The organism is Bacteroides sp. AM16-13 (assembly GCF_003602705.1).
Lineage (GTDB): Bacteria > Bacteroidota > Bacteroidia > Bacteroidales > Bacteroidaceae > Bacteroides > Bacteroides xylanisolvens.
Genome location: NZ_QTLK01000025.1, coordinates 1 through 57,671, shown reverse-complemented (window position 1 = coordinate 57,671; position 57,671 = coordinate 1). Strand labels below are relative to the sequence as shown.

Annotated in this window: 31 protein-coding genes (1 of these 31 running past the window's edge); 15 read left to right on the top strand and 16 right to left on the bottom strand. The window is 39.8% G+C overall.

The features are described 5' to 3' along the window. The 3 genes in view from DW173_RS18440 to DW173_RS18430 are tightly spaced (at most 20 nt apart) and all read right to left on the bottom strand, a layout consistent with a single transcriptional unit that may run on beyond the window. Positions 1-79: the 5' end (the start) of an endonuclease/exonuclease/phosphatase family protein gene (locus DW173_RS18440; RefSeq protein ID WP_083444130.1), read on the bottom strand. Its footprint begins 713 nt before the window's first position; the window shows 79 of its 792 coding nt (coding positions 1-79); the start codon lies at positions 77-79; its stop codon lies off the left edge, out of view. 19 nt (positions 80-98) lie between these two features. Then, the gene (locus tag DW173_RS18435; RefSeq protein ID WP_120144960.1) at positions 99-1,832 is read right to left on the bottom strand and encodes a RagB/SusD family nutrient uptake outer membrane protein; all 1,734 of its coding nucleotides are present in this window, start codon (positions 1,830-1,832) and stop codon (positions 99-101) included. A gap of 20 nt (positions 1,833-1,852) precedes the next feature. After that, positions 1,853-5,272 carry a TonB-dependent receptor gene (locus tag DW173_RS18430; RefSeq protein WP_120144959.1) on the bottom strand — a complete coding sequence of 1,140 codons (3,420 nt, stop codon included), beginning with the start codon at positions 5,270-5,272 and terminating at the stop codon, positions 1,853-1,855. 353 nt (positions 5,273-5,625) lie between these two features. On the opposite strand from DW173_RS18430, the gene DW173_RS18425 reads away from it, so the two are divergent. Continuing rightward, complete coding sequence (locus DW173_RS18425; protein WP_120144958.1) at positions 5,626-6,225, top strand: DsbA family protein; 600 nt, start codon at positions 5,626-5,628, stop codon at positions 6,223-6,225. Between the two features lie 311 nt (positions 6,226-6,536). On the opposite strand, the gene DW173_RS18420 is transcribed toward DW173_RS18425, so the two are convergent. From DW173_RS18420 to DW173_RS18400, 5 genes are read right to left on the bottom strand one after another with little or no spacing between them, the layout of a single operon-like run. Further along, on the bottom strand, positions 6,537-8,972 hold the full coding sequence (locus DW173_RS18420; protein ID WP_120144957.1) for a beta-L-arabinofuranosidase domain-containing protein: 2,436 nt from the start codon (positions 8,970-8,972) through the stop codon (positions 6,537-6,539). Between the two features lie 2 nt (positions 8,973-8,974). After that, positions 8,975-11,722: a DUF5695 domain-containing protein gene (locus DW173_RS18415; protein WP_120144956.1), complete on the bottom strand. Its 2,748-nt coding sequence runs from the start codon at positions 11,720-11,722 to the stop codon at positions 8,975-8,977. Positions 11,723-11,726: 4 nt separating this feature from the next. Then, complete coding sequence (locus DW173_RS18410; protein WP_120144955.1) at positions 11,727-13,031, bottom strand: hypothetical protein; 1,305 nt, start codon at positions 13,029-13,031, stop codon at positions 11,727-11,729. 18 nt (positions 13,032-13,049) lie between these two features. Next, on the bottom strand, positions 13,050-15,026 hold the full coding sequence (locus DW173_RS18405) for a RagB/SusD family nutrient uptake outer membrane protein (protein ID WP_120144954.1): 1,977 nt from the start codon (positions 15,024-15,026) through the stop codon (positions 13,050-13,052). Positions 15,027-15,038: 12 nt separating this feature from the next. Beyond that, positions 15,039-18,170, bottom strand: a complete 3,132-nt coding sequence (locus DW173_RS18400) for a SusC/RagA family TonB-linked outer membrane protein (protein ID WP_369904737.1) — start codon at positions 18,168-18,170, stop codon at positions 15,039-15,041. 347 nt (positions 18,171-18,517) lie between these two features. Between DW173_RS18400 and DW173_RS18395 the strand changes: the two genes are divergently transcribed. Further along, positions 18,518-22,552 carry a two-component regulator propeller domain-containing protein gene (locus DW173_RS18395; protein ID WP_120144952.1) on the top strand — a complete coding sequence of 1,345 codons (4,035 nt, stop codon included), beginning with the start codon at positions 18,518-18,520 and terminating at the stop codon, positions 22,550-22,552. 299 nt (positions 22,553-22,851) lie between these two features. Next, positions 22,852-23,331, top strand: a complete 480-nt coding sequence (locus DW173_RS18390) for a DsbA family protein (RefSeq protein WP_120144951.1) — start codon at positions 22,852-22,854, stop codon at positions 23,329-23,331. A 69-nt stretch (positions 23,332-23,400) separates the two neighbouring features. Here the strand turns inward: DW173_RS18390 and DW173_RS18385 are convergent, their stop codons facing one another. Beyond that, positions 23,401-24,417: a LacI family DNA-binding transcriptional regulator gene (locus DW173_RS18385; protein ID WP_009000993.1), complete on the bottom strand. Its 1,017-nt coding sequence runs from the start codon at positions 24,415-24,417 to the stop codon at positions 23,401-23,403. 143 nt (positions 24,418-24,560) lie between these two features. Here DW173_RS18385 and rbsK point away from each other — a divergent pair, with 143 nt between their 5' ends. Genes rbsK through DW173_RS18335 form a run of 10 tightly spaced genes read left to right on the top strand, consistent with a single transcriptional unit; the run spans position 24,561 to position 40,331 of the window. Further along, positions 24,561-25,475, top strand: coding sequence for a ribokinase (gene rbsK / locus DW173_RS18380; RefSeq protein WP_120144950.1), 915 nt, complete (start codon positions 24,561-24,563; stop codon positions 25,473-25,475). Positions 25,476-25,495: 20 nt separating this feature from the next. After that, positions 25,496-28,429 (top strand): SusC/RagA family TonB-linked outer membrane protein, encoded by a 2,934-nt coding sequence (locus DW173_RS18375; protein WP_120144949.1) that lies wholly within the window; start codon positions 25,496-25,498, stop codon positions 28,427-28,429. A 14-nt stretch (positions 28,430-28,443) separates the two neighbouring features. Continuing rightward, entirely contained in the window at positions 28,444-29,973 is a 1,530-nt protein-coding gene (locus tag DW173_RS18370; protein WP_008642593.1) for a RagB/SusD family nutrient uptake outer membrane protein, read from the top strand. 59 nt (positions 29,974-30,032) lie between these two features. Continuing rightward, positions 30,033-31,997 (top strand): ADP-ribosylglycohydrolase family protein, encoded by a 1,965-nt coding sequence (locus tag DW173_RS18365; RefSeq protein ID WP_120144948.1) that lies wholly within the window; start codon positions 30,033-30,035, stop codon positions 31,995-31,997. Between the two features lie 12 nt (positions 31,998-32,009). After that, complete coding sequence (locus DW173_RS18360) at positions 32,010-33,617, top strand: ADP-ribosylglycohydrolase family protein (protein ID WP_049701294.1); 1,608 nt, start codon at positions 32,010-32,012, stop codon at positions 33,615-33,617. A 6-nt stretch (positions 33,618-33,623) separates the two neighbouring features. Next, a complete protein-coding gene (locus DW173_RS18355; RefSeq protein WP_120144947.1) occupies positions 33,624-35,171 on the top strand; it encodes an ADP-ribosylglycohydrolase family protein in 1,548 nt (515 codons plus the stop codon). Positions 35,172-35,183: 12 nt separating this feature from the next. Continuing rightward, positions 35,184-36,782 carry an alpha/beta hydrolase gene (locus DW173_RS18350; RefSeq protein ID WP_120144946.1) on the top strand — a complete coding sequence of 533 codons (1,599 nt, stop codon included), beginning with the start codon at positions 35,184-35,186 and terminating at the stop codon, positions 36,780-36,782. 1 nt (position 36,783) lies between these two features. Further along, positions 36,784-38,304, top strand: coding sequence for an alpha/beta hydrolase (locus DW173_RS18345; RefSeq protein WP_120144945.1), 1,521 nt, complete (start codon positions 36,784-36,786; stop codon positions 38,302-38,304). 18 nt (positions 38,305-38,322) lie between these two features. Continuing rightward, on the top strand, positions 38,323-39,330 hold the full coding sequence (locus DW173_RS18340) for a GRP family sugar transporter (RefSeq protein ID WP_008642584.1): 1,008 nt from the start codon (positions 38,323-38,325) through the stop codon (positions 39,328-39,330). A 23-nt stretch (positions 39,331-39,353) separates the two neighbouring features. Then, positions 39,354-40,331 (top strand): fibronectin type III domain-containing protein, encoded by a 978-nt coding sequence (locus tag DW173_RS18335; RefSeq protein ID WP_120144944.1) that lies wholly within the window; start codon positions 39,354-39,356, stop codon positions 40,329-40,331. Positions 40,332-40,411: 80 nt separating this feature from the next. On the opposite strand, the gene DW173_RS18330 is transcribed toward DW173_RS18335, so the two are convergent. The 5 genes from DW173_RS18330 to DW173_RS18310 all read right to left on the bottom strand — a co-directional run bounded on the left by DW173_RS18330 (position 40,412) and on the right by DW173_RS18310 (position 49,768). Next, positions 40,412-42,238 (bottom strand): endonuclease/exonuclease/phosphatase family protein, encoded by a 1,827-nt coding sequence (locus DW173_RS18330; protein WP_199722850.1) that lies wholly within the window; start codon positions 42,236-42,238, stop codon positions 40,412-40,414. A 173-nt stretch (positions 42,239-42,411) separates the two neighbouring features. Then, positions 42,412-43,395, bottom strand: coding sequence for a glycosyl hydrolase family 18 protein (locus DW173_RS18325; protein WP_032841992.1), 984 nt, complete (start codon positions 43,393-43,395; stop codon positions 42,412-42,414). A 60-nt stretch (positions 43,396-43,455) separates the two neighbouring features. Next, entirely contained in the window at positions 43,456-45,129 is a 1,674-nt protein-coding gene (locus tag DW173_RS18320) for a BACON domain-containing protein (protein ID WP_008642576.1), read from the bottom strand. A gap of 23 nt (positions 45,130-45,152) precedes the next feature. Further along, positions 45,153-46,787 carry a RagB/SusD family nutrient uptake outer membrane protein gene (locus tag DW173_RS18315; RefSeq protein ID WP_008642575.1) on the bottom strand — a complete coding sequence of 545 codons (1,635 nt, stop codon included), beginning with the start codon at positions 46,785-46,787 and terminating at the stop codon, positions 45,153-45,155. A gap of 20 nt (positions 46,788-46,807) precedes the next feature. Further along, positions 46,808-49,768 (bottom strand): SusC/RagA family TonB-linked outer membrane protein, encoded by a 2,961-nt coding sequence (locus tag DW173_RS18310; protein WP_004302470.1) that lies wholly within the window; start codon positions 49,766-49,768, stop codon positions 46,808-46,810. 371 nt (positions 49,769-50,139) lie between these two features. Here DW173_RS18310 and DW173_RS18305 point away from each other — a divergent pair, with 371 nt between their 5' ends. Next, on the top strand, positions 50,140-54,087 hold the full coding sequence (locus DW173_RS18305) for a two-component regulator propeller domain-containing protein (protein WP_120144942.1): 3,948 nt from the start codon (positions 50,140-50,142) through the stop codon (positions 54,085-54,087). 187 nt (positions 54,088-54,274) lie between these two features. Further along, on the top strand, positions 54,275-54,982 hold the full coding sequence (locus DW173_RS18300) for a hypothetical protein (RefSeq protein WP_120144941.1): 708 nt from the start codon (positions 54,275-54,277) through the stop codon (positions 54,980-54,982). A 250-nt stretch (positions 54,983-55,232) separates the two neighbouring features. On the opposite strand, the gene ahpF is transcribed toward DW173_RS18300, so the two are convergent. Together ahpF and ahpC are read right to left on the bottom strand one after the other, a co-directional pair. Beyond that, a complete protein-coding gene (ahpF, locus tag DW173_RS18295) occupies positions 55,233-56,783 on the bottom strand; it encodes an alkyl hydroperoxide reductase subunit F (protein ID WP_120144940.1) in 1,551 nt (516 codons plus the stop codon). An 85-nt stretch (positions 56,784-56,868) separates the two neighbouring features. Next, positions 56,869-57,435, bottom strand: a complete 567-nt coding sequence (gene ahpC, locus DW173_RS18290) for an alkyl hydroperoxide reductase subunit C (protein ID WP_004307892.1) — start codon at positions 57,433-57,435, stop codon at positions 56,869-56,871. Between the last annotated feature and the right edge of the window lie 236 nt (positions 57,436-57,671).

The window sequence follows — 57,671 nt, the reverse complement described above, 5'->3', positions numbered from 1 at the left end:
CCCGTAGAGTATCTTGCGCATAGGCAACACCCAAAGTCAGGCATAAAAACAATAATAAATATTTCTTCATTGAATACATGGTTTCTATTTTTTAATGATTACTTTTCCCAGCCCGGATTTTGTCCTAACAGAGGATTCTTCTGACGCTCGGGATTAGGCACGGGCCACAAATAATGTTTCGTTGCGTCGAAGTAACGTGCTCCGCCTTCCGCAGTAGACTTTTCGTAGATAACATCACCAAACTCATCTACTCCGGTATCGGGATATGGGTTGGCGCCCAAATCATTCATACAAACTTTCAGGCTGGGACCGGTGATGGCACGTCCAAAGCGAAGTTCGCCTTCACGCCAGCGCATCACATCGGCGTATCTTGTACCTTCACCTGCCAACTCAATGCGACGTTCTCTTCTCAATTCGGTTTCGAGATCCATCCCCCATGCGCTAAGTTCGTCAAGGTTCATACGATGCATATTCACACGATCTCTAAGTCTGTTGATGGAGTAATCAATCTGTGTTTGTGTCAGTTTCTTGCCTTGTAGTTCGAAGGTGGCTTCGGCATAAATCAGCAAGATTTCGGCAAAACGGATGACATTGAGATTTCCATGTCCACCCACACTTGAGCCGGCCAAATCAATATCGTTATACTTTTTCAGATAGAAACCTGTACGGCTATTTGCCCCCACACGGTTATTATCTTGCAATGAAGCAAAACGAGGCAGATTAAATATCTCGTTGGCCTTATCCGTATCAGGGTCACCGTCATCTCCTCCCGGCCATTTGTCACCCGGAGCATATAAAGTCATCTTCATTCTAGGATCTCTGTTCTGGAAATAATCCACATAATGCTCTTCAGGCGACTTGTATAACGATGAGGTCTGCACACCGGTCTTTTTATAATATTCCAATCCGGTTTTTGCCGGTTTACCGTCTGTACACAGATAAGCATCCACTAACGACTTCGTTGGATTGAGGCGTATATAATCTGTCGGACTGCAAGTTTCATTGGGCAGACTTTGTGTACGGATTTCAGGTACAAAAAGGCTATATACGATGGCTTCGATATTTTTCGGATCATTCTCGACATCCCCTTCGTGATGAAATAGTTTTTCATATTCATACAGACCATAGGGACTGTTTTCGATGATATATTCACTCGTTTTTGCAGCCAGTTCCCATCTTTCGTTTTGCAAAGCAATACGTGCCAATATGGCTAAAGCGCCCCAGCGGTCAAGCCTTCCCAGTTTATCGCCTGTATACCTTTCTTCAGGCATGCGCTCTGCCGCCCATTTCAAATCCTCGACGAGCTGGTCAATGACTTTCTCTCTGGGAGTACGCTCGATATATGCCTCTTCGGGCTGGATGACTTCTCCTACCCAAGGTACATCACCCCAAAACACCGTGAGATAAAAGTACATAAGCGCCCGGATGGTTTTTACTTCTGCGGCATAAACGTCCTTCTTATTTTGAGCTACCTGCGCTTTATTATAGTTGTCCAGAAAATTATTGCAGCGATAAATATAGCTATACGCTCCTGTCCAATAGGTAGTGAAGGGGAAGCCGTCAGTATAAGAGTGCTTGCCTCCCGAAACCTTACTTAGTCCACTAGTAATATTCCCCCACATAACAGTTTCGGCCGTCGATTCACTCCAATTCACGAGATAGTCTTTTTGTAAAGCTTCGTAACAGGGAGGCAAGGCATTTTTAAGCTGATCTTCATTTACCCAGAATGTTACATTGTCCGGCTCGTTAGGGTTCGTTCTATCCAGAAAATCGCTACATGAGGTAACTATACCAAAGAAAGCAATGATTAAAAAGTATTTTGAGTATTTCATCTTTATAGTCGTTTAATAGGTTAGAATGTTATTGATAATCCAAAAACATAGGTTTTTACTTGCGGATAGACATCTCCGCTGGTGGTCCTCACTTCAGGGTCATAAGCTCCGAAGTAATCGGTTTTAGTAAACAAGTTATCTGCCGAAGCATATACTCTAAGACTATTAATACCAAGAGGTGCCACCATTCGGGCAGGAAAACGATAACCTATCTGAATATTCTTCAGGCGCAAGTACGATGCATCCTCTTTCCAGTAGTCACTGAAGAGCCTGTTGTGCTCCTGCGACTGATAAAGTCTGGGATAAGAAGCATTTGGATTCATAGGCGTCCATCTGTCAAGATGCTCTTTTTTAGGGATTGAGTAGTCATTGATAAACGCATGCCGAGCCTCATCCTCAAGGTAACCGGCAACTTTGCCTACGCCTTGCAAATAGAAACTGAAATCAATGCCTTTCCATTCTAAACCACCCTTGATTGCATAGGTGTAATGGGGCTCTTTCTCGCCAAACACCACTTTGTCGTAGTCATCAATTACCCCGTCGGGAGCGCCGTCAGGACCACTGATGTCCCGATACTTAATATCTCCGGGCTGTACAATGCCGTTTTGTGATGCAACAAGAGGAAATTTTGGTTTCTGGTACTTACCTGTAGTTGTATTCACCGATTCGAAGTCATACACTTGCGCCAGTCCATCAGTCAGATAACCATAGAAAGCACCTATCGGATCACCTACCCGACGATACGAACCGGAAGCCGTACTGGTCAGCGACTCCGGAGTTCCACCCAAATCGGTAATCTTATTACGAGCGTCCGACAGATTGAACCCGAGATTGTAATTTACACTTCCGATCTTATCACGCCATGAAAGATTAAGCTCCCATCCTTTGACATCAATCTTACCAAGATTGACATAACCTACGTTACTACTGGAAACCCCGACAATAGCCGGAACATCGGGACGAACCAATGCATCAATATTTTCTTTCTTATACCAATCAAAGTCCACATTCAGTCTATTGTTCAAAAAACTAAGGTCTACTCCGAAATTAAGCATGCGGATGGTTTCCCACTTGATGTCGGGATTACCGATTTTATTTTGCCAAAGTCCCATAACAGGTGTATTAGAAGCTCCGATAGGATAAGACTCTTCGGTTATGATAGGTGACAAGTAAGGGTAGTAATTACCGGGAATGTTTTGATTTCCCAACTCACCCCAGGAAGCACGCAGCTTACCCGAGCTCAATACCGAAGTAGCGAACTCCATGAATTTTTCACGTGAAAAGTTCCATCCTGCCGAGAACGATGGAAAATATCCCCAACGATTGCCCTTGGCAAATCTTGAAGTTCCATCAGCACGCAGGTTAGCTTCAAACAGGTATTTACCGTCAAAAGCATAGTTGACACGACCAAAGTAAGAACGTAAAGCCCACTCGTCTTTTGTTCCGCTATTCATAAAATTAATCATTCCGGCACTAATAACGTGAATATCCTCAACCATCACATTATCACGTGTAGCCCCCAACGTGCTTCTGTTTTCCCACTCTTGCGAAAATCCCAACAATGCTCCCAACTCGTGGCGTCCTATGGTTTTATTAAAGTTCAGGGTGAATTGCAGCGTTTGGGTCATAACGTCGAGATGGCTTTGTGAGATATAGTCCTTGGCATCTTCATTTGCTTTCAACGGGCTACCGTCCGAGTAATAAGACAACATCTTCGGGTTAAACTCATCCACCTGGCGGGTATATATATTAGCAGAGTACTGCATACCTACGTTCAGTCCGTCTATAATTTTGAGATCTGCATTGAAAATACCATTGAGCACACGTGTTTTCCGTTCTTCCATTCCCGACTCATAAGCTACTTGCAAGGGGTTACGTACCGAACCGTACGACCAGTTCTCACTATCTACCATCCGGCCATTCTCGTCAGGAATTTGCCACATGACGGGAAGTAACGGAGACATACGCTGTGACAAGCGGAATACTCCTGATGTGCCGCTATAACCTAAGTCCTTTTTATAGAAATCGACATAGCTCATCTGTCCGGTCAGTTTCAGACGATCGTACACCTCCGTGTTTACACTGATACGCGCATTATGTCTTTTGGAACTATATCCGTCACCTACAACCAGTCCATCCTGATCCAGGAAACCATACGACATAAAAAATCCGGTTTTCTCGCTTCCACCCCGTGCGCTCACATTATGCCCCGTTTGAAAAGCCCGGCTTTTGTATATTTCGTCAATCCAGTCAGTATTGGAATATTCATTGGGATACAGTCCCGAATCATATTTATCGAAAGCCTCTTGGGTATAAGGCTTGGAAAATCCGGCAGCACTCATGGCTTCATTGGAGAGTTCCATGTATTCCCTTCCGTTAACAAGTTCGGGCAATGCTGTGGGAGTCTGGAATCCGGCATATCCGTTATATTGGAATACTACGCGCTCTTTCTTTTCTCCCTTTTTAGTCGTTACAAGAATAACACCGTTAGCGGCACGTGCTCCATAAATGGCCGATGAGGCGGCATCTTTCAGCACTGATACGCTTTCGATGTCCGAAGGATTCAATAAGTTGATGTCTCCCCCGGCTACTCCGTCAATCAAGATCAAAGGTGCTGTACTACTGTTAATAGTTCCCGTACCACGAATGTTGATGCTGGGCACAGCACCCGGCTGTCCCGAAGAGGAAACAATACTAACTCCAGGCAACAATCCTTGTAGCCCTGTAGTTACGTTAGTAATAGGTCGGTTCTCAATAGCCTCCGCTTTAACCATAGATACGGCACCTGTTACATTCACTTTCTTTTGCACGCCATAGCCTACAACTACTACATCCTCCAAGCTGACAGCATTTTCTTTCATCACCACGTTTACTGTCGTTGCTTTCGCTATGACGCTTTCTTCACGATAGCCGACGTATGAGTACCGAAGTGTACTTCCATAGGGTACCTTGATGGAATACTGACCATTGATATCGGTGATTGTACCCGTAGTCGATCCCTTTACCGATACGGTGGCTCCGATGATCGGTTCCGTATTCTCGTCAGTAACTTTACCTTTCACATACAGTTCCTTTTTCTCTCCTTGCGAATCAACAGGGTCAGTTTTATTTTGATATTCTTTATTATAAAATAAAATACTGTCATCCAGGAAACGGAACCCAATGTTAGTCCCTTTTAGCAAAAGAGTTAGTGCTTTGTTTACATCTGTGTCTTTTACCTCCAATGACACTTTCCTACTCGTATCCACAAATTCTTTGCTATAGGCTACATTCATCAATGCCTTCTCTGCTATCTGACTGATAGCCTCTTTAAGAGGAAGCTCTTTGATACTAACCGATATTTTTTGCTGTTGTGCATAAACAAAAGCAGTGACAAATATGCACATTAGGGTTACAATACACCTTCTGCCGGTGGATGAAAAAGGAGAATCTTTTTCCATAATATTAGTCTTTAAAGTTAATAGTTCAATATCTATTAGCTAATACACAAGAGGTATTAAAAAGTATTACGGCAAATAAGTTAATGAATATTAATTCGGGAAATATAGGAGAACTTGCCGGAAATCAATCCATACTTGATAAAAAAGAAAGAAAACACTTCAAAGGTATCGTTTTTAAAAGAAAATATAAAGGGGGGATATCGTATTTTCTCATTTAATGCATAAATTAGTGTCTTTACCTGAAAAAATTAATATCTTTGAGTGCACAAATTAATTCATTTGACTATAGTCAAACGAATAAAATCATGTAGCCGGAGACAATATTTACTGAACAACTAAAAACAAAATAAGACATGAGTGTTTATTACGATCTTTATGCCAGTGGCAACCCACAAAAAAAGGATGAGCAGCAACCACTTCACGCACGAGTGATTCCATCAGGAACTCTTGATGCTAAGAAGTTTATAGAATTAGTATCTAAAAGCAACGGCTTCAGTCAGGCCACCATTGAAGGATGCTTGCAAGCAGTTACCGATGAGTTACAACATTGGTTGAAACAAGGCTGGATTGTGGAAGTCGGAGAATTAGGTTATTTCTCCTTATCGCTGAAATGCGACCGCCCGGTAATGGAGAAAAAAGAAATCCGCTCTCCTTCCATCCACCTGAATAAAGTGAACCTTCGCATCAACAAGAAATTCCGTGAAAGCATGGAACCATTACCGTTGGAACGCATGGAGTCACCCTACCGAAGCAATGGCAATCCCGATGAAGACAAATGCCGTAGCATCCTTATGCAACATCTGGATGAACAAGGTTGCATCACTTGTGTCGATTTCACGAGACTGGCCGGCATAAGTCGGTACAAAGCAACCGGGCTGTTAAATACCTATTTAAAAGAGGAAATTATACGAAAATACGGAGGAAGCAAGACGGTGGTATATTTAAAAAGATAATTGGCATTTACTCTTCTGGGCAGTTGGATTCAGTGAAACATTTCCGGAATTAGAGGAACGTTTTCCATTATTATTTCCTTTAATTCAGGAAACAATTTAAATCTTTGTCATGTAAAACAGGAAACTCCATGAGAAAAGATATCATTAAGTCGCTATTGCTATCAAACAAATTGAAAGGCTTGTTGGAAGCCACTTCTGTACTGGATGCGAAAATCTTATCATTATCACGAAGGGGAGCGTAAAATAAAATGTGTCAAAAGTTTAAGGAATCCGCAAAAATGGTCTTAAACTTTTGACACATTCATTTTTTACTATTCAAACCGAACTTCAGAGATACCTACGGATTTTCCCTGTTGAGCATCTATATTCAAACGTATAGCCTCTACCTCAACATTACTACTCGGATGGATAACATTAAACCTATCCTTACCCAACTGATAAGAATCTGTAACATATAATTCAAGAACTTTCCAGATTCCTTTTGATTTATATTCTACTTTCCAGCTTACGGGTAGCAGAACGTTTTCTTGAGGATTCTCCAGCCAATATACGGAAAGAGAGTTTAAAGTATACGGAGTTTTAAAATCGAACGTCAATTGTTGCTCTTTTCCATTCTCCGCAGGAATAGAGACCCATCTCTCCAAACTAAAATCAGCAGAAGAAGTAGCCACTTTCCCATCGCAAACTGCCTGCTCTGATATTGCATTTCCACTTGCGACAGACGAAGCCGATATTTTCCCAATCGAATCCATATACTTCATTTCTCCTTGTTGCAACCCTACAGTCGAAACCTCCTTATTCAGCCAGACAAGCATTGTACGATTATCTCCTCTGTTACACCAGGCATAATAAGGCACTAAAGAAATTCCGCCCACTTTTATAAAATCAAGCCCCTTCAGTTCACCGGTTTCTTCAATCGTAACCTGTGCCTTTTCTTCCGTCGCATCGCCCAAGAATAATTGCTGAACAGGTCTTCCATTATCTATTTCTTCCGCACAATAAACCAATGGACCACGTGTCACAGCAGTTTTCCCCACATTATCCTCCACTTCCGGAATACAGTCGACAAAACGAACAAGCATTGGCAATTCAAGCTCTACTATATCGCCACTCACCCAGTCACGTTCTATTACTGCGAAACCTTTCTTCATCACATACTTCACTTTTTCTCCGTTTACACGCACCTCAACCGGCAGATGCCGTTGTTCTTTGTAAGGATAAAGTCCGCCCGGCACAAATTCATCTTTCGTTGCCCAAGTAGGAATACGCATACTTATTGAAAAACGTTCTTTCTTCTCCGGAATAACGACAAGGCGTACTTTTCCGTCAAATGGATACCCTGACTCTTGCTCCAAAGCAACTTTTCCTCCTTTCAAAGGAATCGTTGTCCTGCTTCCACCATAAAGAGTAAGATAGATATTATCTTTACTATAAGCATACATATATCCCGGAACTTGCAGAATGAGACGAGATATATTAGGAGGGCAACATGCACACCCAAACCATTCAGCCCGACCACCATTACCATGGTTAAAACGCCTTTCTCCATCAGCTTCCAAAGGATTCACATAAAAGAAACGATCCCCCTTCAAGTTAATTCCAGCTAAAGCATTATTGAATAAAGACAACTCGGCAATATCCCAGAATTTTGCATCACCGCTGCCCAAAAATAATCCTTGATTAAAAAACACATTTGCTACAGCAGCACATGTCTCATTATAAGCTGTCAAATTAGGTAACTCATAAGGAGCACCAAAACCCTCCATACCTTCTACTGCGCCCAACCCTCCGGTTATATGCATGCGTGTTGTAACCAAATTACTCCATATAGCCTGAAGTGCCTTGTCATAATCATGGAGTCCGGTCAGTGCATCCACCTGTGCCATAGCCGTATAAAGATAAGCTGCCCGCACGGCATGTCCCACCGCTTCTGTCTGTTGGCTTACCGGTGCATGCTGCTGTGCATAAGTAGCTGCCATCACACCTTCTCCCTCCGGACGGTAAGTAACTCCGCGAATCTCCAAAAACTTCTTAGCCATATCAAGATACAATGGTTCATTCGTCACCCTATACAATTTACAAAGAGCCAGTTCTATTTCCTCATGTCCGGGAGCTTGATTAATTGGTTTTCCATTATTATAATTAGGATCTCCTCCTTCAAAGAAAACCTTATTCACATGTTTGGCACTCTTAATAGCGACATTTAACAATTTATCTTTACCCGTTGCCTGATAATAAGCAACAGCGGCCTCATATAGATGCCCTACATTATAGAGTTCATGGCTATGCACCAACCAAGAATAAGGCTTCTCTCCCATCTCACGAGGATCGGGATTACCACAAATATGAGAAATGTACAGATACCCGTCTTCTTGTTGAGAAGCAGCGATCAACTCTGTCACATCATCCATGAACTTTTCCAATTTCTCATCCGGCTGTATCATAAGTGAGTAGGCAACTCCCTCCATTACCTTATATAAATCCGAACTGATGAAACGATGTGTTTCCGGCAGTTCGGTGGGTTTACCTGCACGAAAAGCAGCACAACGCCTGAACCGTTCAACAGCCGGTGCACTCTGATAAACAGAAAAAGGGACTGTAACGCTTATCTCTGTCTTCATTCTTTCTTTCCAAAAACCATCAGTCAACGTTACCTGATTAAAGGGGATGGGGATGATCTGCTGTTCTTCCTCCACACAAGCCGTTGACAAGATGCACAAACTAATTCCTACTAATAGATGTCTCATTCCTATTTCTTTTTAATTATTACTTGCGTATATTTATCCATGACCGGTATTTCCAGCTGACAAAACAGATGTGCCTGATTCATTATTTCAAAATCTTTCACTTCTTTTTGTCTAGCTATAACAGTATACTTTCCTTCAGGAAGTTTACCTTCAAGAGTCATCCTTGTATGATGAGGTTTCCCGGAACGATTTTCGATGACAAACGCAAGCTCATTTGTTTTTTTCAACGTAACAGGATAATCCTTTCTGAAACCATCCTGCTCTAATTCTACCGAAAATTGGACAGGTGTAAGAAACCGTATCTGTCTGCGTACCCCGTCATACGGAACCATACTAATTGTTCCTTCTCTGTCCACAGCCACATTGCCTCCATAAGCTATCAACCCAAAATCGGGATCATCCACTAAATAGACGCCGGCTCCATGAATCCCTCCCGTAAGCCCATGATCTATTTCACCATCATATCGCCACGGGGCACGCCCAGTTTTTATATAGCTCATATAGGTACGGGAATTCTGATAAGGAGAAAACGCCCAACCCACAGCTCCATCATTTTCTTTCCCTTTATACCAATACCCAAAGTCAGTTTGTTGCGTACCTGTATTCATCAACGCCCATGAAGCTAACAAAGAATTATAGCCATAATTAATATATTTCTCCGGTTCGCTGGAAAATTTATACGCATAATCCAGTAATGCCACACCCCCCATCTGCGTCATATAATCGAGATTTACGTACTGTCCGCTCCATGCCGTACCCAAATTGGCATATCCAGGTTCAAAAATTCCGCGCAAAGCAAGATTCCCATCCAACTGATTTTGCATGAAACGCTCTATGGAGACAGTGTCAAATGAGGTATACGAATACCATTTTTTCTTATTCTTATCATACCAGAATTGCTCCTCCGGTTGCATCGGATTCAATTTTGCATATTCGGCAATGTAATAGGAGGATTCAAAGGCAGTGCGGTCAACAAACATCTCGGAACCGAACGGCCAAGGATCTTCATAAATCATATATGTCACCTTCTTTTCCCATTCGCGACGTAATCTAGCTGCTGCTTCTTTCCTGCCTGTATTTTCTAAAGCAGAAATAATATATAACAAATACCTTTCATGAAAATTTCCTTGCTTATAAGCCCAGTCAGTCCAACCGTGGAAAGCCCACTGCTTTCCCATCAATATATTGTATGGCACTTCAAAATAGGCCATCGCCGTACGGTAAGCCCGTTCTAAATATCCATTCGCATCCAAGTAAGTCACCATATCCGGATGATCTTTCGCAATCCGGTACAGATTATAATAAATAGCAAAATGAGTGGTATAATCAAACGTTCTCCACATGCGTCCTTTGCCTGAACCTCCATCCTCATATCCTCCATATTTACCACTGCGATTCTGATACCAGTTTTCACTTCCATAGATACCATACGGATAAGGGAGTTCCTTATCTGTACGTTGCAGTTTACCCCAAACAAAATTCTTCTGATAATATTCCAGCGAAGCTATTTCGTTCTTATCCGGATAGATCACATTCTTCTCGCTTACATAAATAGGCTTACTATTCGAAGGATCATCAGAACCTCCCACCATAAATTCTTCCCGAAGTTCTCCTAAATAGTCGGGTGAAAGCAATTCTGCCTTTTTCATATCCCACAAACTATACAAACCATTATACCACTTCGTCGAATCCCGATGCTGCTGTTTATCTACAATAAAACGGGCACGTTTCTTTATGAGCGTTTCTAAAGGTTCTGTTACAAAGAAATCCAGATAACACATTTGTCCGTTTCCATAGTTTACCGTAATCAGATTCTCACCTAAACGGGAAAAACGAAACTTATAAATATACTTGTTATCTTTCGTCTTGCCTATATTAGCTACTTTGATTTGCTCCGGATACTCAACAGTTAACTGCTCAACGGGCAACTGTGTCTGTAAAGCACAATACACTTCCATTTCGGGTGTTACTACCATTCCCGGAGCAACTTTCACCAAGACATTTCCTTTATCATACAATTTTCCCCTTAAATCAGTGTAGTCTTTGGCTACAGTAAAATTAAAGCCTGTGAGGTAACGCTGATAAGGGGCCACCGTCTTTGAGGTAGAGGGTATTCTCCAAGTATCGTTCGCCCGATCGATAACATTCGTTGCATGCAAATAATACTTACCATCCCAAGTTGCATATTCCATAGCAGTCCCTTTTTTCATTGACATCAATAAAATGTCGCCCTGACCGGTATATGGTATCCAATAGAGAAAAGAAGAATTTCCATTTAAAGAGAAATGCCTATTCAGGTTTTGATAAGCTTGTACGGATTCATCAATTGCTCCAATCGGCACTGTCAGACACATATCCAGAATATTAACCACATGATGGCTTCGGTTGAAGAATTCAATATCCCATTCAATCTCTTCTCCACTAACAGTGAAGGTCTGATAAAGCCGGACTCCGGCAGGAAGTTGCCAGAATATTTGTATTTTTCCCGCCGTATTTTCCAGTATTTCAGACTGTAAATCAGAAAGATTAACAGAGTAAGTCTTATTGTCAACAAGATAATTAAAATATAAATCTCCCAGAATCTTTCCTCGATCGACATAGTTCCTGTGATGATCGCTTCCTTCGAAAACTAGTAATTTAAGCCCCTTTCCATCTAGATTGACCTCAATTCGTGGGACTACAGCTGCCACTGTACTCCCACAAAAAACTAGCCAAGCCAACAAAACGGTCATACAAAGCTTCATTCTCATAAGTTCAATTTTTCACTGTTATTTTGAATGTACTTAAAGATCTTTTGTGAGCATAATCGTTCAATGAATTACTTCTTTGATCGCTATAATCTATACCACTATAGTTTTTATCACCTACATTGGTAGCTACAGCCGTAATGGTAAACTCACCAGGTTCGGTATAAATATACTTATAAGTTTTCTGAATTCCTCCAGTCGCATATACAGAACCCAAAGAAACACCTGTATGCCACGGTTCATATTCGTCCGTTCCCATCTCGATAAATGAGAGGTATACGTCTCCCTGAAAACCTCTATATTTGGCATAATCTGCTTCGTGGACAGGCAAGCCTGTTGCAGGATTAAGTTCACATTCGTAAGCCTCATCTATTCCGTCTCCATCCAAATCGTATTTATAAGGTGAATCATCAGCCGCTGCATAAGTAGGACGTCCATTCACATACATATCGACTTGACGGAGCACTAGCTTTTCTCCATCATTCAGAAACTGCTGCAAATATGAATCACGGTTATACATCTCTCCAAGTTTATAGAAGCCTTCTGTCGGTCTGCCGGAAAGAGGATCATTTGTCTGAAATGCTCCATAAGAACGTTCGTCCATAAGAGTGCTGTATTTATAACCGGCAGCATGTCCGGCAAAATCCGCCAGTTGCTCCGTATGTAATCCAAAATAGGCAGCTACCCAGGGATCATTAGAATATTTTCGGATAGCACGATCCGCATCACAAGCAACAAAACGGCTCTCAATCACCGTATTACCAGGCTGATTATCAAGGCCTCCCAAAATATGAATATCCGGTTTCATCCGTATACCTGAAGGAATCCTGCGATCTGATACTGTAAACTTCAACTGATTAGTCCCGATATAGCTCATTTCCATCAATGCTTCCGGAAAATCCCCTTTTTTATAAGGAATCAGTTGGATATTTTCTATCGCACCGAAAAATTCAAAATCCTTTTTCACCTCTTCAACAGTCTGATAATTTTTGAAATACTTATAGAATAATGTCTTCTCTCCATTCTTCGCATAAGAAACCCGATAGCCTTTTTCATAGAAACTATTCCAGTCATTTTCCATGATTGCCTTGATGCGCGAACGTTCGAACATTTTCCCTTCATCTCCCGTAAAGAGAGAAAGATATTGGGCATCTGTAGAAATTGTAATTGTCACTTCGTCTCCGACTTTGGGATTCTCCGGAGATACGGTTACCTGAACGGACGGAGCTTCCACATCTGAACCAAATTTTTCACATGATGCCATAACAGACATCATCATTATCATAATTAAAATAGATTGATATGTTTTCATATTATTCTGACAATTAAGTTAATAGCCCGGATTTTGTTTCATTTCCGGAAAGAATGACAACTCTGTAAATGGTATAGGCATCAATACGCGATATACTTTCTCTTCATTGAAAAGATGCCATAAATATTCTCCTCGAGCAGGGTCACCATAAGGTGCGTAGAATTGTAAAGGATCACGATAACGGCAAATATCTTCCAGATCTTTCATTGCAATGTCCGGAAAACGGGCTACATCGAGCCAGCCACAATCATCTTCAGCCGCAAGTTCCCTCAAACGTTCATACATCAATTCTTTCAACGCATTATTTGCACTTATATCCTCCGGAATCATCATAACAGAACCTTCCTGATAAGTATAAGAAGCATCACCCTGACTGGTAAACATATCTTTTACAGTACCTTGATTACAAGCTCTATTCCGGACAATATTCATCGCTTTCACTCCTTGCGAAATTGTCCCTTGCATAATCAGGGCTTCTGCTTTGAGTAAATAAATCTCGGCCAATCGTAAAACCGGATAATCAACTCCTGCATAATTAATATCAAAAGTCGAAGCGATCTCACTCGGATTCAAATTACGGAACTTGCCAAGTTGCCACCAGTTACAATTCCACAAGTTAGGTCTGTTTGCTCCATTGGCTTCATTTTGCCACCAGTTTCTTTCGTGTGTTTCCAGTGCCACTTCCATTACTTTCAATTGATCTTCAGAATAATGATTTCCTTTACCCGGCTCAATATAGAAATTCGTACCAAGTTCACGTCCGGCAGGTTCAAATACCCATAGTCCGACTGGAGCACTTCCACTACTGGGACCGGTGACCCATCCTTTCACAGAGCTCCACATACGGCGGGTGAAATCGCCCGTAATTGTATATTTCCCTGTGCTTTCATACAGATTCTGTAAATCATTAGGAGTGGTTCCGGCTTTAGGAGATTCTGCATTAAATCTATCTATCTGCCCATAGTCACGACATACCTCTTTGAAACTATAATTATGTTCCCACATCGGAATATCATACAACAATGTCAGCCAGGAAGTCAGGTGTACGCCATTGGTCGCTCCATACTTGGCTTCTCCTGCAAATCCCATCGGTATCTTATTACCGGTTCCAATCCCTTCTTCTGCAAGTACACTAAACATAATTTCTTTATTGCGTTTCGTAAATACGGCTGGATAATAATCTTCCAACTCATAACTGCCATAAACTCCGGAGATAATATCATCACATAATTTAACTGCATCTGCATAAAGAGAAACAGTAGATAATTCCCCTGTTGTATTTTCTGCAATTTTATCTCCATACATTTCGGCACGACGAATATAGGACGCATGAAATATCTTCGTCTTTGCCAACATACCAGCTACTGCTCCCCTAGTCACACGTCCGTAAGCGATTCCCGAATTATTATCAGCACACTTACTCAAAGCATACTCCATTTCGTCATATAAAAATTTAAAAATTTCCTGTCGGGTAGCACGTGGCACGTAAGGAGGCTTGGGGCCCGTCGGTTTGGTTATTAAAGGCACGCCGCCATAATAACGATAAAGTGTAAAATAAGCGTATGCACGTAAAAAACGGACTTCACCTATCAACATTTCAGTAGCAGATCCTTGTATGGCAGCCTTCTCTAATGAAGAATTGCTTATACTGGAATCAATAGCGTCCTGATGTGCCTCCAGATTCTCTAAAATCTGATTAGCTTGGGCAATGTAAGCATACAGTTTTGACCATAAATTCAATACGCTACCCGAACTAGCTGTCAGATCAAAAGGACCTTCGTTTATCAGAGATGGCATCATAAAGCGGTCTTCCGTCATAATTCCATCATTGGTGTTACCTGCATTAGCATATAAAATTGCAACGTTACGTAAGGCAGCATCATAGGAAGTATAGAATGTCTCTGCCGGAAGTTCGGTTTTCGGCAACTGATCGAAGTAACCCTCGCACGATACCAGTACAAGAGATGATAAAAGGATAAATAATATTTTTTTCATAACAGTACCAGATTAATATTTAAAATTAAATGAAAATACATGTGATCTTGCATACGGATAGGACGAAATATCAACTCCCGGCAAAATCCGATTACTGATAGAGTCTCCACTACGTACTTCCGGGTCGTACCCTGAATATTTCGTGAGACAGAACACATTATTAATAGAATAGGTAAAAGACATATCTTTTATCTTCCAGGCATTCAATAGCTTTTTAGGTAAATGGCAGGTAATTGCCAGATTATTCATCTTCAGGAAGGAACCGTCTTCCACCATCTCGGAATTGGACGCTGCCCACATATATCCTGACCAAGAAATAGGACCGGGACCGGTAAACGTACCTGTCGGGTTGTTAGCAAACCAGGCATTTTTATAATAGACAGATGACTTATTACGAATATCACCGTTATTCATCAGGTTGTATATGTTACCATTAATAATGTCATTACCATACGACCAGCTGAAATCCATAGCCAACTCAATAAACTTCCAGCGGAAATGTGTATTCAAACCTCCGATAAATACCGGATTCACATCTCCTATCACAACACGGTCTTCCATATTGATTTTACCATCCCCGTTTATATCGGCAAAGGAAGGGAATCCGTAGGGCATTTCTCTCTCTGTTGCATACCACCAAGGAGAATCGGCACTACCCACACCATTACTATCGGAATACCAGTTACTACGAATACCTTCCATTTGTAATCCGTAAAACAGTCCTAACGGATAACCCTCTTTGATAAGTACATTCTCCGTACCCGAAGCAGAACCGACAGGGCGACTTTCAAGCATTTGGTTCTCTGTACCCAAACTTAACACTTTGGACTGATTGGCGCTAAAATTAATCGTAGCATTCCAACTGAAATCTTTTTTATCGATGATTAGTCCACCCACACTGATTTCAAATCCACGATTACGTACAGAACCGATATTTCTCGTCACTTTACTAAATCCGGACATACGCGGTAAATTTTGTTCCAGAAGCATGTCTTTGGTCTTTTTAGTATATAAGTCTACAGAAATATTGAGACGATTATTAAACATATCCAAATCCAGACCACCATTAAACTCTTCTGTCACTTCCCAACTTATATCAGGGTTTGCCATACGATTGGTATATAATGCAGAGATTGTACCATCACCGAAGACAGCTTGCCGACTACTTGACGCCAACGTCTGTGCATAAGCATAGGATGCAATCTGATCATTACCAACCTGACCATAGCTGAAACGCAACTTCAGATTATCAACATTCTTTTTCAACCATGACACATTCTTGAAAAAATTCTCATCCGAAACTCTCCAACCAATAGCACCTGAAGGGAAAAATCCCCACCGATTGTCCGGAGAGAACTTGGAAGAACCGTCCGCACGCATAGAGGCTTTGAGAAGATAACGGCCTTTATAGGAATAGTTTGCCATAAACACACCGGAAAGCATGGCTACCTTTTCATAACCAACCGTTGGAGACTTCACGTGATTTCCACTTTTTGCATCATATATTCCTTCCCAACCCAAATCTGTATTAAACTGGGAATATTCCTGGCCAAAGGTTTCATATTTATTCGTGTTGGCTTCATATACAGCGTTTACAGACAAATTGTGCACTTCGTTAAATACTTTATTGAAACCTGCTTGTACTACCCCTCTTAAATTCAGTGCATTTTGCGTCCCATAAGATGCCCATCCATTATTGTCATAACCTCGCTGAATAGTTTTAGGAACAAATTCTTTTATTTCCCCTTTAGGAGTGCGTACACCCATTCCCGCTTTCACAAACCAATTATCTGTGATGTTATAGACAAGTTCCGCCTGACCGAAAAAAGTATGATTCTTATTAGAATAATCAATATCCTTGAGCTTTCGATAAGGATTATCCATTTTACCTGTATAATACAAATTATCATCTATTTCCTGAAAAGTCCATTCCTTAGGAACTAACGGAGAAAATGTCTGTATTTCATTGAAGATATTGCCTTCTGTCCAAAAAGCACCGCTCCGTATATTATGTTCATAAGATATATTTGTATTCAATATCAACTGCGGAAGGAGCTTTATGCTGTTATTCGTCTGGAAATAAAAACGCTTAAACCCTGTATTAACTGCAATTCCGTCTTCATTCATAAAGGATAAAACCGTAGAGTTTTGTATTTTCTCCGTTCCGCCTCTATATGAAACTTCATAGTTTTGTTTGGTTCCATTCTGAAGACAAAGATCCGGATAGAATTGAAAACGGGAAGGATCTGTATTCCATATCTGGTCTTTATATTCCTGATAGAAATCTGCATTCTGCCATTGACCATTCATTACCATATCCCGCATATAAGCTCGCATATAGTCCTCCGCACCTAACATAGAGATAGAGTTTGCCAGTTTACTAATTCCATAGGAGGCTTTTACCGAAATCTCACTCATCCCCGCAGAACCTTTTTTGGTAGTTATCAGCACTACTCCGTTGGCACCTTGTGCACCATAAACTGCGGTGGAAGATACATCTTTCAATATAGAAATGCTTTCAATAGCATCAGGAGAGATGGTAGCCAAAGGATTGTCAAGCGGATCATCCGAGATCGGGATGGGAAAACCGTCGACCACATAAAGAGGAGAGCTTCCCGCTGTAATAGAACTGGCTCCACGCACCTTAATGGTAATTCCCCCGCCAGGGGCCCCATCATTGTTCATCACCTGAACTCCTGCAATTTTTCCCTTCAACGCCTGTTCCATACTTAATGGATTGGTTTTCATAAATTGTTCGGAATTCAAACTGGACACAGAACCTGTTAAATCAATTTTACGTTGTGTCTGATATCCTGTAACAATAACTTCATCAATCTCAATACCTGATTTCATCACGACATTGATCTGTGGCTGATTTCCCACAGTTTTTTCAACTGTTGTCATTCCAATCATTGAATATACGATAACCTGCCCCGGAGTCACATTATTCAGAGTATACTTCCCATCTATATCAGTGATAGTTCCATTTTGTGTGCCTTTCACTTTTACATTTACTCCCACTAAAGGCTGCTCATCAGTTTCTTTGACGTAGCCATAAATACTTTTCTTTTCCTGTGCAAAGCTCCCGATCGATAGAGATAAAAACAGGCATAACAGCAGAAAGGACCTCGCCATATTCCCCATACCTGTCTTGAGTTTTGGTAGATAACTTTGATTCATAATATTAGTAATTTAGTCATTAAGATTATATTATTCTTTTTTTAGAGAAGATGTCAGCCTTAAAAGGAAAGATATCCCACTGACATGAAATAAAGAAAGTCTGTTCATAGGCATTATAATTAGTTGGTTTCGATGGCAAATGTAGAGAAAAAAGCGTCTAAACCATAAAACTATAAATTATTCACTTATACTTATGTTCACATTTATACCGCCAACGCGCGAAATGAACATAAGTACTATTTTATAACCAATAGTTACAGCCTAATTCATTTTTATTTCAGACATTTGTGACGTACACAATTCTTATACGCATGAAAACATTTACATTAACCCTGATACTATTATTTTCGACTATTACTTATGCACAGCAGAATGAGTTCATTTTCCATAATTTGGGAAGTAAACACGGGTTGACCTATAGTGCAGTCAGGGATATTGTGCAAGACAACAATGGATATATCTGGATCGCTACTTTAAAAGGGCTTAACCGATATGACGGATATAATATCAAACAATTTTACAAATCAGAAGACGGATTATCATCTAATTGCATTGAACGCATACTCCTCATCGGCAAAGACTCTTTATTGCTGGGAACTAATGAAGGATTATGTTTGTATGATGCACAAAAAGAAAAGTTCTCATCGATTCCTTCCCCAGACAATAGCAATTTTTACGTGTCAGACATGGCCGAAAACGGAACAAAAGTTTTTGTAGCTTCAACGACAGGATTACATATCTACGACAAACGTTCACAAAATATAAACCGCTTATTTAAAGGCAGGCTCCTCAAGATTTCCCTTGACATCAATAGCAATATATGGGGAGTAACTCCAGATACAATTTATTGCTTTCGCAATAGTGGATATATTATAAGGAAGTATGCGGCTACAGAAATATCGCCACAATATTCCATCCAATTTTCAGCTATTTACAGAGATTCACAAGGAACTATATGGCTGGGAACTACCGAAGATGGATTATACCGTTATAATAAAAGCCGGGAAACCTTTCTCCCTGTTACTCTCTCATCCCAAGATAGAAAAAAGATCCGTTATATACGTTGTCTGAAAGAAGACATGCGCGGAAATTTATGGATTGGGACAGAAAACGGCCTCTTCATTTACGACTATACGGATGATAGTTACAAACACTATCTGCAAGATTCCAATCTATCACAAACTGGATTGTCTGACAATGCCATATATTCCATCTATAAAAGCCGGGAGGAAATGATGTGGATCGGTTCTTTCTTTGGCGGAGTGAACTACACAAGCCTCATTGATAATAAATTCAGCTATATACTGCCTGACAATGGGAAACAAGCATTGAAAGGAAAAGCAATCAGCAATATCATAAGAGATAGTAAAGGCGCTTTATGGTTCGCATCTGAAGATAACGGTGTCTCTATCATATATCCCGACCAAAGCATACAGCACCTCAATAAATCAACCTTTCCTAAATTGAATGGGAATAATGTACATGCATTAATAGAAGATCCTTCAGGGAATATCTGGGCAGGAAATTTCGTGGACGGACTACATAAAATAGATGCTAACCGACATGTCCAGTTTTACAAGAACATAACAGGAGACAGTGTGGGACTATCAGATAATTCAATATACAAACTATATATTCATAATACCGATTCAATGTTTATAGGGACAAGCTCCGGCATAGATATTTACCATTTCAAAGATGACAAGTTCACTCGCTTTCTCCCCCATATTTTTAAAACAATACGCGTAGATGATATTCTTCGGGATGCTCATAACTGTCTATGGTTCGCAACACACTTTGATGGAGTTTTCATGTATAATCCAGACACTCGAAAGATCACCCAATACCGGAAAGGAAAGAAAGGATGCGAAGAAATAATCAGTGATAATATTTATTGCAGTTTTATGGATTCCAGAAAAAGGATATGGTTTGGCACAAGCAACGGAGGACTTATGTTATACAATCGCTCCAACAACAGTATGGAGATATACGGCAAGGACAATGAACTGAAACAAAGAGATATCTACTCCATACAAGAAGATTTGTCGGGGCTGTTATGGATGAGTACAGATAATGGCATTTACTGTTTCAATCCCGACAACAAAAGCTTTACTCACTATCTGGTAGCCGACAATCTTATCTCAAATCAATTTAACGCATGTTCAGGATATAGAGACACTGATGGTACTATTTACTTTGGGAGTATCAATGGAGTCTGCTTTTTCCATCCGGAAGAATTAAACCAAGCTAACGCTACACAAAATATTCATATCACTTTTTCCGAATTTAAAATTTTCAACAAGCATATACAACCTGATAAAAACGGAATAATAGAAAACAACATCGACAACACCTCGAATATTGATTTAAAACATGACATGAATACACTTACTTTTGATTTTCTAATCATTAACTATAATGATAATTATCAATCACAATATATCTGCGAATATCGTCTGGAAGGTATAGAAGAGAATTGGAATATTGCACAACAAATGCCACAGTCCATTACTTATACACTTCCTCCGGGGAAATACAAGTTTCATGTACGGGTCATTCATAAAAACGGCTCAATCATTGAACAACGTGAAATAAATGTTCATATCCAGCCCCATTTTCTCGCAAGCAAATTCATGATATCTGTTTATTTCATTATAGGTATCTGCATAGCATATATGATCATTCGTTTCTACAGGACACGTATGAAAGATAAAATGGATATCAAGATAGAACGAATGGAAAAGAATAACTTACGAGAACTGAATAAGCATAAACTTAATTTTTTCACTTTTATAACCCATGAATTCAAAACTCCCTTATCCATACTCATGGCTATATTCGAAGATATATCCATAGGGAAAGAAAAACAATTGGAAAAAGAGGAAATAAATATCATCAAACGGAATATCCAGCGACTTCAGTTTCTCATCAATCAGTTACTGGATTTCCGCTCTGTAGAAACAGATCATGCCAGTATAAAATATGTAAAAGCAGACATCATGGGTTATGGAAAGGTTATATTCGATTTATTCACTCCTGTTTTCAAGCAAAAACAAATACGATATCTATACAAATCAAGCCCGGAAGCTTTTTATACGATTTTTGACCAAGACAAAATAGAAAAGATTATCAGCAATTTATTAAGCAATGCTTTTAAACACTCTGATGTCCAAAGTGAAATAAACTTTAGTATTGAAGTGGATAAAAACACGGAACGGCTCATTCTTTCATGCCAAAACACAAGTTCTTATATCCATCCCGAACAACGCGAAGCTGTTCTGCAACCGTTCCATAAAACAGGTTCAAAAGATACGAAATATTCCAATACCGGGATCGGATTGGCACTGGTAAACGGATTAGTACAATTATTATCGGGTACTATCGACATAGAAAGCAAACAAGAAACCGGAACTACTTTTATTATTCAATTACCGTTAGTAAAAGATACAAAAGACATGATTGTGCCGGACAAAATGCCTAATATTGTGAATTCACCTGATATTGTCGCCGACACAGTCTATTTGCTGGACAACTCTATACAAGAAGAAGACATTAATTATCAGGAAAAAGAAAAAAAGTTATCGATACTTCTAGTTGATGACAATCCGGATATTAACAAAATCCTAAAAAGTAAACTTTGTAAAATATATAAGGTTAAAAGCGCCTATAACGGACGTGAAGCAGTTGAGATTCTTAAAAATCACATTATTGACATAGTTATCAGCGATATTATGATGCCTTTTATGGATGGATATGATTTAAGTAAATATATAAAAACATCACATGAATATTCACATATACCGGTTATTCTAATCACGTCACAACCTTCTAAAGAGAATGAATTGCAAGGCTTATCAGCCGGTGCGGACGCATATATCGAAAAGCCTTTCACTTTCGACGAACTGAACTTGAGAATTACCAATCTGCTAAAAGCTAAAAATAATATCCGCGCACATTATCAGGATATGAAAATATTCGAGCTCAATGAAAAACTGAATAATAAAGATGAGGAATTCATCAATACTCTAACTCAATATATCCTGGAACACATACAGGAATCTGATTTAAATGTCAACCACTTAGTAGAACACATGCAAATCAGTAGAACACATCTATACAATAAGCTCAAGAAACTGCTCAATTTAAGTATCACAGAGTTTATCAACAAAATAAAAATCGATGTTGCCAAGCTCAAAATTATTGAGACAAATCTTTCTTTTGCGGAAATCTCATGGCAACTGGGATTCAATAACCCAAGCTACTTCAGCAAAACATTCAAACGCTTTACAGGAATGACGCCAAACGAGTTCAAGAATAACCGAGAAAGAAACACACCTATTGAATAGTTATCGGTCAGTCACAATATAATTAACGAAACGTATATTTTATCAGAGAAAAACATAATGCCGACACAGAAATATAATAAAATTGCCTACCAAACTATCCTAATAAAAAAGGAGGCCGAGCCTATGTAAACATTGCAGAACACACAAATACTTATCACACAAAGTTTTACTTCAATATTAATTATTTTATTAACGCACTTCTTCAAAATCGCTTGCACAGCAATTTCCGATAGCATATCTTTGCAACGTGATCACAAAATAATAACTAGATTTACTAACGATTAAAACTATTAAGAATTATGGCACTGAAATATGTAGTCAAGAAAACAACCTTTGGCTTTGATAAGGAAAAAGCCGAAAAATATGTAGCAAGACCATTCAACGTGGTTACTGTTGATTTTAAAATGCTATGCGATCAGGTAACAAAAGTAGGATTCGTTCCACGTGGTACTGTAAAATCAGTACTCGACGGATTGATAGATTCGCTGATAACCTATATGGAAATCGGGGCTTCAGTAAGCCTTGGAGAATTCGGAACGTTTCGTCCTTCATTCGGGTGTAAAAGTCAGGATGATGAAAAAGAAGTGACTACGGACTCCTTAAAGAATCGTAAAATAATTTTCACACCTGGGAGTATGTTTAAAGGTATGATAAAATCAATAAGTATCCAGAAATTGGATAGTTCTAAAACCAAGAGTTCCACCACCCCTGATGATGGAAAGGGAGACGATAAAGGAGAAGGAGGTGGTAGCGGAGAAGCACCGGATCCGGCAGCATAAAAAACGATATTAATATTAAAAAATCCGGCTTAGGTAACATTAAGCCGGATTTTTCTATTATCTAAAATACTACTTTCTATCAGTTAACACCTTTATCGAATCCCGTTTTATAATATTAGGTTTCAAAAGAATCTCCGAATGTAGTTCAGTTTCTTCCAAAATCTTCTGCATCAACATTTTTACAGCAATAATGCCAATATTCTCCAGTGATTGTGCAATACGAGTTATAGGAGGATTTAGATAGTCCAGATATAAGTTATCATCAAACGAAATGATAGACATATCTTGAGGAATTCTCACTTTATGCTCATTTAATGCTTTGACGGCTCCCAAAAGAATTGTACTACTTAACGCAAATATAGCAGTAGGTTTTGTAGTAGAGTTCAGAGCCAACTTAGTCTCAATATAACCATTCTGAATCGAGAACTCATTTCCTCTTATCATTGCGTTATCCTGATAACCAGCTTCGCGAAGCGCATCAACATACCCGCGCACACGTTCTTTAGTTGTTATAGAGATACTTGGTCCCTGAATACAGAGAATCTTACTATGCCCCGATTCTAATAATAATTTTGTTGCCTGATAAGCCCCTACATAATTATCAGTAGCTACGTATGGCAAATTATGCTTCTCAAAATAGCGGTCAATCAGCACAATCGGAGTTTTAGCACTAATCTCCTCGAGTTTAGAAGGGTTTTCACCGGTTGGAACCAAAATAATTCCGTCTATCTTACGCGATAGAAGCGAATCGATAGCCTTATTTTCCTGAACAGGATCTTCCAGGGTATCAATAAGCATAACAGTATAATTATAACGTTGTGCTTCACGGATGACAACACTTGCTATATTGGCAAAAAAAGGATTATCTATGTGCGGTACAAGAAGGCCTATAGTATATGTCGTGTTGTTGCGCAAACTTTGCGCAACTATATCAGGCTGATAGTCCAATTCTTTAACGGACTGCAAAATAACCTCCTTAGCAGACTGGCTGATCCTATATTTCTCTGATTTCCCATTTAACACTCTGGAAATCGTAGAGATAGAGTACCCAGTTTTCTTTGATACATCAATCAGAGTTTTCTTCATTACTGGTTGTTTTTTGCAAAAATAACATTTTATTTGAGAAAAAAGCAAGAAAAATATTTTGTTTTGAAAAAAATTTCTATATTTGCGCAAACGATTGCGCATCGTTTACGATTCAATTCGCCTTAATACTTAATACTCATTATATGGACACAAAGAAGAAAATCGTAGTGATAGGTAGCAGTAATACGGATATGGTTATCAAATCAGACCGTCTACCAAAACCAGGAGAAACAATTCTGGGAGGAAACTTCTTAATGAATCATGGTGGCAAAGGAGCTAACCAAGCTGTAGCTGCTGCAAGACTAGGAGGAGATGTCACTTTCATATGTAAAATAGGAAATGACATTTTCGGAAATGAAACCTTGGAAATGTTTCACAAAGAAGGAATCGACACTACTTATGTAGGAATTACCCCGCAGGAACCATCAGGAGTAGCTCTTATCAATGTCGACAAAAAAGGGGAAAACTGCATTGTTGTTGCTTCCGGAGCCAACGGGACTTTATCTATTGATGACATACAAAAAGCAGAAACCGCCATCAAACAGGCATCCATCGTCATCATGCAGTTGGAAACTCCAATCGAGAGTGTCACTTATGCAGCCAAAATGGCAAAAAAAGATGGGATTACCGTTATATTAAATCCCGCCCCTGCCCCTACTCAACAACTACCTGATGATTTATTAGCCAATGTCGACATTCTTATTCCTAATGTCACAGAAGCTGAAATCATATCGGGAATGCACATTACAGATGATGAATCGGCAAAAGAAGCGATTCGTTATATTAGTTCAAAAGGCATAAAAACCGTCATTATTACTATGGGAGCCAAAGGAGCTCTCGCCTATGAGAACAATGAGTTTATTCACATTCCAGCCTTCAAGGTAGAAGCGGTAGACACGACCGCTGCCGGAGATACATTCTGCGGTGGACTGTGCGTAGCTCTGTCTGAAGGCAAGAATCTAAAAGATGCAATTATATTTGCAAGTAAAGCCTCTTCTATTTCTGTCACCAGAATGGGAGCACAAGTATCTATACCTTTGAGAAAAGAAATACAATAATCATCTTTAATTCTGTTATTATGATAAAACAATGTTCAATCCACGGTCTATTGACAAGTATGTTGTTAATAGTATTTTCTTTGATGAGCAATGATGCTATTGCCCAGAAGGCAATAAGAGGTACAGTCCTCGATGAAGCAAATGAACCCATTATCGGTGCCAGTGTCCTTGTTAAAGGTACAACAAATGGTTCTATTACAGGAGTTGATGGAACCTTCAATGTAAAAGCGAATCCTTCTGATGTATTGGTTATATCTTATGTAGGTTATGCAACTGTTGAACAACAAGTAGGAAATCAGACACAGCTTGTAATACACCTGCGCGAAGACTCGAAAGTGCTTAATGACGTTGTAGTAATCGGCTACGGCTCTACCACAAAGAAAGAGCTTACAGGATCGGTTACCAGCATGAAGAAAGATGACCTCAATCCCGGAACATTCACCAATGCTATGGGAATGTTGCAAGGAAAAGTGGCAGGATTACAAATTATCAACCCGAACGGTGCTGATCCGACAGCCAAATATGAAGTATTACTTCGCGGAACAAACACACTTTCCGCAGGCCAAGGTCCATTAATTATTATTGATGGGGTGGCAGGTGCAGATATCAGAAATATCAACTTCCAGGAAGTGGAATCTATAGACGTATTAAAAGATGGTTCGGCAGCTGCTATTTATGGTACAAGAGGTACGAATGGAGTAATCATCGTCACAACTAAACGCGCAAGAAGTGGCAAAACGGAAGTTTCTTATGATGGACAACTCACCGTGGGAGTCGTTTCACGCAGAGCAAAACCTTTATCGGCAAGCGAATACAAATCTGTTATCAAGGAGTATCGCCCAGAATTGGAAAGTTATATCTTTGACAGTGATACCGATTGGTTTAAAGAAATTACGCAAACTCCGTTCAGCCATAAGCACAACTTGTCTATATCCGGAGGTTCCGAGAAGTTCTCACACCACACTTCTTTCAATTATGAAAAGAGCGATGGCTTGCAAAAGCATAATAGCTCCGAAAAGCTAATGGCACGTACCAATATTCGCCAGTCATTATTAGATAAATGGGTCGATTTGGATTATAACCTGAATATCATTCATCGCAAATACAGCCCTTCCTCTACAAGTGCTTTTATGCAGGCATTTACCCATAATCCAACAGAGCCTGTTTATGACGACAGCGATCCGGATGCCGGAGGATATAGCCGTATCAAAGCAATGGAATATTACAATCCGGTAGCGATCATTAACGAAAGGAACATGGAAAGTAAGAATGATAATTATGGTGCAAATATTCGTGCTACTCTAAACATATTGCCTATAAAAGGATTAAAATGGGAGAACTTTGTTTCATACGACAAAGAACAATATGAAACACGTGAATATTACACACATTATTATCCAAGTTTAATAGGAACGAATGGCCAAGCCTATATTCAAAACTATCAGGAAAACGATACACAATATGAGTCTACCTTAAATTACTCGAATATTTTCGGAAAACATTCCATTCAGGCATTACTCGGATATACATACCAGTATACTTACAGCACATCTGCATCCATGACAAATTCCGGTTTCGACTTCGATGACAACCAGACACATAACATCGGAACAGGAACAAATCTTACTGAAGGCAAAGCCAGCATGTCGTCCAACAAAGAAGATAATACATATATCGGATTCTTCGGACGTTTTATGTACAACTACGATGATAAATATCTTTTGTCTGCTTCACTACGTCGTGATGGCTCCAGCCGTTTCGGTGACAATAATAAATGGGGATGGTTCCCGGCTGTCAGCGTAGGTTGGCGTATAAATAAAGAGAAATTCCTCTCGAATGTCAAATGGATCGATGATTTAAAATTGAGAGCCGGATACGGAGTTACCGGTAACCAGGATTTCTCAAACTACAAATCTTTGATGATGATGACTACAGCCGGTAAATTCTATTACAATGGCCAATGGATCAATACTTATCAACCTGCAAGTAATGCAAATCCGGATCTAAAATGGGAGAAAAAAGCAGAGTTCAACGTTGGTGTCGATATGACAATGTTTGACAACCGCCTCTCGTTCACTTTTGATTATTACAAACGGACTACATCAAACTTGCTATATGACTACATCGTGCCAACACCTCCTTATGTATATAATACCTTGTTTACGAATGTTGGAAAAGTAACTAATGAAGGAGTTGAGCTGACGATATCCGGTACACCTTTTAACACTAGGGACTTTACATGGAATACCTCACTTACCGTTTCGCACAATAAAAACAAATTGGTGAAATTCACCAATGATGAATTCACTAACGGAACATACAAAGTGGGATGGTCTACAAGTGCTGCCTGCTACACTCAACGTCTGATAGAAGGACAGTCATTGGGTACTTTCTATGGTCCTATATGGTTAGGAACTGATACAGATGGAAAAGATGTATTGCTAGGACAAAATGCAGACGGTTCCGTACCGGAAGAACAATGGGAAAAAATTGGCTGTGCTTATCCGGATGCCACTCTTAGCTGGAGTAATACCTTCAGATATAAGAAATTCGACTTGAGTTTCTCACTGCGTGCATCTATCGGCGGAGAAATTCTGAACAACTATGCGATGGAATATGAAAATCTAAGCAGCATCGGACTTAGAAATATCTCATCAAACTGGTTATCTCAAACGAATTTCACAAGTACGACCTATAAATATTCCTCCAAATATATAGAGGATGCTTCTTATTTAAAACTAGATAATGTTACCTTTGGATATACTTGGGATTTCACATCTAAAATGATAAAAAGACTAAGATTGTCTCTTACTGCACAGAATATATTCTGTATCACCGGTTATTCTGGTGTCGACCCAGAAGTTGCCCTTTCCGGACTGGAACCCGGTATGGAAAGTTTGAGCTATTATCCGCGTACAACAGAATTTACTTTTGGAGTTAATATAGTATTCTAAAAAATAAGATTACCATGAAAAAGACAAATATAATATTAAGTTTCGTTATCTGTATATTATTATACGGATGTACCGATCTTAGCGAAACTGTTTATACAGGAGTAGCTATGAATGACTTCTTTAAAAATGAGAAGGAACTGGTAGCCAATGCAGGTAGGGCATATACGAAATTACAAGGATACAATTCCGAACAAAGTTTATGGACGCTACTTTTACAAGCTTCTGATGAATGTGCTGTTCCCGCTTGTGGTGGTTCCTGGTACAGTAATGGACGTTATGAAGAAATCCAGACGAATAAAATTCCACCTGCAAATAAATTATTAACAAGGGGCTGGAACTGGATATTTAATGGTATTGCTGCATGTAATGAAATTATTTACGAAACGGAACTATCACCTATCCAGTTTGAAGGAAAAGAGAAGATTATAGCCGAAATGAAAATACTGCGTGCTTTCTACTATTACCAAGCCATTTCTTGTTGGGGAAACGTACCTTTCACAACTGACTACACGGAAACCGGATACCCGGAACAAAAAAGTCGTGAATATATTTTCAATTATCTGGAAAAAGAAATTAATGACAATATCGAGTTCCTAGACAGGGAGCCTTCAGATACTAATTATGGACGGGTCACACAAGCTGCCGCTTATTGTATTCTTGCGAAAATGTATCTGAATGCAGAAGCATGGTTCGGTACTCCAATGTATGACAAAGCAGAGAAAGCCTGTAAAGACATTATGGATATAGGTGCTTACAGCATTGAAGACTCCTATTCTACTAACTTTGACATTAAAAACGAAGATTCTAAGGAGAACATCTTTGTAATCCTTTATGATAGAGTATATACTAGTGGTAGCAGTAGTTCATTCTATCTGCATACGCTGACATTGGAAGCTGCATCACAAGCAACATTTAATATTCCGGCAGCCCCATGGTCGGGTTTTCTCTGCCAACCAGACTTTTTCCAAACATACGCAGAACAAGATCTTCGCAGAAGTCAGAGCTGGTTATACGGTCCTCAAGTAGACCTAAGCGGAAAGGATCTTGGTTTCGAATATACTCCTGTCTTCTCCGAAGAAAAATATTACAATAGCAACGGAGGACGTGGCACATACGATGGTGCACGCTGCTGGAAATGGCATTACCAGACTGATGGTTCTTTAAAAGAATATACAGTTAGTATGGACAACGACTTTGCCATCTTCCGTTATGCCGATGTTGTATTAATGTATGTAGAAGCTTTGGTACGACAAAACAGAACAAGTGAGGCCATCCAACTGGCAGACTTCAAGAAGATTCGTACAAGAGCAGGTCTTGATGCATATACTACAAGCCAATTGACGATTGATGAACTTTATGCAGAACGAGGCAGAGAACTGGCATGGGAAGGATGGCGCCATGAAGATATGATACGTTTCGGAAAATATCTGAAAAAATATTGGGCACACCCTGACCAAAGTTCAGAAACTTTTAGAAATGTATTTCCAATTCCTACGGATATTTTAAATGCAAATCCAAAATTATCTCAAAACAAAGATTATTAACCACAATTGGAAGGTTCACATAGAAAAGTGTACCTTCCAACAAATCAACCCTGATAAGTATGAAAAAACCAATCATCTTTTTACTTGTTTTAATTACTAACATCTTATTTATCTCTGCACAGAAGATTTCAAAGACAGAGTTAAAAGACAAAATAGCCGGAGCTTGGATCGGGCAAATGGTAGGAAACATATATGGACTTCCTTTTGAGAACAAGTTTGTAGATGAACCTGCCCCGGAATCCAGATTTCCATTCGGTTACACTAAAAATATAGATAAATTGCAGAAGTATAACGGTGCATTCTCTGATGACGATACTGATGTTGAGTATATCTACTTACTATTAATGGAGAAATATGGCGTAGAACCTACTTATGCCAATATGCGTGAAGGATGGGTGTATCATATCCGTGACCGTGTATGGCTAGCCAATAGGGCTGCACTCGGATTAATGCATCTTGGATTCACCCCTCCGTTCACAGGTGACGAAAATCTGAATCCGCACTGGTATCAGATCGACCCTCAATTGATTAACGAGATATGGGCGTATACAGCACCGGGAATGATTTCGTATGCTGCAGGAAAAAGTGATTGGGCGGCCCGTATCACAAGCGATTCGTGGGCGGTATCTCCCACTGTCCTATATGGTGCAATGTACGCTGACGCTTTTTTCTGCAAGGATATCCGCAAACTGATTACACGAGCCTTGAAAGAACTGCCTGCTGATGACAGATATGCGATAGCTGTAAAAGAGATGATTGCTTTATATGACAAATATCCTAAAGATTGGGTAAAAGCACGTCAAATCATGGCTAAAAAATATTACATAGATGAGCCAGCCATGACAAAAACAATCTGGAATGCTAATCTGAACGGATTATGCGGGATTTTGGCTATGTTGTATGGCGAAGGAGATTTCCAACGGACGCTGGATTTAAGTTGTGCAATGGGATTTGACTGCGATAATCAGGCAGCCACCATCTCCGGACTTCTAGGAGTAATGTACGGTGCAAAGTCTCTTCCCGAAAGTTTGACCAAACCTATCGAAGGATGGGAAAAACCCTTCAACGACCGGTATATCAATATCACCAGGTTTGATATTCCCGATGCTTCCATTGAAGACATGATTGAACGTACTTACAACAAAGCAATCGAACTGGTTTGCTCTAAAGGAGGAAAAGTGAAAGGTGATATGGTATATGTTAACCCTAAAGCACAATTCATTCCCCCGATGGAATTCTGTATCGGCCCGAATCCGGACTTGGAAATCGGACAGCCTACCGATTACTCATTTGCCTGCAGAACAAACGCTAATTTCAAATGGGAACTGGTAAAAGGTAAACTTCCGGCAGGAGTTACATTCCAAAACGGTAAACTGGCAGGAACTCCTACAGAAGCCGGCAAATATCCAATTACCCTTCAATTAAGCGCAAATAACAAGAACTCAATTACTAAAGACTTTGAGTTATTGGTTAAAACCAAGAATATAGCCCCCAAGGCTGACACTATTTACGCAAATATCCGCAAACTAAACGAAGAAGTACTCGATTCTTGCTGGATTACCTTTGGAAAACCGATGTACGCAACAAATGTAGAAGTAATTAATGACGGAGTCAAAGATGGCGTAGGATCTGTATTTTATTCATTAGCGGCCAAAAGTAATCTGCCTAAAATAGACTATTTCGGATACAGTTGGAAAGAAGAGCATAACATCAATATGATTGTTTTAGATATGGGCTGTCTGGAGGAATTCGGAGGATGGTTTACTTCTCTGAACATTCAATATCTTGGAAATGACGGACATTGGTATGACGTAGGTAAATTCAAATCAACTCCGGCACTTCCCGAAACTGATATTGTATTTTTCCAACCTCCGTTTGCACAATATGTTTTGGAATTCCCGGCAGTAAAAACCAAGGGAATACGCGTACTAATGGATGCAAAAGTGCAGGAACACTGGCATAAATACACAAAGAATGTATCATCATTCATCTCTATCACCGAACTAGGAGTTTACGAGAAATAAAGGAAGAGAAAAATGAGGAAAATAATTACGATATGTATTATAGGGCTTTTTACTCTCAACGTACAAGCCCAACCTGTAAAAACTTTAAAGTTATCTGATAAAGAACTTTTAGATAAGATTAAAGGAGGATGGGCCGGACAAACCATTGGTGTTGTTTTCGGAGCACCTACAGAGTTTAAGTTCACGGGAACTTATATTCAAGATTACCAGCCGATCCCCTGGGCGGAAGGTTACGTTAAATATTGGTGGGAAAAGAAGCCCGGATTGTTCGATGATATTTATAACGATTGCACGTTTGTTGAGGCATTTGATGAACTTGGCCTGGATTGTTCACAAGAAGAACTTGCCAAAAGATTTGCATTCGCTGATTATCATTTGGCCCATGCTAACCAAGCAGGCAGATATAATATCCGCCAAGGTATCATGCCACCGGCTTCCGGTCATTGGTTGAATAACCCACATGCAGACGATCTGGATTTCCAGATCGAAGCAGACTTCATTGGTCTGATGGCTCCGGCAATGCTGCCGGAAGCATTGGATATCGCCTCCAGAGTAGGCCACATTATGAACAGTGGTGACGGTTTTTATGGCGGTGCTTTCGTAGCAGCTCTTTATAGCTCCGCTTTCTATGAAAAGAGTCCTGAAGCGATTCTAAAAACCGCAATCTCTGTCATACCTGAAGAGAGTACATTCCATCAATGTATTCAGGATGTAATTAATTTCCATTCTTTGCACCCGGACAACTGGAAAGATTGCTGGTACTTCCTGCAAGAAAAATGGAACTGTGATGTAGGATGTCCCAAAGGCGTATTTCTAAACTTTAATATTGACGCCAAGCTCAATTCCGCTTTCGTAGCATTAGCTATGCTCTACGGTAAAGGAGACTTCACCAACTCTGTCGATATTGCAACACGCTGCGGACAAGATTCTGACTGTAATCCGTCTACAGTCGGCGGTGTACTCGGCGTCATGTATGGGTATGATAAAATCCCTTCATTCTGGTTAAACCCTTTGAAAGAAGTAGAAGACTTTACATTTGAAGGAACGAATATGTCATTGGCAAAAGCATACCAAATGAGTTTCGATCAAGCTAAACAACTCATAGTCAAAACAGGTGGAAAAGTATCTGGTGGGGAAATAGAAATTCCAATCAAAAAGGCGGATGTACTTCCTTTAGAACAAAATTTCGAAAAGACCTATCCACTTTATAGAGAACGCAAAGACTGCTTCCTGACAGATACATTTGAATTTGATTTCAATGGTAACGGATTTGTTATCTGGGGCAACATTTGCTGCACAAGAAGTATTACTCCCGATTATATCAATCGTGTATCTACACGCCACATCGGTTCCGAGGTGTTCGGATTGGCAGAGCCCAATGACCCTTACGTTGCTAAAGTGGAAATATGGATTGACGGAGAACTGGACCATGTAGCAGCTTTACCCATGAGAAATACAGACCGCAAAGTAGAACCAGCCTGGAAATACCTCATGAAGGAAGGAAGACACCACGTTAAAATGAAATGGTTGAACCGCAAAAAAGACTACATTATTCGCATCAACGACATAATGTATTATTCAGAGAAAAAAGAACATGATAGATTTTACTTTAATAAATAAGTTAAGATGAAAAAAGTCCTGATTAACATCATTCTACTATTTACCTTTTCCATATCGGGAATGGCACAAATAGAATATGGAAAAACAGTTGAAATAAGTAAAGATGTACTGCTCGACAAAATTAAAGGAGGCTGGGCCGGACAAACCATAGGATGCACCTATGGCGGTCCTACCGAATTTAAATACAGAGGAGCGATCATTCATGAGAAAACTCCAATAATCTGGTATGATGACTATTGCAAGGACATCTTTGCAGAAGATCCGGGATTGTATGATGATGTATATATGGATCTTACCTTTCTGGAAGTAATGCAAAAAGAAGGGATAAATGCCCCTGCCGAATCATTTGCCAAAGCCTTTGCAAATGCAGATTATAAATTATGGCATGCCAACCAGGCAGCCAGATATAACATATTACACGGTATTATGCCACCGGCATCCGGACATTGGAAAAATAATCCGCACGCTGACGATATTGATTTCCAGATTGAAGCAGACTTCATTGGAATGATATGTCCGGGGATGGTAAATACCGCCTCCGATTTTTCGGACAAGATAGGACATATCATGAATTACGGCGACGGATGGTATGGAGGTGTATACATGGGAGCAATGTATGCATTGGCTTACGTAAATAACGACATTTATACAATTGTCACGGAAGCTCTTAAAACAATACCCGAACAAAGTAAATTTCACCGTTGCATCACAGACGTTATTAAATATTGGAAACAATATCCCGATGACTGGCGTAAATGCTGGCTGGAAATAGAAAACCGTCATGCTTTTGAGATTGGCTGCCCGGAAGGGGTATTCAATGCATTTAACATTGACGCCACTATCAATGCGGCTTACTGTGTGATGGGACTTTTATATGGCAACGGCGACTTTTTCAAAACAATGGATATAGCCACTCGTTGCGGACAAGATTCCGACTGTAACCCGGCAACTGCCGCAGGAATTCTTGGAGTCATACAAGGCTACAAGGCTATCCCCGAATACTGGAAACCGGCACTCGAAAGATGTGAAAATATTAAGTTCCCTTACACAGATATCTCTTTAAGTTCTGTATACGACATTAATCTCAAACTATTGAGTGATGTATTAAAAGCAAACGGAGGAAAAATAAAAGGAGATAAATACTATACCACGATTCAGAAGCCAAAAACCGTAGCATGGGAAGTTTCTTTTGAAGGCTTATATCCTTCTGAAAGAAGAGTTATCAAATATGATCTCGGTACAGAAAAAACATTTGAGTTCAATGGCAAGGGAGTTGTTTTAATGGGGATGATCAGACAAGATGTTAAAGATAGTAATGACAATTACATCGCCATCCTGGAGGCCTACATTGACGGCAAGAAAGTAGAAACCATAGAAATGCCTTATGACTACATAAAAAGAAAGTATGACATTTTCTATAATTATGATTTAGAGGAAGGACCTCACAAACTGGTTATTAAATGGATTAATCCAAATGAAAAATATGCCGTTCAATGTAAAGACATGGTGGTTTATTCATCCACACCGGCAGAGCCAATCAATCCTTATAAATAAAAGAGAGAAGCCATGAATAAAAAACTACTCCTATTATTAGCCTTATTATTATTTTCCTACGGATTGTCATCATGTTCGTCTGATGATAACAGTCCGTCCGAAGGCGAACAGACCGATACACCGGAACTGTTTACCAAACGCTATAATCCCGATCAAAGTTTTTACAGCAAAATATTAGGACAAGAAATCAAATATTCCGTATTACTGCCTCAAGAGTATCTATCGGAAAGTACGGGTAAATATGGAGTAGTTTTCCTTCTACATGGCTGGGGAGGGAACCAAAGTTCATGGGGACCTTCAGGTCTGAATATTCAAAGCATAGCTGATGCGCAAACCAGCAATGGTAGTATTCGCCCATTGATCTACATCATGCCGGAAGGTTTCAACTCTTATTTTTGTAACCGCTATGACGGAAAGTTCAACTATATGGATATGTTCATTAATGAACTCGTACCCCTGATTGATAAGCGGTTCCGAACAACAGCCAGTAAGACGGAAAGAGCTGTTGCCGGATTCTCTATGGGAGGTTTCGGGGCATTAAGTATAGCATCGCAACATCCTGAAACATTCTCGGTATCAATAGGATTAAGTCCCTCCCTAAATACAGATGAACAATACATCTCTTTGTCACAAGACGGTTGGAATCTTCAATGGGGAAACAACTTCGGAGGAAGCGGCCAGACAGGAACAGGCAGGCTGACAAGCTATTATAAAAGCCAATGTCCGCTACACTTTTTCAAGGATAAACCAAGTTCCACATTTCAAACAGTACGGTATTACATAGACTGCGGTGATGATGAAGAAAGACTATATGCAGGAAACGGTGAATTACATTCTCTATTACGGGACAAAAATATCAAGCACGAATATCGTGTACGAAACGGTGCCCATACTGACAGTTATTGGCGTGAATCCATGAAAGAGGCACTGCCTTTTATCGAACGTTCATTCAAAGGAGAAAACTATCCGCAGGAAACTCTGAAAAAATTCACAGAGGAATTACATGCTACTAATAAAAACATAAAAGTAGGTAATTCCAATATCGAACTATGGTTACCGGATGACTACAATTCCGAACTAACTTACAAAGTTCTTTATTACAGCAAAGGAGAAGGTAATATTGATCTTACAACAAAGAAGGTAGCAGTGGCATTAGATTCTCTTATGCAAATCAAACGTATGATAATCGCAGGTTTTAATGTGAAAGAAATGATTCAAAATGAAACAAATTTTTCAGCTATTACCGATGCAGTGGAAAAGACGGTTCATACGGAAAGCAATGCAGATTTCAGATTAGGATTAACATACGGTTCAGAAGCTGATTACTTATACAATCAGTCAACAGGCAATGCCCCTGCTATCAACTTTTTCTTTGCAGAAGACGCGGATATTATCAACCTTTCTGCCGAGAATCGTGCCAAAATCTATTATTTGGACATAACAGACGAAGGCAGCAACTACAATAGCATCTTTACTCTATTCAATGGATTGCGAGGTGCAGAAGCTCCAGTGCAATATCGTGTCAGAAACGGACTGGATAGTGAACAGTCCGCCCAAACAGGTATTTATTCAATGAGTTATTATATTGGTGAACAGTTAATAAAGAAATAATATGAAGAAGATACTGTTATATATTATCCTATTTCTATCAGGTATAGATGGAGCTTGGGCACTTCCTATAGAAAAAGAAGGGATGAGTATTTACAGTCCGTCCCTAAAGCAAGAAGTCTCCTACTCCATTATCTTACCGGAAGGTTATGAACATTCAGATACAGAATATCCAGTCTTATACATGTTTCATGGAATAGGAGGTGATTATACCAGTTGGCTCGAATATGGCAACGTTGCCCGTGTAATGGACAAAATGATAAAAGAAGGAAAGATTCAACCTTTCATTATGGTTATTCCTGACGGTTACCTGTCTTATTACAGTGACACTTATGATGGCAGCTCCCTTTATGAAACTTTCTTTATCAAAGAACTGGTTCCATATATAGATAACAACTATCGTACTCGCAAGGATATTAATGGACGCTCGATCATTGGTTTCTCTATGGGAGGATTCGGAGCATTATCCGTTAGTTTGCGCAACCGCCACTTATTCGGCTCTGTCGTTGCATTATCGCCATCCATCCGTACAGAAAAACAATACATGGAAGAAGGGCCACAAAAAGGATGGGACAATCAATGGGGACGGATTTTCGGAGGAGTGGGAAAAAATGGTAAGCAGCGCCTAACCAGTTACTATAAACAACATTCACCCTACCACATTCTTTCCACCCTCCGCAATTCCGATTTAAAAGGATTTGGCATCATGCTGGATATTGGAGATAAAGAAGGTACTCTTTGCGAAAGTAATGAAGAACTGCACCGATTATTACTGGAAAGACAAATACCTCATGAATGGGAAGTACGTTCAGGAGGACATGATTTCACCTGCTGGAATACTGCACTGCCCAAAGCATTCAGATTCATAAACGAATATTTCAATGGGAAGCAGTCAGGAAATAGTGAGAGTAGTCTTCCGAATGAGACTCCGTTTATCCAAACAGCCAATGCAACGGTCTATTATCCGGAACAGGCTCAAGGAAGCACAAGAAAATATCCTATTATCTATGTACAGGGAGAAATCAACGAACAACAGCAAAAGGTTCTCGTCAGTCAGTTTCATCAAATGGTAGATGAGAATAAAACATGGCCTGCAGTTCTTAGTTTCGTAAAAGCTAACACAGACCTGTCAGAAACAATTTCTGATATAGAAAAGCAACTCTCCGGCATCAGAGGTTCCCAACGTATGCGGGCTTTAATCACTTTGGGAGATAATATCAAAGAAGGTATAGAAGCCATTCAGGGAGAAAATTTGTTTACCGGCATAGTCTGTGTTAATGCCATCGGCAACGAGAATGATGCTCAAAATCTTATAAAAGCAGTCAACTCTCACAAAAGATATCCCAGATGCTGGATAGAGATACTACCCGAATCAAAAGAATATGGTTTTAGTAGTAATATACATATCCTTTTGAAAGAATCGGACCTGGAACATGAGTTCCGGTCAAGAAAATGTAAAGAAGCCAATGTTTTCACTTATTGGGAAGATTGGATACTATATTTAAATAACAGAATTCATGTTTAACAATTAAATACTAATAGTATGTTCACAGTAAACAGTTATTTATTGGCAGTTATATTCTGCATCGTAACCATGATTTGTTGGGGGTCTTGGGGTAATACCCAAAAACTAGTTTCCAAAAATTGGCGTTATGAACTTTTTTATTGGGATTATGTGATTGGAATGGTATTGTTCACCATCTTACTAGGCTTCACAATGGGTAGTCATGGAGATACCGGACGTTCATTCCTGGAAGATCTGGGACAAGCATCAGGAGACAGCATTGGTTGGGTTATCTTGGGGGGCGTAATATTTAATGCTTCAAACATTCTTCTTTCAGCGTCTATTTCCTTGGCTGGTATGTCTGTTGCTTTTCCTTTAGGGGTTGGCATTGCATTGGTATTAGGAGTAATCGTCAATTATCTGGGAATTCCGACTGGCAATCCTCTGCTTTTATTCGGCGGCGTAGCTCTCATTGTCATTGCTATCATTTGTAATGGAGTAGCTTCCGGAAAGATGCAAAAGGGTGAAGAAAGCAGGAAGAACAACAAAAAGGGAATTATCATTGCATTAATTGCCGGTGTACTGATGTCTTTGTTCTACAGGTTCGTAGTGAAAGGTATGGACGTAGAAAACTTCAATTCTCCTGCTATAGGAATGATGACTCCTTATTCTGCCATCTTTGTTTTTTCAATAGGCGTATTACTAAGCAATTTTGTTTTCAACACATTAGTAATGAAATATCCTTTTGTCGGAGAAAAAGTCAGCTACTCCGAATACTTTAAAGGAAACACGAAAACTCATATATGCGGAATGCTTGGTGGAGCGATATGGGGACTTGGTTCCGCGTTCAGCTATATCGCATCAGGAGAAGCTGGTCCGGCGGTATCTTATGCACTAGGACAAGGCGCACCACTTATTGCCGCTATTTGGGGAGTATTTATCTGGAAAGAATTTAAAGGTTCAACGAAATCTGTTAATCAACTACTGGCCTTGATGTTTATCTTCTTCCTGGTTGGTTTGGGAATGATAGTAGTTGCCGGAAACTAATTATTAACCTTAAATAGAACAACATGAAAAAGTATTTTTACTTATTAGCCATGCTGGCAGTAGTACTAGGTACGACTGCTTGCAGTGATGATGACAATCATCCCAGTACAAACGTTCTGGATAAACCGGAAGTTACTGTTCCTGATGTAAAAGAGAGTTCTGCTGTTATTACATGGAAAGCCATAGGAAACGCAACAGCTTATATTTATAGTTTGAACAACGGTAGTGAACAAAGTACTGACCAAAATACAATTCAACTGACAGGTTTAGAGCCGGAAAAAAGTTATACATTCAAAGTAAAAGCTCAAAAAACCGGATCAATCTATTTTGAAGATTCAGACTATGCAGAAATCACTTTTACAACAACCTCTGAAGTAACAGTTTATCGGATAGCCACTTTTGCGGACGACTGGGATAAATGGTATTACGAATATAATGATAATGGTACTGTAAAACGTGTATACAGGTTATATGAAGGAGAATTGGATAGAGAATGGCTCTTTGCTTATGACGGAAATAATATCACAGTGACAGGTAAGAACGCATATAACATGACTTTAAATGACCAAGGTTATGTTGCAACTTTTGTAGATGGTTCCAACACTTACGAATATACTTATGATGAGAATGGCTACATGACCAAAGTTGAAAAGAATGGTAATATTGCATCTAACATCACCATAGAAGATGGAAATATTATGCAATGGACCAGATTTTCAGATGGAGTAGAGCAGTTTAAAGTTCAGACCTATTCTGCCGTGCCTAATGTGAGCGGAGCACATTGTATCTATGCGGAAAGCAGTGGAGCTAGTCGTTGGCTGGTTGAAACTGGTCTCTTTGGAAAAGCTTCGGCTAATTGCCATACGAGCAGTGGTTGGCAACATTCATCCAGTACAGCTACTTACACATTTGAATATGACGAGAACAGTTGTATCAAAGAGGAAAGCAAAAACTATGACGGATATATAGAGAATTTCTATTATACATATTTCTCCGAATAGCACTTTATGAAATAACTAATTCATGGAGGTGTGTCTAGAAGTCTGGCGCACCTCCATTTTTTATAAAGTTATTAGAGACTTTAGACTGTTATATCCAGTAAAACCTCTCCCCTTACATTCAGCACCTTAATCCTCAATTCATCGTTCTTCTTCTCCAGAATCATCACCGTAGCACTGTCCATCTTATATCCTCCACCAATAATAACCGGATAATTATTACCCAGTTCCCCTTTCGGATGGTAAGCGTATTTATGAGTATGTGCGTTCAGGCTGATATTGAAAGGTGCTTTTTCTAATAATTTAGTCCAAAGATTCGCACAGAGATTCTTTTCATAATTACCGTAAAGCGGAATATGATGAATAAGGACACGTTTCTTTGCTTTCTTGAATTCTTTGGCAGACAGTTCTTTTTTCAGAAAATCAACCTGTTCATTACGCAATTGAGTAAAATCGTTCAAGCCATAATATACCCAATGGTCGTCCGGTTTATCTTCTCCACAATCCAACATGACGATACGGGTGTCTCCCCAGTTAAAAGAGGCATAAGTTTTATCTCCCACATAATCAAAATGATCACGCAAACCGATAGAATAGGCATTGCGGATTTCATGATTGCCACGCATAAAGAAAGTCGGTATGTGGTCGCCATACACTCCTTCGGTCAGTTCACTGATAAATGTGGTTGCTTGCTCGTGATCCACAGGATCATCCACACAGTCACCATTGAAAACAACAAAATCATACTTAACATCCTGTATTTGTTTACATAGAGTACGGAAAGTATTGGTATGTTGATGCAAATCATTAAAAACAATAGCGGTAAAAGACTCTGTATCAGCAACAGGAAGAGTAAATTCACTGAAGGTCGATTGTGCTGTATTTCCAAATACCTTTTTATATGCCTGATAAAGCAACATCTCTTGCGAACACACACGATAATAATATTTCTGTCCAGGCTGTAAGCCATCTATACGTATTTTATGCAGCTTGTTATTGCAGACCACCTGACCGTCAACAATCATACGCGCACGTTCCAGCCGGGTAGTATCTGTGCCATATTCCACCCAGCAATAAGAAGGAACGGTTGTTTCCCACATCACAGTAATGCCATTACCCACAGGATTCTGCAAATAAGGTTTAGTACGGAATATCTTGTCTGCCTTTTCAGCGGTACGCAATTCCACAAGTATGGGACGATGGTCGGAAGCCATTGGCTCATTAACTACTCTCGCAGATATGACAGCAAATCCGGTAGCGTTTTGCTTTGACACGGCAATATAATCAATGGTCTCTTTTGGATCAGGAGCAGGATAAGTATACTTTCCCGGATTGGAGAGTATTTGAAAATCCTTTTGCAATTCTTTGATGAAATCGGATTCAGGTTCAGCATTCATATCCCCGGCTAGAAAAAGAGGCTTTTTATAGGAAGCAATCAATGACTTCACTATTTCCAAAGATTTCATACGGTCTTCTTCCGTTAATGACAGATGGGTACAACAATAGATATAATCCTCAAATTCTGCCAGAATCAAGGTGCGGGCCTCTTCTCTACCAGGTAAAGGGATAGTTTGTAAACGTAGCGGAACTTGCTTTGTCAACAGTCCGATTCCATATTTACCTCCTTCAAACTCTATAGCAGGTGCAAAACAAGCATGCATTTGTGTACGTTCAGCTATCTCACCCAGCACATATTTCTGTCCGCTCCGACGGGTCATACTGTCTACCTCTTGTATAGCCACAACATCAGGAGAAGCATTATTTATCACATTGGCTACCCGTTGAAAATTGCAAATATCATCCATGCCGTTCGCATTTTTAATATTATAAGACATCAGTCTCAATGTATGTTGAGCCTGTACCGGAAAAATAAACAGGATGACGGAAATGAGTAAAAAGATCTTTTTCATGTTCTTCATTTTTGGGGGTTATGTTAAGTTCCCCCAAAGGTAAGAAAAAAATAAAAAGCCACAAAGATACGGATTCATACCTTTGCGGCCTCTTATTGTTAAGAATAGCTTTTCTCTAAATGGGGGGGATGAGAATAAAGCTATATTATTTACAAGGTCGATTTATTATCTCATTATTTCTTTTGCCACTTTGCGGTAGTATCCCACATTTGCGGATCTACGCTATTAAAGTGCCAAAAACCGATTTGAGAGATTCCCAGTTCATCAGCTAGTTCAAGTAGCGCTTCCGTACTTCTGGCATCACTTGCATAAAACAGATGCCGATTACCATCAGTACCATCATACAGATACATGTTTACCTTTTCATAACATAACCAGGTAGGAGAAGGCAAAATTCCATTTATACTGTCAGGCACAGATTGGTAAACCTGCCTTCCTTTGATGTCACCAGTTACAGCATAATCATTTGCATAAGCAGGCAGAGCCATCACTAATTTATCATTCGGAATGTGTTTCATCCAGAAAAGCATCGCCTCTTTAGTCCATAGATAATTAGACGTAGGTCCAATGCCCATACAATCATCCCTATGTTTGAGCTCGGGCTTATCTATCCCAGGTGCAAAATACATATCGTAACACATCACTCTAATTAAGTCGCAGGTAGTATTCAAAACTGCCGGATCGTGAAACATCTTAGTTTCGTTATCCTGATACAAAGCCGGATAAAAACTAACGCAATGGCTTAATTTCTTTCCAACAGCATGGAGTTCTTTTGAAGCAAGTTTCAGGAATTCGGTATATGCATCCTGAATATCAGGGCTCAAATGTTCGAGATCAAGATCTATTCCATCATATCCATTTGCATTGCAATCGCTTACATACTTCTCAACAAGTGCCTTTCTTTTCTGTGGCGTATCAATCGTTTCTTCATTTCCACCTACAGCCTGATATACTTCGATATGATTCTGATGACACTCATCGATAAATGATTTCGGAGGATTCCCGAAAACGCTAATGGAACTAATTATCTCTTTCACTGGCTCTATATCCTTAAAAGAGCTTCCATCTATATAGACATACCAAGGAGCTACTTTCTTCTCCTGGGTGGTGGAAGAGAGTGTTTCCTGCTTGCAGGAAACACTCGTCATTACCAACATTACACAGCATATAGCTGTTCCAATTATGCTTAAATACCTCATTGAATGTAAAGTAAACTGTTATTCTTCATCATAATTATACTTCTTATATTCTATATAGTCATATTTGACTGTATATGTCTTTGCAGTAGGCTTATCTCCTTGCCAGCCACCTCCATCAGCAAAGGTCATCATTGAGAATCCAAATTTAAACTGTGCCGGAGTATACCAGGTAGTAAATGTTTTCGCCACTTCACCATCTATAATCCATGCCGCCCAATATGCACCATCTGCATTAAGTCTAAGGTCAATAGTCAAAGTGTGTTTACCCGGATCAATAGGTACACCGTAAACTCCCATAGCCTCTGTATAACAACGTACCAGCATCTGGCCTGGAACAGGAGGAACCGTACAAGCCGCACGATCATTTTCAGTACCCGAGAAAACAAACATAGAGAATGACCTTTCTTCAGCGTTAGTTGCAGCGATATTACCACCTGCCAACCATTTTTCACCTACCCCTACCAAAGGAACATCTATTTCCCATGTATATTTTCCAGCTCCCACTTCCGGACTATAAACGAAGTTATTCCCGTTAGATAGATTCAAACTTCCATCCGCAATCGTTCCTCCATTGTTAGTCCATCCAACAGGAACAAAACCAGCTTCCTCAAAGTCCCACTTCACTGTTGTTCCCTCTGGTTCGGGAGGAAGCTGACCTTCGATAATCGGCTTCATTGAATAATCATAAGGAACATATTCAAGATAATCAAATAAGGCATAATTTTCTTGAGTTGCCGCATGATCGCCCATACCATAAAGATTCTCGACACTAGATATAGCACGGAAATAAGCCTCTTCACCATAATCTAATTGTGCCCTCTTTAAAACTTTACCATCAACCGACCACTCCGCCAGATATTTCTTATTCTCTAACTTCAAATCCAATACAAACGTATGCCAAGCATCCCCCTTAATAGGCGTGAATTCAGAGAAAAAAGGATTAGCCTGACTAGTCACAAGGCACAGCATATCATCTGGTCCGGCACTATGTGCTGCACGGTCTGCAGCTGTACCGGAACAAATTTCAAAATCCAATTCATGCCCATCGTCAAAATATAAAAATGCTCCAATACTGGCCCGGTCATTCATTCCGAATTTAGGGACATATATCCTCCATTCATAACGACCTGATCCGAATTGCGTTGTTGTCTGCACCTTGAAACGGTCCCCATTAGTACCTTCATACTCTTCACCTGCCCGGGTATAGATTCTTAACGCTTTTCCATCTTCACATTCGTCATTATCTACGATAGTGATCGGATTGATCCCTGCCACAAGCCCCGTCTTTTGCAATCCAGTAAAGTCACCGTAATTATAAATGGTTCCTTTATAGCCATCCTGAATAACTGTGATGGTTCGAAGTTCAGCACCTTTCGCCGCTATAGTCAAGGTTGCACTGCGTTTTGGGCCGTTATTCTTATCAGCAGAAATTGTTAGCGTACCATTACCAGTTCCTTCCAAAGGAGAAACTGTAAGCCAATCACCACCTGCCTGATCCACTGCAACTTCCCAAGCTGCTTCTGACGTAATATCTACAGTCTGAACTTCAGTAGAGGAGACTCCGAATGTTAAAGCATTTGTGGAGATTCCGCATGCAACAATCTCTGTTTTCTCTTTGAAGCTATCACCGCATGATACTAAAGAGGCATTACATAATACACCTATTGCTAAATATAAATATCTTAGTTTCATAATGATTGTTTTTATTGTTTCATTCAGTTCTTCAAATTCGGATTAATAGACGAATCTACAAAAGGACGGGGAAGATACATTTTACTGTCATTCCACGTACCAGATACGGAAACAGCTTCTTTCCTGAAGACTCCGGGAGCCACTTCAATCTCCGGATTTAATTTTCTGTATTCAAAATGATCTTTAATGCGATTCATGCGAAACATATCCCTTGCTCTAGTGGCAATATTTCCCCAATAATATCCGGCTATTTCCCAGCCATGTTCATTATAGGCAGCTTCTGCCAGATCATCATACGACATGGTTGTCTTATAGATATCCCGGTCTGCAACAACAGATCCATTGGCACGATTGCGTACCTCATTCAATAAGTTGACAGCTTCCGTGATACTGCCTGTTTTTGAACGACCTACGGCTTCGGCATACCAGCAATATACTTCTGCCAAGCGAATAATCTGATGCGTCTTTTCTCCATTCTGATTCATCGAAATCTTCGGATTCGTATAATCGAATTCTTCTCCAGTGGTCGTTTCTACTTTCTTCATGAAACAGGGAGCAACAACCACACGCGGCGCTTCCGGATTGGGGTCTTCCCACCAATCACGCAACTTAGTTTCATTCTTCAATATGATTTTCGGGAAATAAGATGCATCTTTGCGTGAGCCTTCCGGGAAATCATACCAGAATTTAATTTCTCCGTTCGTATCTCCCCATCCACCGCCACCATAAGCATAGTCTGCCAGGAAATCAGCTAAAGGGGCATTGGTAAGTGCATCTATTCCCAAATTATAGTAAACGCCAAGCAACACTTCAGGATTATTCTTATTATACTCCATCGAATATACTTGCTTATAATCAGGTAATAACTTGTAGTAATAAGTACCTTTCTTCGAAGCATCGATTACTTCCTTTGCCTTTGCAGCGGCTAGTTGATAATATTCTGTTCCCTTGTTCAACGGCCATCCTGCCATTGCCATATACACATAAGCCAATGTTGCTTTTACAGCTCCTTGACTAACAGCAATGTTTACCCCGTTTCTTGCGTAGGGTTCTTTAGTATAATTAGCAGGCACCATTGTCTCTGCCTTTTTCAGGTCAGAAACAATCAGTTCGTAAATTTCAGAAACGGTTGCCAATGGCATGTTATAATTGATTTCATCTTTCACAACCATAGGTACCTCTCCCCAAGCCATTACAAAATAAAAGTAAGAATAGGCACGCCAATAATAAGCTTGTCCAATGGCCGCATCTTTCTCTTCCTGGCTCACTTCCGGAGTTCGTCCGGCATTATCTATAATGAAATTAGCCGCTTTTACCAATCTCCAACGAGCACCCCACAATTCAGTCACCCAAGTGTTGTTGTCCGAAACATTATAAGTATCTACCTCACGCAGCCCCTGCTTATTAGCTGCAGGGTGTGTAGAAATATCATCACCCATCACTGATTCGAAACCTGCCCAAATATTTGCATACATATCACTCGCAACTTTGGAATACATTCCATTCAGAGCCAAGTCCAGATCACCTTTTGAATTGAAGAAATTAGTTACCGCCAACTGCCCTTTAGGATCTTCTGTCAGTAAATCCTGGCAAGACACCATCCAAAGTGCTATCAATGCTAGTCCGACAGATTTGAATATTCTATATATTGTTTTCATATCCATGTATAGTTAAAAGATTAAAAGTTAAGTTTCATACCAAAAGTGAATGTTCTTGGAACAGGATAAGATCCCATATCCACACCATTAAAGCCATAATCGGATTCACTGTACACTTCTGGGTCCATACCTGTGTATTTCGTTAATGTAAACAGGTTTTGAGCACTGACCGACAATTGAATATCGGCTACTTTCGTTATCTTCTTAGGAATATTATACGTAAGGCTTATATTTTTCAGTTTCACAAATGATGCATCTTCAAGCCAGAAATCGGAATCAGGATAGTTTCTATTATCTGAATTTTTATGACTTGCATACACAGCATCTGCTTTATTGGCTACTTTATCCCAACTTTTGTAATAAGCATCAGATAAAGAGATGAAACGATATACACCTGTCATAGATCCCATCGCATAGCGGCTTACATTCAGTCTATCTTGTCCTAATGCAGCATTGATAAAGAGATTGAGCGTCCAATTTTTCCAAGTAAATGTATTATTCCATCCGAAAGTCCAATTAGGCTCGGCCTGCCCTTTAGTAACCAGATCGTCAGCACCCGGATTGGTTGTCAAACTTCCATTAGATTGATGTTTATACAAGTTGGCGCCCTGGTCATTAAAGTTTGCCCATTCATAAAGATAGAAAGAACCAATCGGATACCCTACTTTTTTAATTTGAATGGGACCACCGCCAATACTTGTATAATTCTCCCCAACGATAAAATCACTACCTGCCAGATCGATTATCTTATTCTTTAAATAAGATGCATTCAGCGATGTTTCCCAACCAAATATATCTTTGTCTGTCAAAGGAGTAGCTGTAATGGTGAATTCAACACCAGAGTTTCTAACTTCACCTTGGTTGACCCAGAAAGAGCCACCTCCGTTATACTGAGGAGCAGGTTTGCGAAGCAACAGGTCCTTAGTATCCTTTCGGAACCATTCGGCTGTAAAACTCAAGCGACCGTCTAAAACACTGGCGTCCAAACCTATGTTATACTGATAGGTGCTTTCCCAAGTTACATCCGGTGTAGCGAGATTTCCAGTCCAATAACCGGTATGGATTGCATCGCTACCATAACCGTCATAATTTGTAGGAGCCAACATACCCAATGTTGTGTAAGCACCGATACTTTGATTACCAACAACACCAAAACTGGCTCTTAGTTTCAATTGCTGGACAATGTTTTGTTTGCTCATAAAGTTTTCTTTAGCAACATCCCAAGCAACAGCTGCTGACGGAAAATATCCCCATTTATTCTTCTTCTGAAACTTAGATGAACCATCGGCACGGAAAGTACCTGTCAGCATATACTTTCCTTTGTAATTGTACATAATTCGACCAAGCCCGGACACAATAGCTTCTGCGGAATAGCCATTCTCTCCATCGCGTGTCTTTGCATTTTTTGCATTCCAATAACCAACAAACTCATTGGCTAAATCACTTCCGGTCAGTTTTAGATTTCTGCCTTCGGCACCACTTGCTTCAAATACAGCTGTTGCAGTCAGATGATGATCGCCGAAACTTGTGTTATAAGTCACATTATTGGTATTCTGCCAGAATAGATTCATCCTGCTCGCATTTTCCATACCACTAATTTGTCCGGGTTTTGCTAATGACGAGGTGAAAGAGTAACTCGGAACATGAGAGTAATTAGCAGCACCCTGTACAGACAATGTCAACCCTTTCATTATTTTGAAAGTCAAATCCATATTAGTATTCAAAGCATACACGTATGAGTCACCATAATTTGCGACACGTGCACCATAAGGGTTTCCGTTTACTGAATTATAAGGGTCCATATTATAAACGCCCGTTACCGGATCTTTCATTTCCATCGTAGGAGAATAGTTCAGGAAGTTCATAATGTCAATACCCCCATTATGACTGTGAGTACGTGAAGCATTAATTTTGGTAGAAAGTGTCAACCACTTGGTGAGTTCATTATCCAAATTTATCCGTAACTGTGCACGTTGATACTTGGTCGTGATGGTCATGGCTGTCATATTCAGTACATTGGCTGAAATAAGATACTTATTTTTAGCCGTTCCACCCGAAATACCTAATTTATAGTCCTGACTAATACCGGTCTGCAACATCAAATTCTGCCAGTCAATGCCTTTGGAGCCATTCTTATAGGCTTCCATCTCATCATCTGCAAATGAGATACCATTATACTCCTTTAATGCAGTCGCATATTCATAAGCATTCAGTAAGTCATATTTTTTAAGAATGTTCGATACGCCTATAGCCACATCCGCATAAATCTGCACTTTACCTTCCACCCCTTTTTTAGTAGTTACCAATACCACACCATTAGCACCGCGTGAGCCATAAATAGCCGTTGCCGAAGCATCCTTCAGAACTTCAATAGATTGAATGTCAGCTGGATTTACATCTAGTCCACCAGACATAATGCCATCGATGACATACAAGGGGTCATTGCTGGTATTAAGAGAAGTAGTACCACGAACACGAACTTTAACTGTACCACCAGGTAAACCATTTACGCTCGTCACTGCCACACCTGCAGTACGTCCTTGCAGAATATCTTCCACCCGCTTTACCGGCTGATCCTTAAATTGTTTGGAAGAAACAGAAGCCACAGCACCTGTTATATCTGATTTTTTCACTACACCATAGCCGATGACCACTACCTCACTCAATTGGTTCTGATCTTCCTGCATTGTAATCTTCAAACTGGTATTCGTTCCCAGTTTAACCTCTTTAGTCACGTATCCGATATAAGAGAATGATAGTGTAGAGCCAACAGGAGCACTAATCGAGAACTTTCCGGAAATATCCGTTACGGTACCAGTTTGTGCATCTTTAAGAGTTACGTTGACACCGATGATAGGTTCATTGCTGTCGGCATCCATAACAGTACCCGAATACTGCTTTGCAACCTGTGCATAAGTAGATGTAACTGCTGCAAAAAGAAATAGTAGCAAGCAGCCAAGCGTTTTTCTTAGATTATCCATATACTTTTCATTTAGTTAGAATATAATAATATTAGATTTTTAGGAATTTTAGATACAAGTCAAGGCATTCAAAATGTTCCCAACATTACTCCGCCACCTCTTCATTCTACAGTTTTAGGATGTATTCATAGTAAATAGTCTTTTTTTTAAGGTTTAATACTATTCCGTATTTAGTGTCAACTATGCAAATATAGGTGCAAAGCGTGGAAATAGAGATCAAATAACATCCATAATTAGTCCGCTACTGTTCAAAAGGAGTATTCTGGATATCCTTTCTAGCTATCTAATGAGCTTTGTGGACAAAAGAAGATGAAATCTATTGTACAGTTTCATAACTTCTTTTATATTTGCTCTATCAAAAGAACATAACTATGTCAAAAGCACACGTACTAAAGAGGTATTCTTTTCTAATCTGGATATTATTCTTTGTTCTTTCTACCAAGGCTGAACAACAAGACTACTACTTCAGACAAATTTCTTTGGAACAGGGATTGTCACAATCAAGAGTGCAGTGCATTTACAGAGATCATCAAGGAGTCATATGGATAGGTACCAAATGGGGATTAAATAGTTATGACCAATCTGAACTGAAAAGTTATTTTCATGACCGGGAGCAGCCCAACTCATTGCCCGACAATTTCATTCGTTTTATTACAGAGGATCGTTTAGGCGATTTATACGTTTCTACCAATAAAGGAATTGCCATCTACAATAAAGCAGAAAATCAGTTTCAGCCATTGAAATATAACGGGAAGCCATTTAACGCTTGGTCTTATCTTCAAATAGGTGACAATTTCCTGTTTGGAGGAGAAGAAACTTTATACCAATACAATCTGACGGATAAAAGTATTACGACGATCTTCCCCGACATCGATGGAGACAAGTTAAAATGTATCAATCGCATCTTTCAGTGGAGTCCCGATGTGCTGATAACCAGCAGTAAAAAAGACGGGCTTTGGATGTACGACTTGATAAAAAAGAAAATGTATCGATGTCCATTTGTAAAAGAGCGCGAGATAAACACCATATTTGTTGACTCTCAAAACCGGCTTTGGGTATCATTCTATGGCAAAGGAATAGCCTGTTACTCGAAAGAGGGGAAAAGGCTTTTCAGTTTATCCACCAAAAACTCCGGGCTCAACAACGATATCATTTTTGATTTTCTTGAAAAAGACAACCAACTTTGGATAGCTACTGACGGAGGAGGTATCAACATACTTGACTTCCAGACTATGAAATTCTCTCATCTTAAACATATTTCCGATGATGAACAATCCTTGCCGAATAACTCTATCTACCGGCTTTATAAAGATCAGATGGACAATATATGGATAGGCAGTATACACGGAGGATTATTCGCCATTAAGAAAGTGTTCATCAAAACCTATAAAGATGTTCCACTGAACAATCCCAATGGAATTAGCGAACGTACCGTGGTTAGCATCTTTGAAGATAAGGATACATTGCTCTGGATTGGAACAGACGGAGGAGGTATCAACTCATTTGACCAAAAAACGAATACATTTCATCATTACCCTACTACATACGGGGAGAAAGTTACCTCTATCACAAATTTTTCTGAAAATGAGCTCTTATTATCATGTTTTAATAAAGGGGTATTTACCTTTAATAAGAGAACCGCACAGATGCAACCTTTTCCCATTATCAATGACTCTATTTCGAAAAGAGAATTTTCATCCGGTGATTTGGTAAATCTATATGCTACAAAAGATAATATTTACATATTAGGAGCAAAAGTCTATATCTACAACAAGCATACCCGGCAAACATCTATTCTCTACGCACCCCAAATAGACATTCAACGCCAAATAGCTATGCAGGCAATTTATTCCGACGATACGCATCTGTATCTAATGGGAACCAATAACCTGTTTAAACTAAACTTCAAAACCAACGAACTGTCTTCATTAGTCAATATGAAAGAGGGAGATGATTTCACATCGGCCTGCCGGGATGATAAAGGTAACTTTTGGATAGGAAGTAATTTCGGACTGCTCTTCTATAATAAACAGACTGGAAAAACAGAAAAAATACATACCAACTTGTTCAACAGTGTATCCAGCCTTGCCTATGATAAAAAAGGAAAAGTCTGGATAGGAGCGCAGAACATGTTCTTTGCGTATATTATCAACGAAAAACGTTTTGTTATCCTGGACGAATCCGATGGAGTTCCTTCCAATGAATTGATATTTACCCCTATTCCTGCTCTTCGTACTCCCAATCTGTATATGGGAGGTACTATGGGACTGGTACGCATTAATACGGATATTATTTTCGAAAGCAATTCGTCTCCTATTCTCAAGCTACTTGAAGTAAAACTGAATGGTAAATCAACTCTGAAACAGGTTAATAATAACTGTATTTCGATTCCCTGGAATCATTCATCGTTCAACATTAAAGTGATTGCTGACGAAAAGAACTCCTTCCGAAAACACCTTTTCCGGTATGTCATCACAGGAAAAGACAAAATGGTGATCGAGAGTTATCTCCAGACACTCGAATTGGGTACATTAGCATCAGGAGAATATACCATCAGCGTATCCTGCGACACCTCCAACGGTGAATGGAGCCAGCCGATAGAGATCTTAACTATTATAGTCTCACCTCCTTGGTGGAAATCTATCTGGTTTATTATACTATGCATTTTCTTTGCATTTCTAGTGGCAGGAGTGGTCTTCTTTAGTTTGATAAGAAAAAAAGAAAATCGGCTGAAACGTGAGATGCGGGAACATGAGAAGAAGATATATGAAGAGAAAATACGCTTCTTAATCAATATCAGCCATGAGCTACGTACCCCTTTGACACTCATCTATGCTTCCCTGAAACGAATTCTAAATAAAGAGGTGAAGCAAGACGAGCTACCGGAATATCTACAGGGGGCATTCAAACAGGCAAATCAGATGAAAGATATTATCAACATTGTGCTTGATGCACGCAAAATGGAGGTAGGACAGGAAGTGCTACACATCTCTTCGCATCCTTTACACAAGTGGATACAGGAAGTGGCAGAAACATTTCAAACTGCATCTAAAGCCAAAGAAATTGAAATTACATACGACTTTGACGACAGTATACAATCTATCGCGTATGATGACACTAAATGCAAAGTTGTTCTTTCCAATCTGATTATGAATGCTTTGAAATATAGTCCTAATCAGACTCGTATTGTTATAAAAACCATCCGTACAAATGAAAGTATACAAGTACACGTACAAGACCAGGGAATCGGATTGGATAATGTAGATATAAAGAAGCTCTTTACCCGTTTCTACCAAGGCAAACATAATGAGGGAGGAAGTGGTATCGGTTTATCTTATGCTAAAATGTTGATTGACTTACATGGAGGCAGGATGGGCGCTTTCAATAATAAAGACAGAGGGGCCACATTCTTTTATGAAATACCGGCTAATCTACAAGAACAAGAAGTATCATGTCCTCAACATTCCTACCTCAACGAACTTTTAAGTTCTCCGGAGGAAGAAGAGAAAATAGAATCCGGGGCTTTCTCTCTACAAGGATACTCACTGTTGATTGTAGAAGATAAACAGGACTTAAGAGAATTCTTAAAAAATGCTCTTAAGGATAAATTCAAGAAGATCTATCAGGCAGAAAATGGATTGGTAGCGCTGGAAGTTATTAAGCAACAGCAACCGGACATTATAGTAAGTGATGTAATGATGCCACAAATGAATGGCTATCAGCTATGCAAGGAAATTAAAGAGAATCTGAATATTAGCCATATCCCTGTTATTCTACTTACCGCCAGAGCCGATTCTGAAAGCCAGATGTTAGGATACAAATTAGGAGCCGATGCCTATTTGCCCAAACCATTTGAAATGGAAATGCTCCTTAGCGTGATCCAGAACCAGATGAGAAATCGTGAATATATTAAATCCAGATACAGGGGCAATCAATTCATTCTGTCTCCGCAAGAGGCTACTTTCAGCAATGCGGATGAACAATTTATGATTAAATTGAATGAAATGATCGATCAGAATCTGTCTCAACCAGATCTGGACGTAAAATTCCTGACTGCTCAAATGGCTATGAGCCGGACATCCTTATATAATAAGATCAAGGAACTGACCGGCATGGGAGCAAACGATTATATCAATCGTAGAAGAATCGACAAAGCAATCATTCTTTTAACTCAGTCTGACATGAGCATTACTGAAATATCAGAGCAGGTAGGTTTCACTTATCAACGATATTTCAGTACGTTATTTAAAGAAATGAAAGGAATGACTCCTTCTCAATTCAGAGCACAACACGGTTGCACCCAACAACAATCAGAATAGATTCAGCACTTTAGTTTATCATTTATATAGAAATTATACTTCCCGGAACAGAGCGATTAAGATTTCCAGTGCAGATTTGGACGTTTCATGATTTGAAATGACTAAAATCTGATGAGTAGAATAAGGTATTCGACTACTTTTGCAGCAAGCAATTGATAGAAAACGAATACACTTAAATTCAATTATTATGAGAAACTACTATTTAACTCTGTTACTAATATGCATTTGCGGCCTTTGCTTTGCACAGCAACAGACCAATGACATCAGTACTAAAAATCCGCCAAACAAAGAATGGAACTTCAACAATCTGGATGGATGGAAATACGGACATCAGGATAACAACCCGGATAATCAATGCATATTAGAGAATGGTTACTTACGGATCTTTACCCGGGCTAACTCGGTGGATCGGAAAAAGGTTCACACTGTAGAACGGATTTATACAACAGGAAGATATACCTGGCGTACTCATATCCCGCAAATGGGAATAGGAGATCAATGTAGCGTGGGTTCGTGGATATACCATGACGACCAACATGAATTGGATTTCGAAGTCGGATATGGTAAAGATACAGTTCGCAAGGAGTTAAATGCAGCTCCCGACGAAATGATTGCTTATATGACATCGCAGGCATATCCTTTTTCTTCCGTTCCTGTAGTAATCAAGACCGGATGGCATCTGTTCGAAATTGATCTGACATTAAAAAATGGGAACTATTACATCACCTGGTTAATAGACAACGAGCTCAAACATGAACTTCAACTGGAATTTGGGAAAGACATTGCATTCCATATTTTTTGCAGTGTAGAGAATCTTAAATTTATTGGAGACCAACCGACACAGCAGGAAAATTCCGGATTGTTTGATTTCGTCAGATATACATATCATGACTAAATAAATGAACTTAACACACATTTCTTAAAATCCCCCCAATTACATACCATGAGAACAACGTTCATTTCACTTTCACAGATATTCATGAACATTTGTCTCCATGCGCAGGATAGAGCAGTTGATGAAGGTCATGTTCTCTAGACATCAAACAGCCCTCGCTACAAATCTGTAACGAGGGTCTTTTTTAAAGGAGTCATTCCTCCTCTTGCTAATGTTTTGTTTATGTGCTTTTTATATCTGAATACATCAATCAGATAATCCCTCTCACTCTATCGTCAAATGCAGAAAGCGCAGCTTTCGCTCCTTCGCCCATAGAGATAATAATTTGCTTATAAGGAACCGTAGAAACATCTCCGGCTGCATAGATACCCGCCACATTCGTACGGCAATGTGCATCAATCATGATTTCGCCCGGACGGTTGGTTTCCACTATGTCGCGGAATACACTGCTATTCGCAGAAAGCCCGATTTGTACAAATACACCATCCAACTCAACCAAACGTTCTTCTTCCGTTTTGCGATCTTTGATGCGCAGGGCAGTCAGTTTATCACCATTTCCTATCACTTCCGTAGTCTGTGAACTTACAAACACTTCCACGTTCGGCAATGATTTAAGTCGATCTTGAAGTACACTGTCTGCTTTCAACTCATCCATAAATTCAAAAACAGTGACTTTGGAGCAGATACCAGCCAAGTCAATCGCTGCCTCAATGCCGGAATTTCCTCCACCTACTACTGCTACATGCTTTCCCTTATAAAACGGCCCATCACAATGAGGGCAGAAAGCAACACCACGACCGATATACTCCGCTTCTCCCGGAACATTCAGTTTACGCCAGCTTGCACCAGTTGCAATAATCAGTGCCGGAGCCAGGAATTTCTCCCCAACAGAGGTAGTGATCTGCTTTTGTTTTCCAACCACTTCTACTTTTTCTACTTTACGATGCTCCAGCAAATCCACCGGATAACGCAACAAGTGAGTTTTCAGATTATCGGCAAGTTCATTTCCTGTCGTTTCCGGAACAGAAATTAGATTTTCAATACCCACCGTTTCTTTCACCTGTCCGCCAATACGCTCGGCCACGATAGCTACACGCAACCCTTTACGGGCAGAATAAATAGCTGCCGATACTCCAGCAGGTCCTCCACCGGCTACAATCACATCATATTCTTTCACCTCTGCATTCGCTTTGGTTTCGTCAATACCATATTGTTCTTCCAACTTGGCAAGCAATTCGCCAAATTCACCACGGCCTACATGAAGTAATTTTCCATCTGCAAAGACAGAGGGCACTCCTTGTATCTTCAGTGCATCTACTTCATCCTGATAAAGCGCACCGTCTACCATTTCATGCGCAATAGCCGGATTCAAAGTAGTCATTGCATTCAGAGCCTGCACTACGTCAGGGCAGTTCGTACAAGTCAACGAAACATAAGTGGTTAGATGTATCGGGCCTTTCAGTGCTTTCACACGGTTGCAAACGGCCTCATCGGGAAAGTTCTTTCCTTTGCCGTCCAGATTCAGGATAGCAAGCAGCAAAGAAGTAAATTCGTGTCCGTTCGGAATACCGCAGAAAGTAATTCCTGTGGCGTTACCATTCTTTAATAAAGTAAATTTCAGCCCATTTCCTTCACTCACCGAATAAGTGATATGATCGGAACAATCCGCTACATCTCCCAGCAGCTCCAATAATTCTGTTTTGTTTTCGTGGCTGGATGATACGGATATATCAAAAGTAAAATTTGCCTCCAGCCCAGCAAAAATACCCTTTAGTTGTTCTTTTAATGCAGATTCTAACATACCTTCTTTCCTTTCATTTTTTGAGAAAAAAGGCCAGTAGCGTCTCCCGTTACCGGCCTCCCATAATCACCATTATCAAGATCTATCAAATCTTACCTACCAGGTCGATGCTTGGCTTCAGGGTAGACTCACCCTTTTTCCATTTAGCCGGGCAAACTTCTCCGTCATGGCTGGCTACAAACTGTGCAGCTTCCACTTTACGAAGCAATTCACTTGCATCACGGCCAATATTGTTATCATTCAGTTCCACCACTTTAATCTTTCCTTCCGGATTGACAACGAATGTACCGCGATAAGCCATACCTTCTTCTTCGATATATACACCCAGTGCACGGCTCAAAGCGCCAGTCGGGTCTGCCAACATTGGGTATTGAATCTTGCGAATACTTTCAGAAGCATCATGCCAAGCTTTGTGCACGAAATGAGAGTCAGTACTTACCGAATAGATTTCTACACCCATCGCCTTGAACTGATCGTACTTTTCAGCCATATCCACCAATTCAGTAGGACATACAAAAGTAAAATCAGCAGGATAGAAGAAAAGAATTGCCCATTTACCTTTCAGGTCATTGTTGGTTACAGTCTTGAAAGCTCCGTTGTGAAAAGCCTGAACACTGAATTCAGGAAGTTGAGAATTTAAAATTGGTTCCATAATCTTTATTGCTTTTATTGTTATTAATTGGTTTGACTTATAACATCAGAAACAATCTTTTGTTTTTTGTTTCTGATGCAAAGATAAAGGCAGAAACCCCGCCTTTTCAAAAAAAGTCCAATCGAATATTTCTATGCGGCGATAGATGAAATTAATAAAAGCATTTTATAACTTTGCAAGCATAAACGTGCGACAAGAGGTCTCACAAGTAATTGTTCAGCATCATGTCTGAACCT

Excerpts from the sequence above, each read along its gene's own strand:
- DW173_RS18435 (WP_120144960.1), bottom strand. The coding sequence starts at position 1,832 with ATGAAATACTCAAAATACTTTTTAATCATTGCTTTCTTTGGTATAGTT.
- DW173_RS18430 (WP_120144959.1), bottom strand. The coding sequence starts at position 5,272 with ATGGAAAAAGATTCTCCTTTTTCATCCACCGGCAGAAGGTGTATTGTA.
- DW173_RS18425 (WP_120144958.1), top strand. The coding sequence starts at position 5,626 with ATGAGTGTTTATTACGATCTTTATGCCAGTGGCAACCCACAAAAAAAG.
- DW173_RS18420 (WP_120144957.1), bottom strand. The coding sequence starts at position 8,972 with ATGAGACATCTATTAGTAGGAATTAGTTTGTGCATCTTGTCAACGGCT.
- DW173_RS18415 (WP_120144956.1), bottom strand. The coding sequence starts at position 11,722 with ATGAGAATGAAGCTTTGTATGACCGTTTTGTTGGCTTGGCTAGTTTTT.
- DW173_RS18410 (WP_120144955.1), bottom strand. The coding sequence starts at position 13,031 with ATGAAAACATATCAATCTATTTTAATTATGATAATGATGATGTCTGTT.
- DW173_RS18405 (WP_120144954.1), bottom strand. The coding sequence starts at position 15,026 with ATGAAAAAAATATTATTTATCCTTTTATCATCTCTTGTACTGGTATCG.
- DW173_RS18400 (WP_369904737.1), bottom strand. The coding sequence starts at position 18,170 with ATGGGGAATATGGCGAGGTCCTTTCTGCTGTTATGCCTGTTTTTATCT.
- DW173_RS18395 (WP_120144952.1), top strand. The coding sequence starts at position 18,518 with ATGAAAACATTTACATTAACCCTGATACTATTATTTTCGACTATTACT.
- DW173_RS18390 (WP_120144951.1), top strand. The coding sequence starts at position 22,852 with ATGGCACTGAAATATGTAGTCAAGAAAACAACCTTTGGCTTTGATAAG.
- DW173_RS18385 (WP_009000993.1), bottom strand. The coding sequence starts at position 24,417 with ATGAAGAAAACTCTGATTGATGTATCAAAGAAAACTGGGTACTCTATC.
- rbsK (WP_120144950.1), top strand. The coding sequence starts at position 24,561 with ATGGACACAAAGAAGAAAATCGTAGTGATAGGTAGCAGTAATACGGAT.
- DW173_RS18375 (WP_120144949.1), top strand. The coding sequence starts at position 25,496 with ATGATAAAACAATGTTCAATCCACGGTCTATTGACAAGTATGTTGTTA.
- DW173_RS18370 (WP_008642593.1), top strand. The coding sequence starts at position 28,444 with ATGAAAAAGACAAATATAATATTAAGTTTCGTTATCTGTATATTATTA.
- DW173_RS18365 (WP_120144948.1), top strand. The coding sequence starts at position 30,033 with ATGAAAAAACCAATCATCTTTTTACTTGTTTTAATTACTAACATCTTA.
- DW173_RS18360 (WP_049701294.1), top strand. The coding sequence starts at position 32,010 with ATGAGGAAAATAATTACGATATGTATTATAGGGCTTTTTACTCTCAAC.
- DW173_RS18355 (WP_120144947.1), top strand. The coding sequence starts at position 33,624 with ATGAAAAAAGTCCTGATTAACATCATTCTACTATTTACCTTTTCCATA.
- DW173_RS18350 (WP_120144946.1), top strand. The coding sequence starts at position 35,184 with ATGAATAAAAAACTACTCCTATTATTAGCCTTATTATTATTTTCCTAC.
- DW173_RS18345 (WP_120144945.1), top strand. The coding sequence starts at position 36,784 with ATGAAGAAGATACTGTTATATATTATCCTATTTCTATCAGGTATAGAT.
- DW173_RS18340 (WP_008642584.1), top strand. The coding sequence starts at position 38,323 with ATGTTCACAGTAAACAGTTATTTATTGGCAGTTATATTCTGCATCGTA.
- DW173_RS18335 (WP_120144944.1), top strand. The coding sequence starts at position 39,354 with ATGAAAAAGTATTTTTACTTATTAGCCATGCTGGCAGTAGTACTAGGT.
- DW173_RS18330 (WP_199722850.1), bottom strand. The coding sequence starts at position 42,238 with ATGAAAAAGATCTTTTTACTCATTTCCGTCATCCTGTTTATTTTTCCG.
- DW173_RS18325 (WP_032841992.1), bottom strand. The coding sequence starts at position 43,395 with ATGTTGGTAATGACGAGTGTTTCCTGCAAGCAGGAAACACTCTCTTCC.
- DW173_RS18320 (WP_008642576.1), bottom strand. The coding sequence starts at position 45,129 with ATGAAACTAAGATATTTATATTTAGCAATAGGTGTATTATGTAATGCC.
- DW173_RS18315 (WP_008642575.1), bottom strand. The coding sequence starts at position 46,787 with ATGAAAACAATATATAGAATATTCAAATCTGTCGGACTAGCATTGATA.
- DW173_RS18310 (WP_004302470.1), bottom strand. The coding sequence starts at position 49,768 with ATGGATAATCTAAGAAAAACGCTTGGCTGCTTGCTACTATTTCTTTTT.
- DW173_RS18305 (WP_120144942.1), top strand. The coding sequence starts at position 50,140 with ATGTCAAAAGCACACGTACTAAAGAGGTATTCTTTTCTAATCTGGATA.
- DW173_RS18300 (WP_120144941.1), top strand. The coding sequence starts at position 54,275 with ATGAGAAACTACTATTTAACTCTGTTACTAATATGCATTTGCGGCCTT.
- ahpF (WP_120144940.1), bottom strand. The coding sequence starts at position 56,783 with ATGTTAGAATCTGCATTAAAAGAACAACTAAAGGGTATTTTTGCTGGG.
- ahpC (WP_004307892.1), bottom strand. The coding sequence starts at position 57,435 with ATGGAACCAATTTTAAATTCTCAACTTCCTGAATTCAGTGTTCAGGCT.